The following is a 56713-nucleotide window of genomic DNA, read 5'->3' on the forward strand; positions in this document are numbered from 1 at the left end:
AATTTCAAATTTCAAATATCAAATTTCAAATAACTAAAAAGATGATTCAGCAAGAAAGCAGGTTAAATGTAGCAGATAACAGTGGCGCCAAAGAGGTGCTGTGTATCCGTGTACTGGGCAATAGCGGGCAGGATTACGCGAAGATCGGTGATAAGATTGTTGTAACAGTTAAAGATGCTATTCCTGCGGGCGGTATTAAAAAAGGAACGGTTACCAAAGCGGTTATCGTTCGTACCAAAAACAAATTACGGCGTAAAGACGGATCTTATATCCGTTTCGATGATAACGCGGTGGTATTGCTGAACCAGGCTGATGAGCCCAGAGGTACCCGTATTTTTGGGCCCGTGGCAAGAGAACTGCGTGATAAAGGATATATGAAAATTATTTCCCTTGCGCCTGAAGTATTATAGGAAGGTCTATGGGCTATTAGCCATGAGCTATTAGCAAATATGTTATATAAACCAACCGGCTGATAGCGGAGAGCTAACAGCCAAAAGCTAAATAAAATGAGCAAAAGATTTAAACCCAAGTTTAACGTTAAAAAGGGCGATTCGGTGGTCATCATTGCCGGAGACGATAAAGATGTAAAAAAGCCGCGCAAAGTGCTGGAAGTATTTCCCGATGAGGCCCGTGTGCTGGTGGAAGGCGCAAACATTATTACCCGTCATACCAAGCCTTCCGCGCAAAATACCAAAGGTGGTTTGGTGAAGAAGGAAGCCTCCATTCATATCAGTAACGTTAAGCTTTGGGATGCCAAAGGAAGCGAAGGGGCTAAAGTAAAACGTACCAGGGAGAACGGAAAATTAATTCGCGTATCCAAAAAATCCGGCGCTACCATTTAATGATGCTGTGAATTTGACATGATAGCAGCATAATAAATTTTTGACAACATGAGCACAACAAAATATACTCCGAGATTGGCCGATAAGTACAAAAAAGATGTTGTACCGGCTTTGATGAAACGCTTTGCGTATAAAAGCGTGATGCAGGTTCCGCAATTAGAAAAAATTTGTTTGAACCGCGGTGTGAACGGCGCGGTAAACGATAAAAAGCTGGTGGATATAGCGGTAGAAGAGCTGGCAACCATCACCGGCCAGAAAGCGGTATCTACCACATCAAAAAAGGATATCTCTAACTTTAAGCTGCGTAAGGGCGTGCCCATTGGTGCAAGAGTAACATTACGTGGTGTAAAGATGTATGAATTTCTTGACCGGCTTATTGCAGCGGCATTACCCCGTGTGCGTGACTTTAAAGGAATTAGTGAAAAAGCTTTCGACGGGCGTGGTAATTATACCCTGGGAGTTACCGAGCAGATCATCTTTCCGGAAATTGATATTGATAAGGTAAATAAAATAACAGGCATGGATATCACTTTCGTAACATCAGCCGCTACAAATGAAGAGGCTTATGAATTGCTGAAAGAATTAGGAATGCCTTTTAAAAATGCTAAAAAAGATTAATTATGGCAAAAGAGTCAGTAAAAGCCAGGCAAAGAAAAAGAGAGCGACTGGTTGAGCAATACGCCGAAAAGCGCGCTGTACTAAAAGCTGCAGGTGACTGGAAAGCGCTTGACGCGTTGCCCCGGAATTCCTCAAAAGTGCGTTTAAAGAACCGCTGCCAGGTATCCGGCCGTCCGCGGGGATATATCCGTTATTTCGGATTGTCGAGAATTGCTTTTCGCGATATGGCTTTAAATGGTATTATACCGGGTGTTAAAAAAGCAAGTTGGTAGAATTTGAGATTTCAAATTTGAAATCCGTCTGCCCTGAAAAAAATAATTTTGAACTGATTAATTCATAAAAATGGTAACAGATCCTATTGCAGATTTCCTGACCAGGGTGCGTAATGCGCAGATGGCGGGCCACCGTATTGTGGAAATTCCTGCTTCTAACCTTAAAAAACGTATTACTGAAATACTGTATGATCAGGGTTACATTCTCAAATATAAATTTGAGGAAGATAATAAACAGGGGGTTATTAAGATTGCCTTAAAGTACGATACACAGACAAAACAGCCTGCAATCAGGTCGCTTGAAAGAGTAAGCCGGCCGGGGCTGCGCCAGTATTCCAAGCCAACAGACTTTAAAAGGGTAATGAACGGACTGGGCATTGCAATCGTAAGTACATCAAAGGGCGTTATGACCGATAAGCAGGCTAAGTCGCAGAACGTGGGCGGAGAGGTGCTTTGTTATATTTGCTAATATAAAATGTGCCTCTGGCGGGGGGTACTTTATAATAAAAAGGCTGACTGATAATTTAAGTTCTCTATACGGAACTGAACACTTTCAACCGGATAGAATATCAAATTTTAAATTTTAAATCTCAAAATAACATGTCTCGTATAGGTAAACAACCCGTTGTAGTTCCTGCAGGTGTTACGGTTGTCGTTGGTGATGATAATGTAGTAACTGTAAAAGGTCCAAAGGGTGAGCTGAAGCAACCGGTTGACCGTGATATTAAAGTGGAAGTGAAAAACGGGGAGGTTAATTTTTTACGTCCAACCGACCAGATTCGCCACCGTGCATTGCATGGTTTATACCGTGCAATTACCGCCAACCTTGTTAAGGGGGTAACCGAAGGATATAAAAAGAACCTGGAGCTGGTGGGGGTAGGTTTTAAGGCCTCCAACCAGGGCAACCTGCTCGATTTATCTTTAGGCTTTTCACATAACATTGTTTTTGAAGTACCTAAAGAATTAAAAGTTAGTACCGCACAGGAAAAAGGGCAGAACCCCACTATTTCGCTGGAAGGTATAGATAAACAATTGGTAGGACAGGTAGCGGCAAAAATACGGAGCCTGCGTAAGCCTGAACCGTATAAAGGAAAAGGTGTGAAGTATGCAGGTGAGCAGCTTCGCCGTAAAGCTGGTAAAGCCGCTGGTAAATAATTTGAACATTGGATCCGGCAACACCGGACAAAAAATAAAAGAAAAATGGACGCTAAAGTTATCAGGAGACAAAAGATCAGATACAATATTCGCAAAACGGTATCTGGCACAGCACAAAGACCAAGGTTATCTGTTTTCAGAAGCAACACGGATACGTATGCGCAATTGATAGACGATGAGAACGGCGTTACCCTTGCATCTGCCTCTACAAAGGATAAAGATATCAAAGCGCAAAAATCACCGAAAGTGATACTGAGCAGCCTGGTAGGAAAAACAATTGCCACAAAAGCAGCGGCGCTTGGAATTAATACTGTTGTGTTTGATCGCGGCGGCTATTTATACCATGGCCGTATTAAGGCAGTTGCCGACGGCGCACGGGAAGGCGGATTACAATTCTGATTTTTTGATAAGTGAAATTATAATTACCAATAACAAGTTTATAATGTCAAAAGTAAGTTTAAACAAGGTAAAAGCCGGCGACATCGAGTTCAAGGAAAAAGTGGTTGCTATTAACCGTGTGGTTAAAACAACCAAGGGCGGACGGGCATTCAGCTTTTCTGCACTGGTTGTGGTAGGTAATGAAAACGGCGTGGTGGGACATGGTTTGGGAAAAGCAAAGGAAGTACAGCAGGCTATTGCCAAGGGTATTGACGATGCGAAGAAAAACCTGATCAGGGTACCTGTAATGAAGGGAACCATTCCGCATGATCAGTGGTCAAAAGAAGGCGCCGCCAAAGTACTGATCAAGCCTGCTGCCCATGGTACCGGTGTAATTGCCGGTGGAAGCATGCGTGCCGTACTGGAAAGCGCCGGTCTTACAGACGTGCTGGCTAAATCTTTAGGTTCCGCCAATCCTCATAATGTGGTAAAAGCTACTTTTAAGGCATTGTCGCTGCTGCGTGAACCCATAGCCGTTTCTAAAGACAGAAGAATTCCACTTAAAAAAGTTTTCAACGGATAATTAATCATGGCAAAGATCAAAATTACACAGGTTAAAAGCATTATTGACAGGTCTGAGCGTCAGAAAAAAACAATGGCTGCGCTGGGATTGAAAAAATTAAATGCTACTGTAGAAGTAGAAGCAACCCCGCAAATACTGGGCATGGTGAACAAAGTAAATCACCTGGTAAAAGTAGAGGAAGCTCAGTAATTTCAAATTTCAAATTTGAAATTTCAAATTATTAAAAGCGAGCCCGAATGTTTTCCGGGCGTTGAGTAAAAAAGATAAACATGAAACGCCCATATGATTTTTTCCGCACAGGGGAAAATATAAAGGGCGTTCCATCCGACAAAAATATAAAAAATTAAAAATATACGGATGAAACTGCATCAGTTACGGCCCGCAAAAGGCGCCACACATAAAGACAAACGTTTAGGCCGCGGGGAAGCTTCAGGGCATGGCGGCACTTCAACAAAAGGTAATAAAGGCCAGCAGGCAAGAACCGGCTATAAAAGCAAGATGGCGCACGAAGGCGGACAGATGCCCATCCAGCGCCGGTTGCCGAAACGGGGCTTTAAAAACCCTCATCGCGTTGAATACGCAGTATTTAACCTTGGTCAAATTGAACAATTATCGGCAAAGTATGATTTGCAGGAAGTTTCGGTTGAAAACCTGTATGTGAACGGGCTGATAAAGAAAAGTGAAAAGGTTAAGATTTTAGGTAATGGCGAATTAAAAAGCAAGCTCAGTTTTAAGGTAGATGCAGTTAGCGAAAAAGCTAAAGCTGCTATTGAAGCTGTTGGCGGATCTGTAGAAATAGTAAAGTAAATTTTCTTACCTTGCATAACGCATTTTAAATGGGTTATTTTCCATTTGGCGCTCAAACTAAAACGCACAATTCGTGAAGAAATTCATTCAGACACTGAAGAATATCTGGACTATTGAAGAACTGAGAGACAAGATATTGGTAACCTTACTGCTGTTATTGATATATCGTTTTGGCACACACATTGTTTTACCAGGTATTGATCCCAATAAACTTTCGGAGTTTTCACATAAAGCCAGCCAGGGTTTACTGGGACTGTTTGATACTTTTGCAGGCGGTGCATTTTCAAATGCCTCTATTCTTGCCTTAGGCATCATGCCTTACATATCGGCATCCATTTTCATGCAATTGATGACCATCATGGTTCCTAAAATGCAGAAAATTCAGAAGGAAGGCGATACCGGGAGAAAAAAAATCAATCAGTGGACCCGTTACCTTACTGCAGCCGTAACTTTATTGCAGGCGGGTACATTTGTAGCCTATCTTACCAATCAAAACCGCGATGCGCTTATTGAATCTTACCAGCCTTATTTTTGGATATCAACGGTAGTGCTGCTTACTTCAGGTACTTTATTTGTAATGTGGCTGGGAGAAAAAATTCAGGACAAGGGTTTGGGTAATGGTACTTCCATCATTATCATGGTAGGAATTTTGGCAAGATTACCTGAGGCATTGTTCCAGGAGTTTGCCGCAAAACAGGTGAGAGGCGGCGGTGGTTTGATTTTTTTCCTTATTGAAATTGCGGTGCTTATAACCGTTATACTTGGGCTGGTTATCCTGGTGCAGGGGGTAAGAAAGATACCTATCAATTACGCCAAGCAAATAGTAGGAAACCGGCAGTTTACGGGAGCAAGGCAGTTTCTTCCCTTAAAGGTAAATGCAGCCGGTGTAATGCCTATCATTTTTGCCCAGGCAATCATGTTCCTGCCTACGCTCATTTCCTTTTCTTCATTTGAAAGCGGGCAGGGTATTGCCAGGATATTTTCTGATCCCAGCAATACGTGGTATATGGTTGTATATGGCGTAATGGTAATTGCTTTCACTTTCCTTTACACTGCATTGATATTTAACCCTAAACAGGTTTCAGATAGCTTAAAACAAAGCAACGGGTTCATTCCGGGTGTAAAGCCCGGTCAGCCTACCGCCGATTATATAGGGCAAATTATGGATAGAATTACTTTGCCCGGTGCATTTTTCCTCGCTATTGCCGGTATATTACCTGGCCTTATTCAAAGAACCGGGGTTACGCCATTATTCGCATCGTTCTTTGGAGGAACATCTCTTTTAATTATGGTGGCTGTAATATTGGATACGCTCCAGCAAATTGAAACCCATTTGCTGATGCGCCAGTACGATGGATTAATGAAAAGCGGACGCTTGCAGGGAAGGCAGACCACATCACCCGTTTCGATATAAAAAATGGTTTACTATAAGACGAATGATGAGATTGAATTAATCCGGAAAAGTTGTTTATTGGTTAGCGCCACCTTAGCCGAGGTGGCTAACTTTTTAAAGCCGGGTGTTACTACTTTACAGGCAGATATACTGGCAGAAAAATTTATTCGTGATAACGGAGCCATCCCATCTTTTAAAAACTACAAAGGCTTTCCTTTTACTTGCTGTATCTCCGTAAATGATGCCGTAGTGCACGGATTTCCCAATAACGAAGCGTTAAAGGAGGGTGATATCGTATCTGTTGATGTAGGGGTATTTATGAACGGGTATCATGGCGACAGCGCTTATACATTTGCTTTGGCAGCCCTTGCTGATGATGCGAAGCAACTGCTTAGGGTTACAAAAGAATCTTTATATAAAGGTGTGGAAAAAGCCATTGCGGGTAACAGGGTAGGCGATATATCTTATGCCGTTCAGGAACATACGGAAAGAAAGTATGGCTACGGGGTTGTACGCGAGCTTGTGGGGCACGGATTGGGTAAACAACTGCATGAAGATCCGCAGGTGCCTAACTATGGCAAAGGGGGAACGGGTTTAAAAATGAAGGAAGGACTGGTGATAGCCATTGAGCCCATGATTAATATGGGGAAAAAAGAAGTATATTATGAGGAAGACGGCTGGACGGTAAAAACAAAGGATGGTAAACCTGCTGCGCATTACGAACATACGGTTTGCGTGCAAAAAAACAAACCCCACATACTGTCGTCCTTTGCTGAAATAGAGGCTAATGAGCGGGCGAACCCCTACCTTGACGCTTCTTATTATTAAATTCCATTCCGGTAATGAACGTTTGCATATATTTTCTCTCTGAAGGTGTAAGGGTAAGATGATTTTTAATTTTAAGCGTATACACCCAAAACTGTACAGTGCACCAGCCACAGAAAGGAATGGCTACAATCCATAACGTCAGGAGTATGCCGGTAAAATAAGCCAATAATACAGAAGCCAACAGAATATATAACGGGTAAAGCATGGTAAGCAATCCAAAAAGGAGCGCATCATAAAAGATCGTGTTTTTTGTTTTTGTTCTTACAAAACTATTTACCGGGAAGTAAAAAGGGCTGTTTAGTATGAACCCTGCCAGTGCCGGTATACAAAGCATCACTGCTGCAGGGTAGCTTCTGTAATAGCCGGTACGATGCGCGGGCAAAAAATACCTTTTTAATTTGTGGCGCAGGGTAGTTTCAAAAGCTGCTGCCGATAAAACGCCTGCCTGGTAATGAATATGTTTAATAAAGGTATTGCGGTTACCCTTATACGTTATATTGGTAATAAGGGTTTGCCAGATGTTTATGGCTTCTCTGTTATCCGTTTCAAGGGCCGGAATAAGTGAACGGAGCTCTTGAAACAACTGTGCGTTAAATGCCTGTTTCCACGCACCGGTATGATCCATGTGCCGGAGTCGTCCGGGATAAAAGATTTCCCCGGTTTGTATAATAATCGTTTTAGCCGGATGTTCATAATCGCTATAGGTTAATCCAGCGGGCACCACCTGAAGCGTTTGTACCAATTGCGGATCAAGCAGCGCGTGTTGTACAATTCTGGCTGTTCCGTTTTTTAGCGGTTTTAGCTTCCAGTCGTGCACGGTGATGCCTTCCGAAAAAACAATAATGATCCCGTTCTTTTTTAATATGTTCCTGCAAAGATCAATACTGTTGAAATTTTCTCTTAATTTTTCTTTTTCTTCAGATGCCCGGTAAACCGGTATGCCGTTTAAGCCTTTTAATAAAAACCGGAAGACGGGATTGTTGAACATATCACTCCTGATCGTAAAATGCACCGGTTGCCTGCACTGGCAGGCAATAACAACAGCATCCAGCATGGAGTTAGGGTGATTGGACGCAATGATTGCCGGTCCTTTGAGGGTATGCAGCGGAAACCCACATATGATTTTCCTTCTGAGAAAGAATAATAAACTGCACCGGGCAAGCAATTTTATGCAATAGTAAAACAAAGTAGCCTTAGCTTTAATTTTTAAAATGGACGGGGTTAAATTAGGTAAAAATAAATGAAGCAAAAACATTTGGTTGTAATTGGCGGCGGGGCAGCCGGTTTTTTTACCGCGGTAAATGCGGCCAGAATGAACCGGGCTTTAAAAGTAACCCTGCTGGAGAAGAGCGGCAAACTATTGTCAAAGGTAAGCGTAAGCGGGGGAGGAAGGTGCAATGTTACACATCATTGTTTTGAAATAGCAGAGATGATAAAGAATTATCCCCGGGGAGCCCGGTTTGTAAAGAAAGCGTTTCATCATTTTTTTACAACCGATACGATTAAATGGTTTGAAGAGAGGGGAGTAGCGCTCAAAGCGGAAAAGGATGGGCGGATGTTTCCCGTAACAAACCGTTCGGAAACCATTATTGAATGTTTAATGAAGGAAGCCAGCCATTACGGCGTTGATATACGTATGAATGTAGCGGTAAAGGAGATCAGCATGCCCGATGATGAACAGCGGATGCCTGATGCAGGGCAGAAAAGATTTCGTATTTATTTTTCGGATACGGGATTCCTGGAGGCTGATTTTGTATGTTTAGCCTGTGGAGGATATCCCAAAGCATCGCAGTACAACTGGCTGCAGTTCACCGGACATCATATTGAACCACCCGTTCCTTCCTTATTTACCTTTAATATGCCGGGCAACAGCATCACCGGCCTAATGGGTGTAAGCGTAGAAAAAGCGATCGTTAAAGTTGCGGAAACAAAGCTAATAGCGGAAGGCCCGTTGCTGATAACCCATTGGGGTATGAGCGGGCCCTGTATATTGCGGTTAAGCGCCTGGGGAGCAAAAGAGCTGGCGGCAAAGCAGTATCACTTTACACTGCTTGTAAACTGGGTGCCCGGATATTCGGAGCAGCAACTGCGCGGGGAGTGGGTGGTGTGGCGGCAGCAATATGGTGCAAACAAAATATACCTGCGTAATCCGTTTGCATTACCCGCCCGCTTATGGCACTACCTGCTTCAGCAAAGTAATGTTGCCGAAACGCAGCGCTGGAGCGAATTGCTCACAAAGCAGCAAAATACATTAATACAGCTCCTTACTGCCGCACCGTTTGAAGTAAAAGGAAAAACCACTTTCAAAGAGGAGTTTGTTACCTGTGGGGGGATAGATGTATCAGCGATAGAGGTAAACACCATGCAAAGTAAAAAGCATCCCGGCTTATTCTTCGCCGGCGAAATGATGAATGTAGATGGCATTACCGGAGGGTTTAATTTTCAGCATGCCTGGACAAGCGGGTGGATAGCCGCCAAAGCAGTTGCACAGATGGCCGGCATCTGAACTACCGGGTATCGTAACATGAAAATATTCCAGGGAAAAGCAATGCGTATAACGGTATGGGCTATCTGTTTTTTCGTTTTCCCGGAGCAGGTGTTATATCCAGCTTACCCTCACGCACCGGTCTTTCAACAGGCGCCTGGCCATCCTCCAGCTTAAAAGTAAATACTTTATCTATGTGCACCCATTTCCCGCTTTCCCATTTAAAGCCTTCGTAATCCCCGTCGGGTATGTAGGTATATTTTTTTGTGGGTTGGTTGTTTTCCGAGATCAGGTGGTCAAATATAATAATATCTAATTCCTCATCATACTTTATACTGGCATTTCCATCTTTTTTATATTCTATTGAAAACCTTGCCTGGACAGGTTTATGCAAGCTATCCTTTTCAAAGCTAAAGAAAGGACCTCCGAAAACGGGTTTGCCATTATTGAAGGTGAGCACCTCAATACGTTTTTTTGTGCTTCTGAAGCTGTTTTCATCGTAGCCTAAGAGCGTGTAAAATTTTTTGTTCTGGTAGGAGGTTTGAATAATTTTGTAATAAATGGCGCCAACCCATTCTTCGTTGTTCGTAATGGCATTTTGGATGTCTTCCACAAGCTGTGTTTTGTCAAGGAGCGGATATAATGCCAGAGAACCGTCTGCTGTATTCATTTGTATGGCGCCATGCCTGCGAAACGTTGTTTCATCCTGCACCAGTTGCCAGGTAAAAATGCGGAAGCTGCTGTCGGGCGCATATAGCCGGGATATGGTTTGAAGGGAATCAAAAGGGTAGGAAAAAGAATGCTTTTCTTTTAACGCTCTTACCAGCATACGGGTAAAAATACTGTCGGCGCGGAACCGTTCTGCTGCTTCACGGGCATTTACAATATCAAAAGCATAAGCCTTCATGGAGTCTTCACGCACAGCCATTTCTGTAAGAAAGCTGCTTTTACTGGTTTGGGAAAAAGCGCTAAGGCCGGTACTGACTGTGCACAATAAAAAAAAATATGGAAATATGCTTTTCATGCGTGATAATGTAAGATAACGAAATTACAAACAATGCTTTTTATGAACGGTAAATGAGGCTGCTTAGTGCTTAAAGTTTTGGTAAAACGGGTTTCAGGGTAGAGGGTGTAAGGTGTAAGGTGTAAGGTATAGGGGTGTAGGGTAGCCCTGACTATTCACTACTGACCACTCACTTTCTCACTTTCACCCTGTGATCCAAACTACAAACTTCCTACACCAACGGTTCCTGCTGGCTCAGGCAGTGAAAGCTTCCTAACCCCCATATAAGATCAGTTGAGTCTATGCCTACTACCTTTCGGTCGGGGAAGCAATCCCCGATAAGCTGCAGGGCTATATCATCCTGTCTGCACCGGTAGGTTGGAACGATAACCGCGGCATTGGCGATATAAAAATTGGCATACGATGCCGGCAGGCGCTGGTCTTCATAAACCACTGCATCGGGCATAGGCAGCTCAATAATATTAAGTTGTTTGCCATTGAGCAGGCGCATTTGCTTCAACTCCTTCAGGTTGGTTTGCAGGAGTGCATAGTTTTCGTCTGATTTATTTTCTTCCACAACCGTAAGCACCGTGTCTTCATTTACAAAGCGTACGGTATCATCAATATGTCCGTCGGTATCATCACCCACAATGCCCTCGCTCACCCATAAAATTTGTTCAACCCCATAGTAGTGGCGTAAATAGGCTTCAATTTGCTGCTGGTTAAGCTGTGGATTACGGTTAGGGTTGAGCAGGCAGGCTGTGGAGGTGAGCAGTGTGCCCGCACCGTTAAACTCAACCGAGCCACCTTCCATTACAATGCCGGGATGGAATACCGGGATGTTATATTCGTTGGCTATTAAGGTTGGAATAATATCATCTAAATTGAAAGGCGGATATTTGTTGCCCCATGCGTTATAGCCCCAGTCAACAATTATCTTTTTATGATCTGCTTTTGGATTGATAAGAAATGCCGGCCCGTGATCCCTGCACCAGGCATCATTGGTAGGATGCATGAAAAAGGCTATTTTGCTGATATCAACATCTGCCTCTTCAAGACATTTAATGGCAAATGACTTCATGGCTTCGTCATTTACATTAATGTTTACTTTTTCTCCCTCGCTTACTGCTTTAATAAATTGGGCATAATAAGGATAAATGTCATTTATTTTTCCCGGCCACGATGCTTCTTTATGCGGCCAGCTTAACCAGGTGCCGCTGTGTGGCGCAAACTCTGCCGGAAAATAGTAGCCCAGCTTTCCGGGTGTTTTAAAAAATGGAAGTCCCGGCGCTTCCGGGCCGGCGTCATGGATATTAGAAAATCCGGATGATTCGGCGTTTAATGAATACAGTGGGGTATATATGAAATCCAATTTTATTTTTTTGATGCTGTTTACAATAAGGAAATAGTGTCATTTATCTTCCCGGAAATTAATCCTCATCTATATATCTTTTTGTTATAGGCTGATAGCTGTCAATTCTTCGGTCGCGCAAAAAAGGCCAATGCGTACGGTACTGGTCGGTTTTTGCCGTATCGAGTGTAATTACATGCACTTCTTCCTGATCATGAGCTGCCTGGTATAATATGGTACCAAAGGGGTTGGCAACAAATGATCCGCCCCAGAATTGCATCGCACCGTTTTGCTCAAAACCTGTTCTGTTCACGCTTACCACGTGCACGCCGTTGGCTACAGCATGACTTCGCTGCATGGTTTGCCAGGCATTGTATTGTTCGGTGTTGGTGGCCTCATCCTGCGAAACAGCCCATCCAATGGCTGTGGGATAAAATAATATTTCGGCCCCCATAAGCGCCGTTATGCGTGCAGCTTCCGGATACCACTGATCCCAGCAGATCAATACGCCAATAGTGCCAAATTTTGTTTTGAATGCTTTATAGCCAAGATCGCCGGGCGTAAAGTAAAACTTTTCATAATAGGCCGGGTCGTCGGGAATATGCATCTTCCGGTATTTACCTAAGTAAGTTCCATCTGCATCAAGCACAGCAGTAGTGTTATGGTACAACCCTTCCGTTCTTTTTTCAAATAAAGATGCAATGATCACTACCCCGGTTTCTTTGGCTACTTTACCCAGCGCTTCCGTTGAAGGCCCGGGAACGGGTTCTGCCAGCTTAAAGTTTTCATATTGCTCCTCATCGCAGAAATAAAGCGAAGTAAATAATTCCTGCAGGCATACGATCTGCGCTCCTTTTTGAGCCGCTTCACGGATTTTTGTGATGGCTTTTTCCAGGTTCTCCGCCTTATTTGCTGTGCAGCTCATTTGAACCAGTCCAATGTTAATATTACGCATAATGATGACTTTAAAGAGACCGCAAAATTAACCCTAATATTTAGTATAGCGCTTATTTCCTATTATGCCTTACGCTTATATATTATCAAAATATTTTCTGCCATTTTTCTGAGTTTTTGGCTTTATCGCCTTTCTTTTAAAGTATCATATTAATTAATTGGTAAGTACTAAAAAATTTAAGTATTTACACTTAATGTATGTTAAATTATGTTATTTTTATAGGTATATACTTGTATTTAAATAATAAAATACACTTATAAAACAATTGTGCTTGTCTTCTCACTAACCAAACTTTAACGTTTATGACACTAAAAATTTACCCTTTATTTTTTTTGTTCTTTATTTCACTTTTATTGGCCGGTACCACAACGGCGCAAACCAATATTGCATTAGGAAAGAACGCTTATTCTTCCTCAGATGAAAGCGGCGCATTGTTGCCGGTAAATGTTACGGATGGAAATTATGGCACCCGCTGGGCGAGTACCTATGCAGACAATCAATGGATCTATATTGACCTGGGTCAGCAGTACGACTTTACCGAAGTAAAATTATTTTGGGAAACAGCATTAGGCCGCGATTTTAATATTGAAGTTTCGGACGATGCGCTTGGCTGGACAGTTGCAGCAGGTATAACAGGCAATATCAGCCTGAACAATACAATGGATATCAGCAGTTTCTCCGGCCGGTTTATAAGGATGCATGGGTTGGTGCGGGGAACAGCCTGGGGTTTTTCTTTATATGAGCTTGAAGTGTACGGTACACCGGCCGTTAGTGTTCCGGTAGTAAACCTGGCTTATCTTAAAACAGGCACTTCGTCTTCAAATGAAAATGGCAATAATATTCCCGTTTGGGCTTTTGACGGGTTAGGAACAAATGTTATTAACGGAAAGGCGCGTGATGGAAATAATGTTGAATACAGGCGCTGGTCAAGCGTTTATAATAATGATGAGTGGATTGCTGTAGACCTCGGCGCATCATATGAAATAACGGAAGTGAAATTATACTGGGAAGTAGCGAACGGAAACAGTTTTAATATTGAAGTGTCTCCCGATGGAACGAACTGGTCGGTTGCAGCTTCCATAACCGGTAACACCTCAACCCAATATATTAATGATATAATTATAAACCCTTCAGTTTCCGGCCGGCATGTAAGAATGCACGGCATAACCCGTAATACCGGCTATGGCTATTCTTTGTATGAATTTGAAGTATTCGGTCTCAATACCATTCTTCCCATTGTGCTTACCGATTTCAGGGCAGTAAAAAAAGACAGGAGTGTTCAGCTAACATGGAATGCGGGCATGGACAAGGAAAGCCGGTTTAATATACAACGCAGCGGTAATGGCGCAGATTTTACCACAATAGGTACCTTGTATTATCCTTCAGGAACCAATGGTATTTCCAGCAGCTATGGTTTTAAAGATGAATCCCCGCTTCCGGGTGTAAACTATTACCGGTTAGCTTATACGGAAACCGGTGAGAAAACATTGTATTCCGATGTTTTGAGTGTTCGGTTTACGGAAGAAAGAAATTTTGTTGTTTCTCCCAATCCCGTGGCAGGAAATATAATACGTGTTGAATTAGACAGGGCAGTGCAAAACAAACTTACGCTCCGGCTGCTTACCATTACCGGTAAAATAATTGAACAGCAGGAAGTGAGTGCAAACAGTAAAATAGCAGAGCTGAAGCTGAATAAGCATCTTAGCGCAGGTACCTATGTATTGCAGGTGCTTGAAGGAAATCAGCCTGTACGTTCAAGGCAGATCCTTATTAACAGGTAAACAGTTTCCTGCTTTCCCTGATTTTTCAGCGACCGGTTTGTATAGCCTGTCGCTTTTTTTATATTTATTTCAAATCACTTTCCGTCCTGACTAAGGCGCCTGATCAAACAGAAAAGCAATTACACGCAAAAAATGGAGTGAAAAAATGAACATTTATATTATACATTTATTGAAACAACAAATGAGCAATCTTAACCAATGTGTATGAAAATCCGAAATAACCTGACATTATGCTTATTGCTCTTTGCTTTATGGGGTTGTAATGCTTTTCAGAAAGGTCAGCAAGCCGGTAACAATAATGAACAGTTTTCCATAAACAGTCTTCCTCATAACATCTACATCGAAGATGGTAATTTTCATGTACAGGGCGTTGCTGTTGATACCAAACGCGGGTATGCTTATTTTTCGTTTACAACAAGCCTGGTAAAGACCAACTTAAAGGGAGAGGTCATCGGGAGTGTGGATGGCTTCCTGGGGCACCTGGGCTGCTTAGATATAAATCCCGGAGACGGACGTATTTATGCCTCGCTGGAGTATAAAAATGATAAAATAGGGAAAGGGATTTTACAGGGATTGGGAAACAAATTGACATCAGGCGACAATGAAGAAAATTCTTTCTATATCGCCATTTTTGATGGAGAAAAAATAACCCGGCCGGGCATGAATGCTGAAGAAAGCAATATTATCAGCACTGTTTATTTAAAAGAAGTGGTTGACGATTATAACACAATGGTAACGAACAGGGGAAAGCAAACAAAACACCGCTATGGATGCAGTGGTATTGACGGTATTGCTTTCGGCCCTCAGTTTGGACAAAAGCAGGGAAAGAACTTACTGAACCTCGCTTATGGCATATATGGTGATACCTCACGCACCGACAACGATTACCAGGTAATTTTGCAATACGATGTAAACAGCTTACAGCAGCACGAACGCCCCCTTTCGCAAAGCCGTTTTAATGTAACCGGGCCGGACAAACCTCTTAACAAATATTTCCTTTACACCGGAAATACAACGTATGGTATTCAAAATTTAGAATATGATGCGAACACCGGGTATTGGTTTGCTGCCGTTTATCCCGGGAAAAAACCAGGCTTCCCCAATTATAGCCTGTTTGCAATAAACGGCTCCGAAAGCGCGGAGCTGCAGGCATTAAAAGGGTTTGATAACAGTGAGAAGGGCAAAGTGTTGCAACTGGCAAAAGCCGGTATATATGATGAGCAAAGCGGTATATACGGGTGGCATTATGCATGGGGCGCTACCGGCATGCATTCGCTGAGTAACGGCTATTTCTATATCTCTCAAAACGGGACTACGGAAAATAAAAAGCAATATTGCAATCTTCAATTGTACCGCTGGACAGACCAGGCATCCAACCCGTTTGAAGCGGTAAAATAATAGCGCGCGGACATACCAGCAACTTGCTAACAATAGAATAGATAATTCAGTTCTATTGTTGGTGAGGCCATGGGCAAATGCCTTAACACCGCCAACAACGGTGCTAATGGCGCTGCATTTTTTATGCGTGGTTTCCGGTTATGATAATGATTTGTTGTGTAGCTTTCTTTCCGGGCGTAAAGACAGGTTAATGGAATTATATGACTTTTATAAATGACGCCAGTTGCAATAAATTTATGCATAACAATGCCTGTCTGCAATTTTCAGCGCTTCAGCAATAATGCTCAATCCTTCATCAATTTGTTCAGCAGTAATACAAAGCGGCGGGGCGATAAAAATATAATTCCACCGTACAAAAGTATACATGCCGAGTTTTCTCAGACAGGTGGATACCTCATTCATTATAGTCATTTCTGATGGTTTTGCATTATATGGAGCCATTGGCTCTTTTGTAATACGGTTCTTAACCAGCTCAATACAACCGAGCAAACCGGTATTTCTAAAATCACCGATGCTGGGGTGAACGGATTGCATTTCCTTTACACGCCTGTCAATATACTTTCCCATCTCTGCCGCGTTAGAAATCATGTTTTCGTCTTCATAAATTTTTAATACTTCCAGCGCCGCAGCGCAACAAACCGGGTGTGCGGAATAGGTTAGCCCAAGCCATAATACCTGATCATCAAACCGGGCAGCAATTTTATCGCTCACCATCAGCGCTCCAAGCGGTAAATAACCTGCCGTTATTCCTTTTGCCGTAGCAATCATATCAGGGATCACATCATGAACATTTACGCCAAACCAATCACCGGTTCTTCCAAAGCCACTCATTACTTCATCTGCAATAAACAGGATGTCATATTTGTCGCAGAGCGCTCTTACCTGCATCAGGTATCCCTCGGGATATTTGATACAACCCGAAGTGCCGCTTTCTCCCTCCATAATAATGGCTGCGATCGTTTCAGGACCTTCAAACTGTATTACACGCTCAATGTGAGTTACGCATTCCCGTCCACATAAATCAGGTCCTGGTTGCGACCATGGACAGCGATAGCAGTAAGGATCTTCCAAATGAACGATATTTCCAACCTGTTGACTGTCGTGCGGTATTTTTCTCGGATCTCCGCCTGCGCTCATGGCACCATAAGAAGCGCCATGAAAAGCACGGTACCGGGCCAAAATTTTATGTTTGCCTGCATACAGCCTTGCTAACTTAATGGCATTTTCGATGGATTCTGCACCACCTGTAGTAAATAAGGTTTTGCTTATTCCCGGCGGTGCAATTTCAGCCAGCTTATTGCCGAGGTTACCGCGGGCTTTTGTAGCGCAAGACGGTGTAACATAGCTCACCTGGTTCATTTGCTGTAACACCGCAGCGGCAACCCGCGGGTGCCCGTGCCCAATATTGACATTCATTAACCCGGATGAAAAATCAAGGTATTTTTTCCCTTCATAGTCATAAAAATAAACACCTTGTCCTTTCTCCACCAGTATAGGATTAATTCCTTTTTGCTTACTCCATGAAAACAGGGTATAATCCAGGTTATCGCGGAGTATATCTGAATACAGTGTTTGCTGAGGCATATTTTCAGTCATTTTGATAATATAGATTGCTTCATTTTTTTAATTTAACCCCGTGTTTTCCTATGATCTTATTGCGCCTATGTGTTGAAAAAATATTTAAGTTAAGTTAGTTTATTACAATTTCTCCTATCTTATAAAATCCTCCCGGTAGTTTCCTGCTGTCTTTTATGGGCAGCTCAATAGCTTTGTTATGAAAGCCGCATTCGTCCCGTAGCCCTATAGCTATGTCGTAAACGCCGGGTTGCATGTTCTTATCTACCGTTAATGGGTGATGCTCGGCAATTATCTCTCCCGGCAGCCAGTTGCGGCAGTCAGATCCTGTCAGGTCTTGCACGAATCTTTTTCCGTTTTGCTTACTGATCAATGCCACAGATAAAATGAACTTATGATAGGCCGGCGCCACGCCGTGATTCTCCCAGGTAAGCCGCAAATAATTGCGCTCACTGTTTTTACGGAGGGTATCCGGCAGCATGGCGAATTTTGGAAAATACCAGTAGCCGGCAATATTTGTTATCTTTTTTGCGTACTCATAGTTTTCACTAAGCCATTCACGGGGATAATAATGAAACCCCACAAGCGAAGCATGCGTTTCGTATATGGCTTTCAGCAAGCCTTCACCATTGTTCCACATATTGCCTTTAACAACATCCCCGTAATGATCAGACTCAAGCACCACGGGGATCTTTTTATAGGTAGCAGAAAAAAGCTCAGGCGTACGAATGCACGCCGGTCCAAACCCGAGAGTTTTATACCATTGCACATTCCCGCTGTCATCTCTGAACCCAATGCCGTTTTTTAGTGCATAGTCGAATATAATATAATCCGAGCCGTCATCGGTATCCCGTTGTCCTATGGCGTCATCGCTGATGATAAGGGTGGTTTTTTTATACCAGCGTTTATACAGGTCAATATGCAGTTTCAGTATTTCTGCCGGAATATCCTTAAAGCCGGAATATGCGGTATGCGCTTCGCCCCAATCGCCCAGGCTGCCGATATCAATATATTCCACCCAGGGTTTGCCATCGTAGCGTTCCGAAAATGCTTTGTGAAAATTGTTCAACTTCTGTAAAAACACAGGGTTATCGTAATCCGGCGCCCATGCTTTTGTTTTAAGATCGGGGTGATTGATGAAGTTGCCTTTGGCGCCTGCAAGCCTCACCCATTCGGGAGTGGCGTATACAATATTCGTTTCTTTACAGGTAATGCGAAAGGAAACCGTATGCCCCCACTTTACCCATTTTTGAATAAGAGTATCTATCAATGTCCAGTTATAAACGCCTTCTTTAGGTTCGAGATAGCTCCATGCCAGCCTGAAATAAATATCATTCAGTCCCGGAAAGTCGGGCAGGGAATCGTGGGGCGCCAGGCGGTTTCCGTAGTTCGATATACTATTGCTGAAATAATGAACGCTCCATCCTTTGTGCGGGTTTGAACAAACTTTAGTACTGTCCCAATATCTTTCAAGATTAAAAAAAATGCGGTTTTTATAAGTGCCCATGCCTTTTTCGGGATCGGTGCCCAATGCCTGCGAAAATGCAAATGAATGGAACAGTAATGGGAATATAGAGAATATGATCTGCTTCATGCTAAGGTTTATGAATTTGATATGTGTTTCCTCATAAAAATTTCACGCGGCGTTTGCAGCGGGTCAGCGCACGCAATGTCATTTTCTTTGCGGTCTTTGCTCCTTTGCGTGAAATGTTCAAACATTTGTCATTTACTTTTTAAAAAATAATCTGTAATCCCCAGCGCGATACCTTTTCCGTAATTGTAATAATCGTCTATGGTGAGATATGCTTCATTTTTAATTCCTGATTGCGGTATTTCAAAAGTACCCGAAGGAATATGAAACTCCTTTGCCAGGCAATTGTTCAGCGATCCGGGAAATTCCATAGGAATGTATTCTACGGGCCAGTAGTTATTGAAATGTGGTGTAAGGTCAGCTAACATGCTTTCGGGCGTATGCAGCAGGTTCATTGAGCCCTGTTGTCCCTGGCTGTGAATATCGAGACCGAGGTCAATATGTCGCCCTGAATTTAGCCAGCCGCGTATCCATTCTTTTACACAAGCTACTTCCGGTTCAACAGGCAGATGAAGGGTATCGGTAAAATCATCGTCCCATTCCTGGTTCAGGTCTTCATAGTTGCCATTGAACCTTGTTATGCCATGAAAGATACCATCGGGATTCATCATCGGGATGATCTTATATACTGTCGTTTTTCTTGCAATAGCGGCATTTTCATCATCTGAGAGCAGGAAGTTAAGAAGTCCTGATACTACGTACCCGCCACAGTATTCACCGGGGTGTTGCAGTGTTGTAATAAACACTGTTTTCTTTTCAACATCAGAGATAGCTGTATCCGTAACCGTTAGTAAGTGAATGTTTCTGCCCTGTTGCGTTGTGCCTAAAGTTTCAATAGTTAAAAATGGTTTACCGGCAATGGAATCAATCAACGCCAATCCCTGGCTGTAAGAGAAGGGGTGCGCATAAGCCACCCACACGGAATCTGCTGCAAAGGTATTACGAAAAGTAAGCGAATGAAGTTTGTCATCATACCGAACATTGCTTATTCTCTGCCAGTTTTTCTGGTCATAGGAATAAACAGGCTGGGTGCCTTTGGTATAAATGAGGTGCGGACCACCTCTGTAAATACCCGCCAGACTATCAAGTTTAATAGTAATGTCTTTGCCAGCCACATTATTGAGCTTGAAATAAAACCAATAATACTGATTATCGCTGCTGCTCTTTTGTTTCCAGTGAATGGGCCAACCGGTGAGGAAATTCGGTTTTGATTCCCATAAAGTATCAATGCTGCCTGAATCAAAATCGCCGGTAACTGTTACGGGGGATGAGCTGGCAGTACGGCTGCTTTTCCCGGGGTTACAATCAATCCCACTCAATGCAGCAATAATCATTATGTAAAAAAGTACCCGTAACTCCATATCGCCAAATGTACAAGTAATGTAAAATCTTTTTTTCATCTATTTCAACTGTTCATTATCTTATTTTGTACAAAATAGGTTACTACTTTATCCAAATTGATTAACAGTTGATGTGTGAATGCATTTAATTTTATGGATCAACGCATAAGCAATACCAATGAGCAATTATTTTTTTTTAGCGGCCTCTGTTTTATTGTTTAGCTGTAGCAACGAACAAAAATCATCTTTAGAATCTACAGTAGAAAACAGCGCATCAGTCAAAACTATAATGGCAGTGTTTGCACATCCCGATGATGAGATTGACGTTAGCCCTTTACTTACCAAACTTGCATTGCAGGGGCATAAGGTGTATTTAACGATCGCTACCAATGGAGATATGGGTGTTCGCGATCACGCTAAAATTCCTGCAGGAGATTCGCTTGCCCGTGTGCGGGCGCGGGAAACAGAATGTACATGCAAAACACTGGGTATAAATCCGCCGATCATGCTTGGCTTGGGAGACGGCAAATTGACCAATCGTAATGCGCTTTCCATTTTAAGAAAAAGATTAGACAGTATTATTACGATCTATAAGCCGGATATCGTTATCACCTGGGGAGCAGAGGGCGGCTCGGGCCATCCTGATCACAGGATGGTTGGGGCGGTGGTTACTGAAATTTTCCAGTCAGGGCAGTCATCCCATTTTGGAAAATTATTTTATACTGCGATACCAACCGAACACTGGAGAGATGAGCCACCGTATAAGTCAGAAATATCAATGGATTATCACCGGGGTTATAAATCAGTAGAGAAAAAGTACTTGCCTATACGGATATGGTGCAGCGAACAGGAAAACAAAATTGCCAGGGATGCCATGCGCTGCAACACATCTCAGTATCCGCCTGAAGAATTAGACGATAATGAACTTTGGATGAGGAATATGAATAAGGATACCGTTTATTTAAGACCTTACACGAACGCGGGATATATAAGTGATGATATTTTTAAGTAAGAGAGATGTATCCGGTGTGGTAATACTTTTTTGGGAAGACCTGAATCTCCGGAGAACATAATAGTGTACAAACATAATTACTTCATACAGCAGCGGGTATTGACTTTTGAACCAGGTTTGTTGGAATAACATTGTATTTAAATAATTTTACATGGTAGTTATACCGGTTGATACAAAGACACCTTCTGATAGTTCATGCGGTAAGTTTTGGGCTGGCAGTCTTTGAATTTTTTAAACTGCCTGTAGAAAAAAGGAATGCTTTCAAATCCGGAAGCATAACATATTTCACTTATTTGCTTATCGGTTTCAATAAGTAGTTTACAGGCCCTGTTGATTTTGTATTCATTTAAAAATTCAAAGAAGGGCTTTTTCATGGTTTTACTGAAATACCGGGAGAAATATTCTTCACTCATGTTTAGCTTTGATGCGATATCGGCAAGGGAAACCTGCTCCTGGTAATGCGTTTGAATATAATTGTAAACGGCGTTGATGCGTGTTTTGTCGGTATCATTCAGGTCACCGGTAAATTCCTGTTCACATAAAAACCTGAACGCGGAGTTATGGGCCAGATCCTGCAATATCTGCAGCAGTATCATCAGCTTATCAAATGGCGACGCGTTAAGGAGGTTGAAGAATTTTTGCTTTAATGCCATAACTACCCCGTTGTCAACCTTAATACCCTTGTTCATTGATACGGCTAAATTCCGGATGGATTCAAATTCTATGCTTTGCATCCATGATTTATCAAAAAATTCTTCTTTCAGATAAATAACAATAGCGGTTACGGGCTGTTCCTGGTCTGCAGTAGTATTCCAGGTGTGCGGTAAGTTAGAGCCCAGCAAAACAAGCTCCTCCTCGTAAAAATTTTCAATAGAATTACCTACGTATCTTACTCCTTTACCGCTCAGGATAAAGGCCAGCTCCAGTTCCGAATGATAGTGCCAAGGATAGTAAAACTCTTTAGTGTTTTTTTGAAATTCTACTTTGAATAACTTTGATTCGGACGGTATGGGCTTATAGTGCGGTTTCATTTTTTAAATATATAGTAATTTGTATTATTTTTTTATTATTTAACATATTGTACGACAAAATAGGACAGTAAATGCGCAAAATAAGATAATAACCCGCTTTGCCTGGATGCCTGCACGTATAATGCAATGGTATCTGATGTGTTTTATTCTACCTTTTATATCATAATAATATAATGACTATACCGCTCATATAGCATATCCTTTTACTTCATTATTATCATTGCATGAATATACGGTTGTGCGCCATGACGAGAAAAGGGAAAACGGCAACCTGGCTTCAAAAGAAACACAAGATAGGATACGGAATAAGCAAGATGGTGTAATAATACTGTTTGCTCAACAAATATTTTTGTAACATAGAACCGGTACACTTTAGAACCGGATGCTGTTTTAAGCTAAATACACAAAATAATTGCTATGAAATTAAAATCATTACCATTCCCCGCTTCAGGAAAAACAGTTCTTATGCTGTTTGTTGCTCTCCTTCTAGGAAGAGCTGTTATTGCGCAAACCGGTTTTACGCTTACAGGTAAAATTACAGATGGTGAAACTGCTTTGGCAGATGTATCTGTTATCATTCAGGAAACACAACAGGGTACCACCACAAATGAAGCTGGTGTGTTTACCTTAAATGTTTCGAGCGGACAAACGCTTGTTATTTCCCATACAGGGTATGAAACACAAACAAGAAAAGTGGGTAACCAAAACCAGCTCACTATTGTTTTGAAGGCATCGGCAGGCAATGTGCTGGACGATGTGGTAATAGTAGGGTATGGAACGCAAAGGAAAACGTCTTTAACTGCGGCGGTATCCACTATGAAAGGGAAAGAAATCGCTTCTGTGCCTATTGCCAATTTAAGTAATGGCTTAGGCGGAAGAGTGTCTGGCGTTATTGTAAAGCAGGGTTCAGGCGAACCGGGATACGACGGTTCCAATATTTACATCAGGGGCGTGTCTTCCACAGGAGCCAACCAGCCGCTGCTGATTGTTGACGGTATTCCAAGATCGTTTCAACACCTGGATCCTAATGCAATAGAAACATTTACGGTGTTAAAAGATGCCGCTGCTGTAGCGCCTTACGGTGTTGCGGGAGCTAATGGTGTAATACTGGTTACTACCAAAAAAGGTAAGACCGGCGCGCCATCGCTTACCTATAACGGTTATGTAGGGTTTCAGAACCCCGTGGTATTGCCCGATTTTGTAAATTCATTCCAGTATGCTACATTAAGAAATGCGGCCGCTGCCAATGAAGGGTTACCTGCAGCCTATACTGCGGAAGAATTGCAAAAATTCCAGGACGGCTCTGACCCAGACGCATACCCGACACATAACGATATATGGGGTACCATCACCAATAAAAATGCATTAATAACACAGCACAATGTTGAGATTTCAGGCGGTTCGGAAAGAGTAAAGTATTACGCGGCGCTCGGCTATATGCACCAGGACGGTATGTGGAAGTCTTCCGGTATAACCAATACACGCCGTTTTAATCTTACTTTGAACCTGGATGCCCAGGTAACGTCCACTACTTCGGTTTCGTTTAACCTGAACGGACGCAATCAAAACAGCAACTTCCCCGCTGTATCTACCGGTCGTATTTTTGAGCTGGTCGGCTACCTGCACCCGTTATACGGGCCTTTATATTTCAGCAACGGTATGCCGGGAACATTCCTTACCGGAAGCCTTTTCAACAGCGGATACGATAAGTACAATATCAACGCGCTGTATTCGCAACTATCCGTTGAGCAGAAAATACCTTTTGTTCCGGGCTTAAAATTAAGGGGAACCATCGCATACGATCCTACGTACACATCACGTAAATTATGGACCCTGCCTGTGCACAAAGCAAGCCTTGATAAGTCGCAAACGCCTTATGTTATCAATGATGGTATCTGGGGGCAAACCAAGCCTTCACTCAGCCAAAACATAGATTTTGCAACACAGCTCACCTATCAGGCCGGGTTTAACTACGACGGCTCTTTTGGAAAACATAATATAGGGGTGCTGGGCTTGTTTGAAGCGAAAGCCAATGATCTGGCAAGCCTCGCTGCATCAAGAAGGAATTTTAATTTAACCATTGATGAAATTAATATGGGTAGCTCCAGCGCATCCGACATGTCTACAGGCGGCGCTTCCAGCACTGCAAGGCAGGCGGGCCTGGTATACAGGGTTGCTTATAACTATGCGCAGAAATACCTGGTGGAAGCAAGCGGTCGCTATGACGGAAGCTATTATTTCGCTCCGGACAAACGTTGGGGTTTCTTCCCTGCCTTTTCTGTGGGCTGGCGCTTATCAGAAGAAAACTTTTTGAAGAATAAGTTCAACTGGCTCGACAACCTGAAAGTAAGAGCTTCTTATGGTGAAGTAGGGGCTCTTGCCGGTAGTCCTTTCCAGTATATGAGCACCTATGACGTATTGGGCACTAATTACATTTTGGGCGGCAATGCCGTTCAGGGAATCCGCGAAAGAGCAGAGCCTAACCCCGCTATTACATGGGAGCGGGCCAAAAAAACAGATATCGGCCTGGAAGCCAACTTATGGCAGGGGTTATTGAATTTTGAAATAGATTATTTCTATGAAAAAAGATCCAACATGCTACTTACGCCTGATGTGATTGTGCCTGCTGAATATGGGGTTGGACTTAGCCAGGTAAATGCGGGTATAATGGAAAACCGTGGTTTTGATTTTACGATCAGTTCGGTATATGATTTTTCCAGGGATCTGCAGGTATCATTGGGCGCTAATATGACTTACGCCAGAAACAAAATGCTACAGATTTTTGAAGGTCCCACCACTTATAATAACCCTAACCGGCGGCTAACCGGCAGACCTTTAGGAACGCAATTCGGATATCATGCCTTAGGATATTTCCAGGCAGACGATTTTGATGGCAGCGGCGCTTTAAAGCCGGGAATAGCCACACAACCCTGGGGAGCAGTACAACCGGGCGATATCAGGTATGAAGATCTTAATAAAGATGGCCAGATCAATAATGATGATCTAACCGTAATTGGCGATCCAACAGCAGTTCCGGGAATTATCTATGGGTTTTCTCCGGGAGTGAAATATAAGGGCTTTGCATTGGATCTGCTGTTCCAGGGTACGGCTAAAACCAATTGGTATTATCACGGCTCTTCTATCATGCCTTTCTGGGAAACCATGCTTCCTTATGTTCAGAATTTTGACTACTGGACCCCGGAAAATACCAATGCTAAATTTCCACGTTTAACGTCTTCGCCAACAGTAAATAATGAGCAACGATCCTCTTTCTGGATGGGTAGTTCCAGTTACCTTCGGTTGAAGAGCGCTACGCTTTCTTATACTATTCCATCGGCTGTTATGAGCCGTATTAAAATTCAGAGCGCCAGGATTTATGTGTCCGGACAAAATATTCTTACCTGGACAAAACTGATGAACTACGATCCGGAAGTTGGTCCCAACAATTCATGGATACCCAATGGTACCTGGGGCTATCCTAATCAGAAAGCACTCTCAATAGGAGCTAATATTACCTTTTAATGAGCAAAAAATATTTAAGTATGAACAAGCAACTCTTTAAGATATCATTGGGCGCAATCATTATGATGCTGGCCTCATTTTCCTTCACCTCCTGCAAGAAATTCCTGGAGGTAACGCCCAAGCAACAGGTTTCAGATGCCACACTCTGGACAAGTTCCGAAAATGCGGATCTGTTTCTTAATAATATCTATGCGTCCATACCCTCTATGGCAACAGATGATCCCTGGGATAATTATTCCGACAATTCATTGAATGGTCAGGCCGGCCGTGTAAGCACCAATGTTTACGGACCTGGTCTTTATATTCCCAGCAATACGCCCAGCAAATGGAATCAGTATACCAATATCCGGAAATGTAATTTATTTATAGAAAGAGCAACAGCTTCCGATTTGCCTGAAAGCTGGAAAAAAGTAAGACTGGCGGAAGCGCGTTTTCTGCGGGCGTATTTTTATTCTTTGTTATGGACCTATTATGGCGGAGTGCCCATTATTACCGATGTGCTTAATTTAACGGAGCAGGGTGATGCGGTTTTCAGGGCACGCAATACTTCTGAAGAAACGGCTGATTTTATTATTTCAGAATGTGCTGCAATAGCGCCTGATTTGCCAATAAATGCAGAATCGGGAAGAGCCACGCGCGGCGCCGCGCTTACTTTACAGGGAAGCACCGAATTGTTTAATGCAGGGGCACTGAAAAACCCGAACAATGATTTATCGCGTTGGGAAAAAGCTGCTACTACTTTTCAAAAAGTAATTGACTTAAATAAATACAGCCTGTTTTCGGATTACGGTACACTTTTCTATGAAGAGAATAATAATAACGTGGAAGTAATATTCAGCCGGCAGCATTTGGGCGGCACTTCTTTAGCTAATTATGTAGGACAGATAGGGCCGCGTTTTGTAAATGGCTCATTAACCGGCTGGGGGCATTTAGATCCCACACAGGATATAGTAGATGAATACGCGATGGCCAACGGATTACCCATTACCGATCCTGCATCGGGTTATGATCCGCAGAACCCTTATGCTAACCGGGAAAAAAGGTTTTATGAGTCTATAGTATACGACGAATCGGAATGGCTGGGTGCTACCATGATCATGAAACAGGGCGTGGGCAGCCTGAATGCCACCGATCTGAATAACAGCAGCATATCAACCAGAACAGGCTATTATGTTCGCAAAATGGTAAATCCAAAATATGCCGGCGCGCAGGATAATGGCAACAGCGCGAACTTTATCATCTTCCGCTATGCAGAAGTGCTGCTGAGCTATGCCGAAGCCAGAAATGAGGCCACCGGCCCCGACCAGTCGGTGTATGATGCAATAAATGAAGTGCGGGATCGCTCTGATTTGCCAGACTTAACGCCGGGTTTGAACCAGGCAGATATGCGTAAGGCCATTCTTCGTGAAAGAAGGGTGGAGCTGGCTTTTGAGGATAAAAGACTACCCGACCTGTTGCGCTCAAGACTTGCAGAAGTTAAGCTCAACGGAACAGTGCATGCTATTAAGATTGATATTGTTGGAGGAAACACGGTGTATACGGTAGTGCCTGCAGGTGGTGGTGCAAAAGCTTTTGATCCTGCAAAAAATTATCTTTTACCCATTCCGCAGTCTGCCATTGATGTAAATCCGCAACTTGAGCAAAATCCAAATTATCAATAGTTATCTTTAAGGAATAAGATTAAGGCGAAGCATCATGACAGGTATAAAACAGTTAACCACTATTGTATTGGGGTTGGGAATGAGTGTATATTTTACCTCATCCGTTGTTGCACAAACAAAACCAGCCGGCACGGAAAGTGTTAAGCTGAAACTATCTTTTGGCCATACGGCGCATTCCCGTACAGCCCGTACGGTACAGTTGATCAGTGGTTCTGCCGGTCTTACCATTTCCGCACTTTCGGGTAAGGGAATTGAAAAGAATGATAAGGTGGCAACCCTGTCTGTGCTTAATTGCGGTGCAGGCGATACCGATGAACTGATCGCGGATATAAATTGGACAAAACCTTCTGCTCCGCTAAGGAAATTAGCGGGGTGGAAGGATGGTTATGCAGTGGATGACGATGCCATGTGGGGATACCTTATGATAAATGGTTCGCCGGGGCAGGCAGCGCGTTTAAAAGATGATCCCTGGAATAAACCTGATGCACCTTTACTTACTGTTCAGTTAGACAGGGAAGGTGCACAGGGTTTTACTATAGGATTAGAACAACTCATCAGGCATGGCGCCATGTGGCTTCCCGAACAAGATGTGTTTATTACATTGGCTGATAAGCCGGTTGATTTTAAAACGCATATTGCTTCGTTGCAGGGACAGCGCATACTCGATGCCGTTGCAGAACAGCCCGACGCGTCATTGGAAACATTCAATAAGCTGTGGCCTGATTTTGGCAGCCCGCTGCAATGGGATGCTTCCTGGCAAACCCGGTGGATGGGCACCACAGGGCACCTTACCGTAACGGCTGCGGCTCACGGGTCTGTTTATAAGTTTGCTGTTGACCGGTGGGGTAATGTTCGCCCGGACTTTGCTTCTCCGCATAAGTTCAGGCTTGACCTGAATTGGGCAGAGAGTGCGTGGAAGCGGCAGCAAATAGAGAATGGTTTGCCCATCATCATCACCAACCTTGAAAAGAATGGTCAGGTAGCTGCTATAGAGCAATTTGCCGCGCCGCTTGTTGATTTGCATACTACCATACGCGGTTATATACCCAGTGTAATGTTTACCAAGGTAAGCATTTCGGGGAGTGCTGGTTCGTTCAGCTTTGGTGTTTCCCTGCATAATGAATTAAAGGATCATGAGGTTGAAGCCATACCAATACAGGACAACTGGGCCATTGCCGATAAACAAACCGGTAATATTTTTTTATTGCTGGAAACAGGAAAGGGCATTACGGTTAAAGCAGGCGATGCCATAGCAAACAAAAACGGGCAGCAAATTGAATTAACCATTTCCGGTGATCTTTCAGCAGGAGAAACGAAAACGTTTGTAGCAAAACTGCCTTCACCTGCTATTGCTTCATCCGAAACAACAAGATTAAATAATCTCGGCTTTGCCGCAGCAAAGAAAAATATAACGGACTATTGGGAAGACTGGATCAGTGAAGGTGCTCATTTTGAAGTGCCTGAAACAGCGGTGAACCAATTGTTCCGAGCCAATATCTGGCATTCCCTTATTTTGCCCCGTCACACGTTGGATATAGATGGAAAAGAACATATGGATCTGCCTTATGCCAATACAGCATACGGACAAAGAAATGCAGATTGGCCCATTAACCAGGCAGTATACGTAGATTATATGATCTATGGTTTGCGCGGGTACGATAAGGTTGCGCAGGATGAGTATGCGGCGATGTTTAAAAGTCAGCAGCAGAAAGATGGAAGAATAGGCGGCTTTGCCAACTGGGGTGTGTATTCGCCCGGGCAACTCTATGCCATTGCTCAAAACTTTTTGTTGTCTGGTAACAGGAAGCAGTTTGAACAGCTCCTTCCGAATGCTCTGAAAACCTTAGACTGGTGCCTGGCACAGGTGGCTAAATCAAATGAAGGAGCCAATAAAACAGGACTGATCCTGGCGCCGCTCAATGACCTGACCAATGCCGAAAGAGAGTGGGCCTTTAACCAGGCATACTATGTTGGCGGATTAGAAGTATTTGCGAAAGCCTTATCTGCGTTTAACCATCCCCGTGCTGAAGAAGTACGAAACGTAGCATCGAAAATGAAAGCAGATGTGGTGAAAGAATTTGCCCGCGGCAGTGTAAAATCGCCGGTTGTGCAATTAGAAGACGGTACCTGGATCAACTATGTTCCAACCGATGCTATGACGCCCCGGCGCATAATGGATCAGTGGTATCCAACCGATGTTGATACTGGTCCGCTTCATCTTACAAGGCTGGGCGTTATTGATGCGCGCAACTGGCTTACAACCGCTATGCTGCACGATCATGAAGACAACCTGTTCTTTAAAAACCAGGGCGCTGCCAATGAGCCGGTATATGTGCAGCAGGCTACGGCTTATTTGTTAAGAGATGAGCCCAAAGCGGTTATCCGTGCGTTTTACAGTTTGATGGCTTGTGGATTCTCTCATGAACAGTTTACTCCATTGGAACATCGCTGGGCGTGGGGTCAATACTATGGTCCACCAAGCACAGATGGAGCCTGGTTCGAAATTTACAGAAGAATGCTTGTTAATGAACCGGGAGAAGATACGCTGATGATTGGTCAGGCCATACCGCGGAACTGGTTAACGAATGGCAAAAAAATTGAAGTGAAGAACGCGCCAACGTATTTTGGAAAAGTATCTTTCACAATTAACGGGGTAAATAACAACAATGAAATAAAGGCGGAAATTGATGTGCCTGATCGTAATCCGCCCAAACAATTATTGGTAAGGTTCCGGCATCCGGAGGGCAGGGTCATCAAATCGGTAATGGTGAACGGGAAACGCTGGAAAAATTTTGATGTAAAAAAAGAGTATATCAGCATACCCGCACCCACGGGAAAATATGTTATCTCAGCCGGGTATTAAAGCAATTTAATTTTATTAATTGGTGCGTTATTTAGCGATATAATTAATTATCTGTTTACCAGTACTTCACATGGATAGAAGAAGCTTTTTGAAGTTTACCTCTGCTGGTTCTGTAGGCATAACAACAGAACAATGGTGGAGCGAAGATGGAAATGCTGTCAGAGCCGCACAGGCTTATGATAAAGCTTCTGATGTGATGATTGATCCGATTGTTCCGGTAAGGTTTTTTACCAACCGAAAGGATAAGATGCTTCAGCAATTGATAGAGCTTAAGAAAGTTTATGGCTTAAAAAGATTTCTTCTTGTTGCCCCAATGGAGGATATAAGATTAACCGGTTATCCCGGCCGGGAAGTATATCAGCAAATTGGAAGTACAATACTTGAGGTTAAACAGGCGCTTGGTCCGTATGACATTAGTATTGGCTGGTGGTGCGCTCCTTCTATCCGTTCGGGTTATAACAGCCGGTTCGGGTATATAACCGACCTCAGCGGGTATGTTTCAGATAATACGCCCTGTCCGCTCGACCCGGTATTCAGGGATGAATTTAGTGGTAATGTTGCCTTGGTTGTAAATATTGCCAGGCCGTTTGCCGTTCAGTTTGAGGATGATTTTGAGCTGAGCTGGCAGCCCGGGCCGAAACCTCCCTACATAAACTTCGGCTGTTTCTGCCCGCTCCACCTGGCGGAATTTTCTGAACGGCAGAAACGGGTGTTTAAAAGAGAGGAACTACTGGAATTATTTAAAAAGAACAATGATGAGACGATTGCGCTCCGGCGCAGTTGGGCCGAATTAAGCCGGGACAGTCTGGCTGGATTTGCAAAGCTGGTAAGAGAGAAGGTAGATAAAGTGGCGCCTGAAACAAGAATTTCCCTTTGCCAGGCCGGGGTTTCCGATTTTGATGGAGACTTTACCGAAGCCGTTACACGGGCTTTTGCCGGAAACACCCGGCCAATGGTTAGGCTCTATGGATCAAGTTATTCATCAGATGAGCCGGTTTCATTACCCGGGAGCATTTTTCATGCATTATACAGCCGGCAACACCTCCCTGCAGATTTCGAATGTTTGCATGAATCCGATACCTATCCTCATACGCGTTTTTTTATGTCGGCCGCTAAATTGCGAAGTTTTATGACAGCGGCATTCGCGTATGGGTTCAACGATTCCTTACTCTATGCAACCCAGTACTTAGATAATTTGCTGGAAGAACGCGGTTACCTGGAAATGTTTAAAAAAGAGGTAAAACGTTTTTCAAAGATCAAAGAAGAAGTGGTGAATGCACCGCTGGCCGGATGTGAGATACTGCATCTTCCCTTTGCTCATACAGCAGTGCCATACAGGGGTGGAACGCCGGGTGCTCCCCAAAATCCCTGGATCAACGTTTTGGGAAGATTTGGAATACCATACACTTCAAAGAATGGAAAAGTTAAAGTGGTATCGGGCGCCTCTTTAAAAATTATGAGCGATGAGGAAATTAAAGCCCTGTTGCATGCTGCTGTTTTATTAGATGGTTACGCCGCTTATATACTTTCACAAAAGGGATATGGGAAATTTATCGGGGCAGAGGTTGAGCCTGGCAAAGACCCTAACTTTTGTTTTGAAGGCATAAGAAACATCAGCAGGCATAAGAACTTAAAAGGGGAATTAATATACAATCTCATTTTTTTCCCGGGGAGTAGTAGTGAAGGAGGAGTTTTTTATGAAATGACTCCCGATCCTAAAGCAGAAATCATTACAGATTTTTTAGATCCGGAAGAGAAACCTGTAATACCGGGCTTTATCCGGTTCGAAAATGAATGGGGCGGCAGGGTAGCTATTACAGCTTTTGACTTACATCAAAACAAGTCTTCCGCTGTTTTTAACTATAAGAAAAAAGAATTGCTGCGGGAAACTATTGAATGGTTAGGGAATGAATCATTGCCCGTATTTGTTAATGATCATCCCAATGTTTTTTGCATCTGTAATAAAAGCGTTTCAGACAAATACTTAATTGTTACGGCAATTAACTTAAGTTCAGATGAAGCTGATTCACTATCCATTGATGTGCCAGCGGGATGGGAAAATGCTTTTGTGTTTCAATTACAGTCTAAAGGGAATTGGGCGCCGTTATCTGCAAAGCGATCCGGAAGAACAATAACGTTTAGCGCTGCTTTAAAGTTAATGGAGCCTGTAGTTCTTAAAGTAAAATTATAATAGCATTCAATTTTTACCAGCACTATCAATATAAAATATCATGCTGAAAATAAGATCATTGCTTTTATCCGTATACATTTTTGCCGGTGTTCAGGTATGTGCTCAAACTACTAATGTAAAAGTTGAATTTGGTAAAGAATTAGGCCCAATGAAAATGGAGCAAATGGCACTCGGGCAGGGCGGCTTATCGGAAGAGCCTATGCTGGCCGGCCGGGTAACGGAAATAAGAGCCTTGCATCCGGCTGTTATAAGGCTGTTTGTTAGTGAGTATTATGATGTGCTCCCCGAAAAGGGCAAATATCATTTTACCACCCTCGACAGTATGGTGGCCAACATTTTGCAAACCGGCGCCAAACCTTTTATGAGCTTTTGTTTGAAGCCGAAATTATTTTTTCCGGTAATAGACCAGGATATTGTTGAGCCCAATGATTATGAAGCATGGGAGCAGTTCGTGCATGATGTAGTAAAGCATTACCTCGATAAGGGTACGGGTATCACCTATTGGGAAGTAGGCAATGAAGTAGATATTGGCGAAGACGGCGGTACCCCTTACCGGTTCAAGCCCGAAAGTTATGCGCGGTATTATAAGCATACCGTGGCTGCTATTCTTCGTGCCGACCCCAATGCGAAAGTTGGAGGACCGGCGCTGGCATATTATAAATCGCCCATCCTGCCAGAGCTGCTCCGCGTTTGTTCTGCTGAAAAGATACCATTGCATTTTGTTTCTTTTCATAATTACAATAATAGCCCAACAGCCATTCGCGGGCAAATAGAGTATGTAAAAAACCTGCTCGGCCAGTATCCCGGTTTAAAAGCCGAAACCATCATGAATGAATGGAATATGGACCTGTTCAATCCTCCGCTTGACCCCAGGTTTCAGCCCTGCTATGTGGCCGAAACCATCTGGCAAATGAAGGATGTGGGATTAGACTGGTCGTGTTATTACCAGATCCGCGACTGGTATGTGTCGTATGAAACATTCTTCCGGATACACTCCCCGGAGGGCACAGCATTTATGACGCGGTGGTGGAACAGGCAGGCGCAATTCAGCGGACTGATTGATTATCAAAACCAGCTAAGACCTGCATACTATACGTTCAAATTGTTATCGAGGATGGCGGGCAATAAATTAGCCGTTACTTCCTCAAACGATAAAGTACATGGTTTTGCAACGCATGATCCTAAGCTGCGAATGCATAATATGATGCTTTGGAATTTCTCGGATCAGCCGGTAACTGTAAAGCTAAGCCTGAACGACCTTCCGAAAGAGATGCGGGTTCGTCATATTGTATTAGACGCAAGCGGATCTGGTTTGGAAGAAAATCAGCGGCTGCGTCCCGACCCTTTTGTTCAGATCAAAAAAGGCACACAATCGTTAACCTTAAAATTAGAGCCCTGGGCTGTTCATTACTGGTCGCTTGAATAACAGCTTTATCTGTAAATTGATTATATTGAAATTGGTTTATGATAGTAGATATCCATACACATGTTTTTGATGCCGGGCTGCACTTTGGACCAAAGCTCAACGCTGATCTGGTGCGGTGCAGGGTGGATCCTTCGGTATGGGGTAATGTAGAAGAAAGGCACTTAGAAACTACGAAGGCGGCCGATGTGGCTATTGTATTTGGCTTGCAGGCATCGGAAACAGGCTGGAATATTCCCAATGAAATGGTAGCCGCGCATGTGGCAAAAGCGCCCAACAGGTTATTGTTTTTTGCTTCCATTGATCCTGCACTGCCAAACTATATGGAAGCGCTGGAAAAATGCCACCGGGAGTTGGGGGCGGTGGGCGTTAAGCTGGCCCCGCTTTATCAGAATGTGCATCCGCAGGATCCAAGATATTATGATATATACCGGTATTGTGTGCAGCACGGGTTGCCTGTGCTTTTTCATGCAGGAACCTCCTTCGTTAGCGGCACGCGGCTCGATTATTCGCGCCCGGTTCATTTTGATGCGGTAGCGGTTGACTTTCCCGACTTAAAGATGGTGCTCGCTCATCTGGGGCATCCCTGGGAAGGCGAAACGATTGCGGTCATCCGCAGGCACGCTAATGTGTATGCCGATATATCGGCCTTATACTACCGGCCCTGGCAGTTTTACAATTCCATGCGGTTGCTGGTGGAGTATGGTGCGCAGCATAAAGTGCTGTTCGGTTCCGATTTTCCATTCACCACCACGGGCGATTCTTTAGAAAGGGTAAGGAACCTTAATGATATTATTGCCCAAAGCGGACTGCCTGTGGTGCCATCTGAAATTATTGAAGAAATTATTCATCGCCATACCTTAGCATTGCTTGATCTTCCAAACCCAACCCTATCAAAATAATGGCAGATCCATTTTCATACATGAAGTCGTTGCAGCTACAGGGCCTTAACAGGTTGGTGAAGACGGATGTTCCTGTTCCGGTTCCACGGGCAGATGAAGTGCTGATTAAAACGAAAGCAGCAACCATTTGCACTTCGGATTTACATGATATTAAAACCAATGCATTCGGAATAAAATATCCCCGTGTAATGGGGCATGAAGGCGCCGGCATTATTTTTGCCTGCGGATCGGACGTAAAGGATTATGCACCGGGAACACGTGTGGCCGCCCATCCTGTTGTGCCCTGCATGACTTGCTCCGAATGCATGAGGGGATTGGAACATCTTTGTTCGCGCATGAGCCATCTGGGTATTGACCGTGATGGCTGCTTCGCGGAGTATTTTGTTCAGCGTGCAGACCGGGTGCGGGCTATACCGGATAATATATCCTTTCCTTTGGGCGCGCTTTTAGAGCCGGTGGCCGTATGCTTAGAAGCCATATCCAGGTCGAATGATATAAAAGGGAAAACGGTTCTTGTAGCAGGCGACGGACCCTTTGGAAATATTATTGCACGCCTGGCCAACAGGGCAGGAGCAGCCCGTGTGCTGGTTTCGGGCCGCGAACCCTTCCGGCTTCAAATGATTCCGGGGGTAGAAATAGCAGATACCATACCTGTAAAATCTGTTGATGTGGCGATATTGGCGGTGAGTGCTTCCAGTGCAGTTGAAACCTGTTTGCAGGCGCTTCGGCCCCGCGGGCGACTGGTTGTTTTCAGTACTGTTCAGGAGCGGATTTCGTTAAGCCTTTTTAATATTCATGTTTCGGAATTAGAGATTGTTGGCGCATGCAATGATGAAAATAAAATTGATGAGTCACTCCAATGCCTGGGCGAAGAAGGACTGGCGCTGGAAGATATTATTACGCATCATATTCCTTTTAACCGTTGGGAAGAGGCATTTGATTTGGCCCGTAACGGCCACAACAGGGCATTGAAAGTTGCCCTGGTATTTGATTAATGAAGTTTTTAAAAGTACGTATGAAAATTACCAATGTAGAAGCATTTATCCTTCAGTCGCCATTCGAAATCACTAACCCGGCGGGAAGTGATGAGGCAAGGGGTGTAAAGCATTGTTTCCTGCTGAAGGTGAGCACAGACGAAGGTATTACAGGCTGGTCGGATGTGGAAACTTCGCCGCATGTTGGTGAAGCGGTGGTAAATGCGCCCGAAAGCGGATCAGGGGTGTTTGAAGGATTGCGTGCATTGGTAATTGGTGAAGATCCTTTTGATGTGGAGCGGCTGTGGGATAAAATTTACAGGGGTACTATTTATTTTGGAAGAAGGGGAGTTGCTATGCAGGTGCTATCGGGTTTTGATATTGCGTGTCATGATATCATGGGCAAGGCAATTGGCCGTCCGGTTTATAAAATACTGGGTGGCGCAAGACGAGATAAGATTAGGGCCTATGCTTCCACGCTCTTTCGCCCAACTGCCGATGCTATGAAGCAGGCCTGTGCATTTTATATGCAACGTGGCTTTACTGCGGTTAAATTTGGGTGGGGCGTGTTCGGGCAAAACCCTAAGCAGGATATAAAATTAGTGGCAGCGGCAAGAGAAGCGCTGGGACCGGATATTGAATTGATGATTGATCCCGGGTGGATGGTGAACAGGAGTGCCTATGATGCTATTGAGCTGTGCCGTGCGCTGGAACCCTATAATATTTTCTGGCTCGAAGATTTCCTGCACCCTGAATCATACGATGGCTATGGAAAAGTAAAAGCTGCGGGGGTTAAAACGCGACTGGCGGCGGGAGAACAGGAAGCTACTGCATGGGGTTTCAGGGAACTGATACATCGCGGTGGAATTGACGTTGTACAGCCCGATCTTTCCCGTTGCGGAGGGTTTACCCAGGCAAGAAAAATTATATGGGAAGCAGAACATGCAGGGGTGGATGTTTGTCCGCATGCGTGGCTTACGGATCTGTTAACAGCGGCGAGCCTTCACCTGAACGCTGTGCTGCCCAGGTCTTTATTCCTGGAATATAATGTGAGTGATAATCCTATGCTACGGGAAGTTATTCAAAACCCTGTTCAAATGGATGCGGAGGGATATATCCCGGTTCCGCAGGGTGCGGGACTGGGTATTGAAATAAATGAAGAAGCGCTAAAACATTTTTGTATAAATCTGTAATCAATTAAACCGGGATGCTTAAAAATATTGCGGCATTTTATAAACCCTGAAACAGCTCATCAAATATATTTTAACATGGAAACAAAAACCAAACTTTACACCGACGAAGAGAAATTTAAATGGATAAAAGAAAACCTGTATGTAGCTATTGTTTGCGATGTGCTGGATATCCTGGGATACAGGAGCCAGGCCATGCATCAGCGCTTAAGACCACTTGATGCGGAAAACAGCACGATGGTTGGCCGGGCAAGGACCTATCGCTGGATGGAAACGGATTATATTGAAGATGATCCGTATAGTTTGGAGATCGAAGCAGTAGATTCGCTGAAAAAAGGAGATGTGGTGATACACTCTACAGACTACGCAGGAACCAATGCACCATGGGGTGAATTAATGAGCACTATCGCCAAACGCAATGGAGCGGTGGGTTGTATTTGCGACAGCATGATCCGCGATTGCAAAAAAATTATTGACATGAAGTTCCCTGTTTTCTATGGCGGTATCCGCCCGTTGGATAGTTTGGGGCGGGGACGCGTGATGGCGTATGATGTGCCCATACGTTGCGGTGAGGTAGTGGTTAATCCGGGTGAGCTCATATTCTCCGACTTTGATGGTATCGTAGTAGTTCCCCGCGAAGTTGAAGATAAAGTGCTTGAAATGGCTTATGAAAAGGTATTCCGGGAAGACCAGTCGAGAATAGATTTACTGAATGGCGATTCGCTGAGAGCGGTATACGACCGTTATGGCGTACTCTAATCAATAATCATATATGAATATCCTTTGTGTAGTTGCTCATCCCGATGATACGGAAATCCTTTGCGCAGGTACGCTTATCCGTTATTCGAAAGAAGGACACCAGGTTACCATAGCTGTATTTACAGACGGTAGTATGGGTGATGCGGTAATAGCTCCTGCCAAGCTGGGAAAGATAAGGGAAGCGGAAACCCGCGCGGCAGCGGCTGTTATTGGTGCAAAGGTAATTTGGGGCGGCGTGATGGATGAGCATGTTTTTCCGGACCGCGGGCAGCGGGTGATCATGATTGATATACTGAGGGAAGCCGATCCGGATATTATTTTTACCCACTCGCCCAATGATTACCATCCCGATCACCGGTATGTGGGTCAATTGGTTTTTGACGCGTATTTTCAAAAGGGGCTTCCGCATATTCCCGGTCAGCAAATGCCAGCCTGCCGGTTTGGACAGGCACAGCTTTACTACATGGATAATCTTGGTGGAATTGGTTTTCAGCCAACGGAATATGTAGATATTTCCGGGGTGTTCGATATAAAAAAGCAAATGCTGGAATGTCATAAAAGCCAGTTTGAAGCCATGCGCGATTTGGCCGGTACTAATTTGACCGATATGATTGAAGTGCAGGCGCGGTTCAGGGGAATGGCAGCAGGTTGCCGTTACGCGGAAGGATTTACCCGGTTAGATGCATTTCAAAGAGGACTAACAAGCCGGGTTTTACCATGACTATTACTTTTGTAAAATGGCATGACTGGGATGCTGTACAATGCACAGCAGGTCAATATGAATTAATAGCAGGTATATCGGCGGGGCCAAGGATACTTTCGGTTAGCCATGAGGGTGGTAAGAACCTGTTATACGAAGATGATACGGATTTCCGGGTGGGCGAATGGCGCATATATGGCGGGCACCGGTTTACCACAGCACCCGAAAGTGCTGACAGCTATTACCCGGATAATGATCCCTGTGATGTTACAATTAATGATTCAAAGTTGCAGATATCAGCTAAACAAAAATCAAACGGCACCAGGCTTTCTATGGTAATCAGTAACACATCCGGGGAAGAAGGATTTGAGATACAGCATATACTTGAAAATAATGGAAAAGAGGAGTGGTCAGGCGCGCTGTGGGCCATTACCTGCGTTCCCCGTTCAGCTCAGTTGCTTGCTTCCTGCGCTACTGAGAATATACATTTCTGGCCGGGAACCGATCCGGCCCAATGGCAGCGGGTAAACAACCAGATGACGGTAAAGCAGGGAGGTTTCAGGGGGAAAGCCGGCTGGCATAACGGGCATCCTTTGCTTACTGCCGTTCAGCAACAGGGAACATTGGTCATTAGCAGCCCCGGTTTATCCATTCCTGAAGCATGCGTTGACAACGGATGCAATACAGAAGTATTTGTTTGCAAAGATTTCATGGAGTTGGAAACATTAAGCGAAAGAATATGGGTTGCACCGGGTGAATCTGCTGTTCATATGCAACGCTGGCGATTGCAGGCGTTGTTATGACTAATGGAAGTAACAAATGTACGGTTGATTTTAATGGACATATTTTTTGTTAAAAGTGAGAGGAGAGAAGTGAAAGTTTTTTTCACTTTTTGTAGCCAGCTTTAACAAAAAAGGGATTATATAGCACTATGTTTTCCTATGACCTTATTGTGCCTGTGTGTTGAAGATAACAAGCACTTGGAAATATTTAAATGACTTATCAGTATTCTTATGGATAATTTTCATCTTTCGCTGGCAGATATACTGATCATTGTTGGAGAAACATTGCTGGTGGTTATTATTGGGTTAATGGCAGCCAGGAAGGTGAAACGAACTACCGAAGGGTACTTCCTTGCCTCAGGAAATATGCCGTGGTACCTCATTGGAGCCGCGTTTGTATCTACCTCTGTATCGAGCGAACAGATTGTAGGCACCATTGGTGCTACTTACAAAGGGGGGCTGGCAATTGCCAACTGGGAATGGTGGGCATTGCCTACTTATTTATTGATGATGATCTTTTTTATTCCCATGTATTTGCGGAATAAAATAATGACGGTGCCCGATTTGTTAAACCGGCGTTTTGGGCCGGCATGCGGCGCCATTTATAGTTTTGTGATACTGATCGGTTATATTTTTGTTTTTCTTCCTCCTGTGATATATGGTGGCAGCATTACGCTCAGTGAATTAACCGGGTGGAACCAGGGATATGTAATGGCAGGCATTGTGCTGGTAACTGCGAGCTATACCTTATTAGGCGGATTAAGTTCTGTAATGTGGACGGATGCCATTCAGTGTGTGATGCTGATAGGGGGAGGGGTGATATTTTACTTCGTGGCATTGGATAAAATTCCAGGCGGCTGGGATGCGATGGTTGCCGCGGCGCCCGAACGTTTTCATCTTTACCAGCCACCGTCCGATCCCGAAGCGCCATTTGCCGGGCTTATCCTGGCATCATTTGGTGTTTTTTTATTTTACCAGTCTTCTAACCAGGTGATGATCCAGCGCATTCTTTCGGCCCGCAGTACCTGGGATGGAATGATGGGCCTTATTTTTTCAGGCTTTATTAATATTATCCGGCCGTTGGTAACCTGCCTGCTGGGTTTAATTGTATATCATTGGTTAGATATTATGCAACAGGGACCTTCCTTATTGCCCGATAGCCAGGACCGTGCATTTCCCTTAGCGCTGGAACTTTTTGCTCCGTCGGGATTGAAAGGCGTTATACTGGCCGGCTTTTTTGCGGCGGTAATGTCTACCGTAAGTGCGCTCTCCAATTCAATTGCCACTATTTTTTCTTTGGATGTATACAAAAAATTCATCCGTAAAAATGCCAAAGACAGGGAACTGATCATTACCGGGCAGGTTTCGGGAGGCGCGGCATTATTAATATCTTCCCTGGTTGCCCCTTTGGTAGGCAGTGTCGGGCTGTTCAAATATTTTCAAACCGGCGTTACCTATATGGCCACTCCGTTTATATCTGTTCTGCTAATGGGTATTTTTTGGAAAAGGACCAGTTATGCCGGGGCAATTGCAGGTTTGATCGGGGGTGTTGTTATCCAGGTAGTGCTTGCTCTTGGTTTATTGGCGGCAGATATACAGCTCCATTGGTTATACGTTGGGGCTATTGCCCAGGCGCTGACCATGTTGCTGATTATGATCGTTTCACTGAATACCGCGCCACCAACAAATGAACAGGTAAGGCCTTTTTTATGGCGTATATCCTGGATCCGTACGCTGGAAGAAGGTGCAAAAAAAAGACCCTGGTGGCAAAGTATTAAACTATGGCTAACATTGTATGCCCTGGCCTGGTGCTATATTTACTGGCGATTTTGGTAAACGGGAAGCAATTTATTTCCTCAGTTCATTTTTTATAGCGAAATCACCATCCTTTGCTTGCGTGCTGCGTTCATTATGGGGTGATCAGCCGCTCCGGCACTTATGGTTTTGTTATCCTGTGGTGGCGCAGGGGTAAATGCTGATGCGTTCCTGTTGGAAGCCATGCTGTTCGTTCTTCTTTCTCTTTCTGCCTTTTTTGAGTGTAAGGCTAGCGAAGTGTTTTGCTGGAGGTTCTTCACCGTGGCCGGATGAAGCGGGGCATTATTGTCAATATGTACGATAAATTCATATACAACCTCTTCATTTTCACCGACTTTATTTTTTTCTTTTACCTGTCTGAACCATATCTCTTTCTGTTTTTCGGCCAGTTCCGCAGAAGCTTTCCTTAAACTGTCGAGCTTTACCTTTTCTTCAGCAAACGCCTTTTTTATATCCGGCATTTTTTCTGCTAATGGATGGAGCAATAAAAGTATGTTGTTACGGGTTGTACTACGATCTTTACGGGCCTCTCCGGCGGCTTTATTTTTATGGATTTCGCTATTGAGCTGCTCCCTGTTTTTAATGATGTTCTCCAGTTGAAACTGTTCTTTATGCAGTTCCTTATCTATCAACAAGCTTAATTGTTCTCCGTTCAGTAAAGGGTTGTTGCTTTTTATTCGAACATCTTCTATAAGCTTAATAAGATCATTGATTGATATTATGCGGTGCGCTTGTGCCTTCAGGATATCCTCACCTGTATTTTCCCATCCCATCGCTTTATGCTCGGTATAGGTATTAAAGAGTTCATGCTGCAGGTTAAAGCTGAAATCATAATTGCCAAAAACGTCAGCAGGTGATCCCTGGACCATAAAAGGATCCGGCGCCAGGCTTACATCATTGTTCTCATTGAATAGGGGTTGCGGTGCCGGAGGTGCGGGTGGATGCGGTATTTCCCGCGCTTCAACGGGAGCAGAGGGCACAACAGGATGGGCAATGCGCGAAGGAAGCACGGGGGTATTTGCAGTAACAGCTTGTTTGGTTGTAGCACGCGATGATGTTCCGGGTATATTTTTATCTTTCGCCGGAAGTGTTGTGGTTCGCGTTGCTTTATGCTCAGCTATAACCGGGGCGATGGTTATCAATAGCTCTGTTGCCCTGGTATCATCATCATTATAAATGGCTTCGGAGAAGCTGAATGTGTTATTCCCGGGAGAAGGAGATAGCCACGCCACCGATATCATCATCAGGCTCATTAATACAAGTGCCAGCAATCTTTGCCCGTAATTGAAATTTGTTGTGCTTACATTCATTATTCTTTTTACCCGCCCAAGCAGTTGGTGACTGTTTTTTCCCGTAGCGGCCATGGCCAGGGGTTGTATACCCACTCTCAGTTGCTCAAGCGACAGCAGCGCGGTGGCATAGCTGTGCGGATCGAAGCGATGCTGCAGTACAAAATCATCACAGCAATGTTCTCTTTCTTTTTTTAATGATTTGCCCAGCAGGTGAACAAACGGATTAAAAAAGAGCAGGGTTTCAATTACCGATGCAATAATATTGATAAGATAGTCATTGCGTTTAATATGCGCCAGCTCGTGCAACAGGATAGATTCAGCCTGTTGAACTGTGAGGTGATTAAAGGCCGCCACCGGAAGCAGGATTACCGGTTTAAAAAAATTTAAAGTGGCAGGAACGCTGATATACCGGCTGAGATAGATGTGTACTTTTTTAGCAATGCCAATTTTTTGCGCATAGTTGTTTACCAGGTTTACCCATTGCGTGTCTGGTTTCAGTAATCCCTTTGTTTGTAATTGCTTTGAATACAGGTAGGCTCTTATCAGTTTTACAGATAATAATAACAACACAATAAGATAAGCGGCTGAAATATAGGGCAGATATTGATTGGCAAAACTTGTCAGCCCGTTTTGAGAAAACAGGGCACCCGGGAAATAAGTTATGGTTGTTGCCGTATTTGCATGCGCAGTCAGTCCGGATAAATATTCGCCCAGCTTAATGGCTTTACTGTATTTATCTGCCAGGGTTATACTGAACCATCCAAATGAACCCAGCAGCAATACAGCAGCAATGAAATGCTTATGTGAAGGAGAGATTTTGCGATGCAAATTACATATTGCCTGGTAAATCAGCCACAGCAGGGCCGATTGCCAGATGCTGGCGGCTATTGTCCACCCCAGGGCAATTAAAAATGGCGATTGGTATATGGCAGTCATTGGAGCGCTTTTAAAATTACTTTTTAAGCGAGTTCAGGAGTTTCTGGATTTCTTCCAGTTCATCGCGACTGGCTTTGTGGTTACCTAAGGCCTGCATTACCAATTGGGCAGGGGAACCCGAAAAGAGATTGTTTATCATTTTGCCTACAAAATGTTTCTGTGTCTTTTCGCGGCTTACCGCCGGCTGGTAAATATGGGTTTTGGAAGCATCATTTCTGCTTACCAAACCTTTTTCATGCATGATCTGCATGAGCTTCAGGGTAGTAGTATATCCCACGTCTTTGCTCACCGACAAAATTTCATGCACTTCCCTTACTGTTGCATTCTCCTTTTCCCATAGTACCTGCAGTATCTCCAGTTCGCTTTCAGTAGGTCTTACTGTTTTTTGTTGTGCCATGTATACGATTTTTTTCGTATCGAATATACGAGTTCATTCGTAACTAAACAAACGATCCCGCACTTTTTACGAAAAATTTAGATAACGGGAGACAGCAGTAATTGCGGATGCTGTAAATAAAAAAGGCCAAAAGTGAAAGTTTTCGCTTTTGGCCTCAGGGAGATTTTGTAATTGGTTTTTACTGTTTCAACAATTTAATTACGTCAATGGTGCCGTCTTTATTTACTATTTGCAATAAATAGATACCGTTTTGAACGCGTTGTATGTTCAGGGAGAATGTGCCGCCCTGGTTTTGCGATGGTACATATTTCATAACCGTTTGCCCGTTGGTGGCTACTACGTTTACCTGTGCTATCGCTTTACCGCTCTGGATGTTCACCTGGCTGGCAGCAGGGTTGGGGTAGGCCTTTAAGACAACCATGTTCCCATTGCATTGTATGCGTATGGCCTTCACCTCTGTGCCGGAATGTTTTCCGTCAAAATCTACCTGTGTAATGCGGTAGTAGTTCACGCCGCTGGCCGTTGCCTCATCTGTGAATTTGTATGTATTTGTGGTATTGCTGTTACCAACAGCGCTCACCCGGCCGATAGCGGTAAATTCAGATCCGTTGGTGCTGCGTTCTACCACAAAATGGCTGTTGTTTTGCTCCATGCCCGTTTGCCATTCTAATAATGCCTTGCAGCCCTCTGCTTTAACGGTAAAGGAAGTAAAGGTAACAGGGAGGATAATATTATTGGTGCTGCCGATAGCAATTGCTGAAATTACCTGGCCGGCAGGGATAGTGCCTGTTAACAGAGAGCCTTTGGTTAAGCCTGTTGCACCGGTGCCGCCGAGAAGTATCCATTTAAGCCCCGGGACATATCCAATCAACCGGAGTTCACCGGGTAGTAAACCCGGGTAACCGCTTAAATCAGGAAGGGAAACGGTAATGATTTGTTCGTTGGCCATTGCCTTACCATTATAAGCATTGGGATTGGGCGTTATTGATGCGTCCTGGTAATGCCAGTCCCAAAAGCCCGCTTTCGCCACACCTGCTATTTCCGGAGGGAGGTATATCGAGGCTGGTGAGGTTGGGTTAAAAGGATCAACGGAAAAACTGAAATCCCTGGTCGGATCAGGCGTATCGCCCGGATCGCCATCAACCCATCCAACCGTAAGCGTATGATCTGTTTCTTCAAAAACGCCTTGTCTTCGAAGTTGATAAACGGCATTACCATTACCCACAGGAAAGGTGAAATCGCCGTTATGTCCGGGCGGTGGATCACCCCCCGGGTAATTAGCTTCGCTTACAAAACCATCTACATGCTGGGCATCGGTTAAACCACCGGTATAAAAAGCGCTGTTCACAAATACAATAGCGCCGTTTACCGGCTTGTCTCTTAATGTGGTGGTAATACCATTATTAAAATACAGGGCGCGTGAAATGGAAATGCCACCCGGAGGTTGTCCCTGGAATGAAGTGGGATTTTCTATTAAATAACCGCCATTGCTGTTCTCTATGTGCATGGTATTATTGGCTCCAATATTTAATCGCAAAGTATCAAAGCTTACAACACCATCCTCACCGCGAATAAAGCTTTCACCCTGGAACAAAAAATAGTCAGTATTGTTGGTTGATTGCCCGTAAGGATTGAAAACATTAAGAGGGGAAATCCAGCCCTTGTTGCTAACATTAAAGATTGGACTGTAGTGGTTATATCGTACTCCTTCACTGCGCATGATATCACCTGATAGAAAGGTTTCATTATATCCTGTTACAGGATCGCTTATTTCGGTATTCGACCATATATCTGGTGGTGGACCAATAGTCCATGGTTGCGATATTCCACTAACAGCGAGTGCCAGGGCTAAAGAGAAAAGTAAAATTGATTTCATGAGCAGAAATATTTATTAACAGGTCAGTGTAAATGATTAAAGTTGGATTAGGCTAATGGCGCTCAAAGAATAGTGGAAAAAAATTGGATACAGGAGGTTTCAAAGGAGACTTTAACAGGAGGATTTGAAATGATTTTGCCCAATAGGATTTGGTTCTTTCAAATGATGTTAAAATAATAAAGAGGCGTGAAGATACTAATCTTATTCAATCAAAAATATCCTTTACACTAAAATTTATATGAAATTACTAAGTATAAGTACGATGATATGACGGAAAGGGTTTTAAAAAAAGACACTTTTTGGTAGCTATAATATAACTTATTGATTCCCAACGATTCATTAAGATAAGTATACCCGGGTTATCAAATGGTAAATTGTGGCGTTTAATGCCAGTATAACAAAAGAGGCAGGCTTTTCAAAAAACCTGCCTCTTTTGCTCATTCAAAACGATTGTTATTTTGTAATTGACGTTGTAATGGTTGTTACCTGTTCGGTTGTCTGCTTCTTTTCTATGGCTGCCTGTCCTGTTTTGGTATTATACAACTCAGCCAAAGTAGGAGCGATGACCAGTGAAACAATAGACATCAGTTTAATCAGGATGTTCATAGACGGGCCTGAAGTATCTTTAAACGGATCGCCAACGGTATCACCGGTAACAGACGCCTTATGCGGCTCGGATTTTTTATAAAACATTTCACCATTGATCTCTACACCTTTTTCAAATGATTTTTTAGCATTATCCCAGGCGCCGCCGGCATTGTTTTGAAACATACCCATGAGCACACCGCTTACGGTTGCACCGGCTAAAAAACCGCCTAAAGCTTCCGGTCCTGCTAAAAAACCAATGATCAGCGGAGAAATAATGGCAATGGCGCCAGGCAGCATCATTTTCTTTATGGAAGCTTCCGTAGAGATGGCCACGCACTTTTCATATTCGGGCCTTCCTGTACCTTCCATAATTCCGGGTATAGTACGGAACTGGCGGCGAACTTCTTCTACCATGCTCATAGCCGCTTCACCCACAGCCCGTATGGCCAGAGAGGAAAAAATGAATGGTATCATGCCTCCCACAAAAAGCGCTGCTAATACTTTAGCATTATAAATATCAATACCTTCTATTCCTGCCACGCCCACAAAAGCCGCAAATAACGCTAATGCGGTTAAAGCCGCAGAGGCGATGGCAAATCCCTTTCCGGTAGCGGCTGTGGTGTTACCCACAGCATCCAGCACATCTGTTTTTTCACGTACCTCCTTAGGCAGTTCGCACATCTCTGCTATACCGCCTGCATTATCGGCAATGGGTCCAAAAGCATCAATAGCCAGTTGCATAGCCGTAGTGGCCATCATACCTGCCGCAGCTATGGCAACGCCGTATAAGCCGGCAAACTCATGAGATCCCCATATACCGCCCGCCAGTACTAATATCGGCAGGAAAGTAGATTCCATGCCTACCGCCAGTCCGCCAATTACGTTGGTAGCATGACCGGTAGACGACTGGCGTATAATAGACATCACGGGTCTTTTGCCCATTGCTGTATAGAATTCCGTAATAATGCTCATTAAAGCGCCTACCACAAGGCCTACACCAATGGCGCCGAGCACCCCCCATTTGGAAAATTCGTGTCCGCGCAGCGACATGGTTTCCGGTAAAATAAAATATACCAATCCAATAGATGCCAGTGCAGTGAGTATAATAGAACCCCAGTTACCCATGTTCAGGGCTTTCTGTACATTATCGGTATTGATGCCGGCTTTATCACTAACCTTCACGAACCAGGTGCCCACAATGGAAAAAATGATCCCAACCGCGGCAATCAGCATGGGTAGCAATATGGGCGCCATCCCTCCAAAATTGTCAACAGATACTGTTTCCTGCCCAAGTACCATCGTTGCCAGCACTGTTGCCACGTAGGAACCAAATAAATCAGCTCCCATACCAGCCACATCCCCCACATTATCCCCTACATTATCGGCTATAGTTGCGGGGTTACGCGGATCGTCTTCCGGGATACCTGCTTCTACTTTTCCTACTAAGTCTGCACCAACATCGGCAGCTTTGGTATATATACCACCACCTACGCGGGCAAATAAAGCAATGCTTTCCGCGCCCAGAGAGAAGCCCGTAAGCACCTCGATGGCTTTGAGCATGGCCTGGCTGTACTCCGGTGTGCCGGCGGGTATGCCGCTTGCAAAATACAGGTATAAGATAATGAATACGCTTCCCAGTCCCAATACCGCTAAACCGGCAACACCCAGCCCCATAACAGATCCGCCTGTAAATGAAACCGATAGTGCTTTGCTCAGGCTTGTTTTGGCAGCTTGCGCGGTGCGCACGTTGCTTTTAGTGGCAATGCGCATACCTATGTATCCTGCAACCGCGCTAAATACAGCGCCGGCAATAAAGGCAATGGCAATAGACCAGTGGGAGTGCGGATTTGCCTGCGCCATAATGCCCAGCAAAATAGCAACAATAGCAACAAAATAGCCTAATATCTTCCACTCGGCTTTCAGAAAAGCCATCGCGCCTTCTGCAATATAATTGCTGATTTCCTTCATCCGTTCGGAACCCGCATCCTGCTTAACAACCCAGTTAAATTTTATAAAAGTGTAAAGCAATCCAAGCAGTCCCAGAAGGGGTACGAGATAGAACAATTTGTCCATAAACGTTGAGTTCTTGTATGTTATGTTTTTGGGACGGCAAAAATAGGGGTTTCAGGCTGAAAAACGCCATTTAGCTAAAATAAACACTGGTTTTCAGATGCCTGAAGGCCCGGGGCATCTGTTCAATAATGTCTCCGGCCACGAGGGATTCTTCCGTTTGCTGCTGAGCGGCTATATCTCCCGCCAATCCGTGCAGGTATACGCCGGTTAAAATAACCTGTTCCGCATTACTGTTTTGTGCATACAGTCCTAATAATATTCCTGTAAGCACGTCGCCGCTTCCCGCCGTAGCCATACCGGGGTTACCGGTAGAATTAAAATAACCTTTTCCGCCTGGTGTGGCAATGAAGGAGTAGTTTCCTTTTAGTATAATATATACCTGTAACGCTTTAGCTTTTTCCAGCGCAAGCTGAAGCCGTTCAAAATCATTGGCGGAGGGTCCAAACAGCTTTTCAAATTCTTTGGGGTGAGGAGTGAGTATAGTATGCGCAGGTATTTTGGAATACAGCTCAGGGGTAGCCGATAACAGGTTAAGTCCATCGGCATCAATGATCAGGCGCTGAGGTTTTTTGTCTAACAGGGTTTCCAGCACATCGCTTCCTGATTTATATGGCCCCATTCCCGGCCCTACAGCATAAGCATCGTATGTGCCTTCCAGCGTTAAGGAAGTATGCTGTTTTTCATTTGTGCCGGTTACGCACATCGCTTCTGGAACAGCGGTTTGCAAAATGGTATAACCGCAGGCCGGGATATAACAGGTAAGCTTACCTGCTCCGCTGCGCATACAGGCCTTTGCGCCAAGCACAGCAGCGCCCATCATACCGTAGCTGCCGGCAATAAGCGCTGCGCTCCCGTATGTTCCTTTGTGTGAAAACCTTTTACGGGGTTGAATGTAGGAACGGATGGTTGCTGCTTCAATAATTTCAAAATCAGCAGGTGTACCGGTGTAGTATTGCTGATGCAGCCCGATATCCATTAACTGAACAGTACCGGTATAAGCAGCGTTTTCAGGTAATAGCAAAGCCAGCTTCATTACCTGGAATGTTAATGTAAATGTGGCGCGGATAACGGTATTTCCCCGTGAGCTTTTGTCCGCAAAAAGCCCGCTGGGCATATCAATTGCGATAACAGGCGCCCCGGAATGATTCATATGGGTAACCAATGCTCCGGACAAGCCTTCCAGCGGGCGGTTAAGCCCGTAACCAAACAATGCGTCTATAACTATGTCGGATGGGGAAATGACAGGAAATACGCCTTCCTTTTCGAGCAGTTCTATCCGGGTTGTAGATGCCTGCAGCTTTTCTAAGTTAGTAAGAAAATCGCCGGAGTTGATCCCTGTATTTCCCAGTATAAATACCTGAACGGTATTTTCTTTTTGAATAAGCAGCCGGGCTATGGCTAATCCGTCGCCACCATTATTGCCGGGGCCGCAAAAAACCATATAATTTTTTTTAGCCGGCATATTGGCCGCTATCCAGTCACGGCAACGCATGGCTGCTCTTTCCATCAGTTCGATGGAAGTTACCGGTTCATGTTGTATGGTATATTGATCCCATGCTTTGATTTGTGTAGCGGAGAATAGCTTCATGAACGTTACTTGGAGCAGTAAAATTAAGGTATTTAAGGAGGCGAAATGAAAGCCGGTAAGATCAGTGAATGGTTACAGGTTTCAGGGTACAGGTTTCAGGGGTTCCTGCCTTGTACCCTGCAACTTGTAACCCTCTTTACTCCTCCGTATCTTCTTCCGTGGCATAATCGCCGAAAGCAGGGAAAAGCTTTTTTGCCTGGTAGATATTACGGTTGTATTTATTGCCCAGGATGATGATAGTGGCGGAATCCTTAATGATGCGGGCAAAAACCGTGTTATTGCCATGCCACCACCCGTTATGGTAAATGATTTTTTCCTCGTTGGGGTATTCCAGCATCCTCCAGCCCAGCCCGTAGTTTTTTATACCCTTTTTCTCATAGCTGTATCCTGCATAAGCCGAATCCAGCGTAGATTGTTTGAACATATTGCCATAGCTTAGGGCCGTTTCCCATTTCAATAAATCGCGTACCGTGCTGTAAATATTTTTATCGCCATATACCGCATCTAAAAAGGTAAATGCCTCCTGTTTATTTTTATAATTGTAGGAGGGAAGCGCTTTTAACGAATCCGACATGGTGAATACATAACTGTTGGTCATGCCCAGCGGCGCGAAAAAGTTTTCGTAAATGAACTGGGGATAAGGCAGTCCGCTCACCTTTTCTATAATAAGTGCCAGCAAAGCATAATTGGTGTTGCAATAATGAAATGACCTGTTGGGGCGGGCTACCTGCAATTTACTTTTATTGGTGACGAGGAATTGCAATACATCTGCATTATATACGATTTTTTTCCTGTTCCAGCCTAATTGTTCCATTACATGAACATAATTAGGCAAACCGCTTCTGTGATTTAATAAGGTTTTTACGGTAACGCCTTCATAAGGAAAGCCGGGCAGGTAAACCGATGCTTCATCGCTAATGCTTAATTTTCCCTCCTCCCACAGTTTTAATACGGCCATTGCCGTAAAGGTTTTAGAAACAGAAGCCAGGTGCAGCGCACTGTTCGCATTCAGCGAATCTTTGGTGCTGATGTTGCTGTAGCCGGCATATCTTTCAAAAATGATCTCTCCTTTTTTGGCCACAAGAAATTCGCCGCTAAACTGGCTTCTCTCCAGTATATGCTCGTAAAACTGTTCTGAAGCGTTGTAATAACGTTTAAATTCCGCTTCCGAAATGGCAGGCTGGTGCACCACGGAGTCATTTGCCGGGGAGGCCGCAGGCTTGTTTTTTTTGATGGTAGAATAATAGCAACCAGGAGCAAAAAAGGAGATCAGTAAAGTATAGAAAATAAAATTTTTCATCTGGATATGGTCAGAAAAGAACGTTGAAAGGCAATTACTTATTATTTTCGCGCTGCAATTTTACAAATATAATCCATGAGCGACAAAAAACGGACCAGTTATCCCAAAGAAAAGATTAACATTTTATTGCTGGAAAATATTAGTGAGCAGGCAGTACAAAATTTTAAAAAAGCAGGATATACTTCAATAAAAAAAATAGCCGGGGCCTTACCCGAAAAAGAGCTCATTAAGGAAGTTAAGGATGCCCATTTACTGGGCATTCGTTCCAAATCGCAAATAACCCCTGCCGTATTGAATGCCGCGGGCAAGCTGCAGGCCATTGGCTGTTTTTGTATTGGTGTAAACCAGGTTAACCTTAGCCAGGCTACAGCTAACGGCGTATCCGTATTTAATGCCCCTTATTCCAATACCCGGTCGGTGGCCGAACTGGTTATAGGGCTTTCGGTTATGCTTATACGCCGCATTCCCGATAAAAACAAAGCTGCGCATGAGGGCATATGGCTGAAAGAATCGAAAGGAAGTTATGAGCTGCGGGGTAAAACATTGGGTATTATTGGGTATGGAAATATCGGCGCCCAGGTAAGTGTGCTGGCGGAAGCCCTGGGGATGAAGGTTATTTTTTATGATATCGTTACCCGCCTTCCTTTGGGCAATGCCCAGGCGCGGAAGAGCATGAAAGACGTTTTACAGGAAGCCGACATTGTAACCCTGCATGTACCCGAAACTGCGCAAACTAAAAATCTTATTAGTGCGGGTGTATTTAAGCATTTTAAAAAGGGAGCTATTCTTATTAACTATGCACGCGGGCAGGTGGTAGACCTGGATGCGTTGGCCCTGGCTTTGCAAAACGGGCAGCTTTCGGGTGCGGCCATTGACGTGTACCCGGTAGAGCCTGAAAAAAACGGTGATGCTTTTCATACACCGCTGCAAAAGCTGCCTAACGTTATCCTTACGCCGCATATAGGCGGGTCTACAGAAGAGGCGCAGACCAATATTGGCGAAGATGTAAGCCTGAAGCTGATCAATTTCTTGGAAACAGGCATTACCACGGGGTCGCATACCGTACCTGAACTGGCATTGCCGTTGCAGGAAGGAGCGCACAGGATCCTGCATATTCATAAAAATGTGCCCGGGGTGCTGTCGCAGATCAACACGCAGTTGTCTTCTCACCACATTAACATATTAGCCCAGTATCTTAAAACCAATGATGCAATTGGGTACGTGGTATTAGATGTAAACAAAAATCTTTCTAAAGAAGCGATGGAGCTGCTGAAGAGCATTAAAGAAACGATTAAAGTAAGGGTGTTGTATTAGGGTATAAGGTAGTGAGGTATAGGGTATAGGGTATAAGGTATAAGGTAGTGAGGTATAGGGTATAGGGTGTGAGGAATGAAGTGTAAGTGTCAGATCAGTAGAATATTACTAACAACAGACCGGACACTCCTCATATATATTACTCATAGCTGAAAGCTGACCGCCGACAGCCAGTTCTGGTGCTTTGCATTCTTTCGGATTTCGAATTTTAAGTATTCGGATTTGAATTTTATTTGGTTCTTGTTTTTTGCTATTTAGTGCTTTTCCTTCATCTCCTTTAATATGCTTTTTGCCCTGCTGGCAAATGCTGCTGTTTGGTGAGGCAGCTGTTCTTCTATAAGCAGTTTTATTTCGGGTATTATTGCGGGGTATTGCCTGGCAAGGCGACCCAGTACACCCAGGGAGAAAGCTTTTACTGCAACGGCTTCCTTAGGGTCGGCAACATACGCGAAGCAGGTTGCCATTACCTCACCGTGGAGCGGTTTGGGAATGTCAATTTCCTGCAACAGCCTCACGGTATTTCTTTTTACAGCATTGTGAATGCCGGGCTTTTTCAGGTTGTGAATGATCTTTTTTAAATGTTTTTTTATCAGGCCGGGATGGGCTGCCACGCAATAGCTTAATGGCCATGCGGCTCTTTGCGCCACGCGGTATGTATCATATAAGAAAAGTGCTGCCAGTTCATCAAAACGTTCCTGGCTGTTGCCAATATAAGCTACTATTTTGACACACTGGGACTTTGAATGTTCTTCAAGAATGGCATCTCTTATATTCATAACTGTATTTACGGTATTTAAATTTACGGAAACGTTTGTGTGAAATTTAGAGATTAGGATACAAAATAAACAGTATGGTTTGTTTTTCTTCTACCTTTAACCGATTTCAGTCAAATGTTACAACAGGTATTACAAACATACGGTTTGGACTTTTCCACGTTGGAGGTGAAGTCCTTCGGATCAGGATTGATCAATAATACATGGAAGGTTAGCCGGCATGATAATGATACTTCGTACATATTGCAGCGCATTAACCATCATGTATTTAAATCGCCGGAGGATATAGCACACAATATCCGTATCATCGGCTCTTATCTTGCAGCGCATCATCCTGATTATTTTTTTGTAAGAACCCTGCATACTACAAGCGGCGCCGATATTTATTTTATGGAGGGGGAAGGGTATTTCCGGCTGGTGCCTTTTGTAAAAAGATCGCATACGGTTGATGTGGTTCAAACGCCCCAACAGGCTTTTGAAGCCGCAAAGCAATTCGGGCGGTTTACCCATTTACTGGAAGGTTTCCCGGTAGATGAATTAAAAGTTACCATTCCGGATTTTCATAACCTGAGTCTTCGCTATCATCAATTTCTTCAATCGCTGCAAACGGGCAATGCTACACGTATTGCAAATGCTGAGAAAGAAATCAGCTGGCTGAAGGAGCATGACTATATTGTAAAAAGCTTTGACGCGATGAAACAAAACCCCGGTTTCAGGTTAAGGGTTACGCATCATGATACCAAGATCAGTAATGTTTTGTTTGATGAGCAGGATAAAGGGGTTTGTGTAATAGACCTGGATACGGTAATGCCGGGGTATTTTATCAGTGATGTGGGCGATATGATGCGCACCTGTCTTTCGCCCGTAAGTGAGGAAGAAAACGATTTTTCGAAGATTAAGATCAGGGAAGAATATTATAAAGCCATCGTTCAGGGTTACATAGAAGGAATGGAAAACGAACTCAGCGCATCTGAAAAAAACGCTTTTTTTGATGCAGCCTGTTATCTTGTTTATATGCAGGCCCTGCGTTTTATAGCAGATCACCTGAATAATGATGAATACTACGGCGCCAGGTATGAAGGACATAACTTCATTCGTGGCTGCAACCAGATTAACCTGCTAAAAAAGTTGCTGGAAAAAGAAGACCGGCTCAGGCGTATGATGTAGCGCTTCTTACCACTTATCACTTACCACTACTAATGACATCCGCAGCCATCACCACAACTATTATCGTGCGAATGCGCATGATGCACATGCCCGTGCGATAATTCTTCAGCAGTAGGCTGCCTGATATTTTTTATAGTTACGCTAAAATGTAAAGTTCTTCCTGCCAGCGGATGGTTACCATCCAAAACAATTTTATCACCGTCTATATCTGTAACTAACAGCTCCTGCCCGTCCGACGACTGTACCATCGTGCCCAATTGCACCTGTGCGGCGCCCTCGGGAAATTGTTCCCTGCTTACTTCAAACACCAGTTCAGGATCAAAATCGCCGTAAGCATCTCCCGGAGCTAATGTTATCTTTTTTTCTTCGGTTATTTGTAAACCCTCAAGGGCTTCTTCCAAGCTTTGCAAAATATTGCCGTGCCCGTGCAAATATTCTAAGGGCTCAAATTCGGTATTACTGTCAACCACAGCTCCCGTTTCATCGGTTGCATTGTATTGAATGCTTACTATTTTGTCTTTTTCAACAATCATTACCTGTATTTTTTATAAAGATAGGTTCGATGGTGAATATCATAAAATAATTCAGGATATAACAGGTGGTAATGCCAGTTTACGGGCAAGCCAGCTATCTTTAAGGCTGATGAGCCAGTTGCTTTCCAGCTCTTTTTTGGTTTGCACGGTATTGTTAAAATACAGGGTATCTGCTGTAATGAAGTTGTTTTGCATGGCATAAGCCAACTGGCTCAGGGGCAGCAATTGTGTTTTGTCTTTCACTACAAAGGCTAATGTTTGCCTGTCGAATAAAGTTACTTCAAACTGCTTTTCAATTTCTTTGATCATCCTAACCGAACTATCGGTGCTGCATCCGCTTACTTCGGTATGGGTTTCATCTGCCATCAGTATAATGAACTGTCCGAAAAAAACGGTAGCGAAACTCTTTACGCCGGCGCCATGCGCATGCCATTGTTGTGAAAAATTGTTCAACATGTCTTCCACCTGCAATACTTCAGATAGCGTAAATGGCCGGCTGCACTGGTATATCCATACTCTTGATGATGGAGCGAAATCTGCAGGAAGCAGGTGCGTGTATGCTAAATTCATACAGCAAAAATACGACATTCTGCATTGAGCCGGAAAAAAGGGACAATGACATAACTGCTAAACTTTTTGTTACTTCGTTTATCTTCTGATATGCACAGATTCAATCGTATTATATCTAAAACTTCTCTTTTTGTAGTATTATGCCTCGGAATAGAACCGGCGCATGCCCAGCATTTTCTTCCCCCTTCTGACACGTACCGGCCCGACAGGCTGAAAAAAGTTGTAATCACAGAAGTAGCTGTTAGCACCGCCGTTAGCGTTGGATTATATTATTTGTGGTATAAAAAATTTCCCCGGAGCAGGTTTCATTTGTTTAACGATAACAGGGAGTGGCTGCAAATGGATAAGGCAGGTCATGCCGTTACTGCCTATAATATAGGTGTGCTGCAATACGATATGATGCGCTGGTGCGGGGTTAAAAAAAATGACGCTATTATTATTGGCTCTGCCACTGCGCTTGGCGGATTAACTGTTATTGAAATTTTAGACGGGTTTTCCACACACTGGGGATTTTCCAAAGGCGATATGCTGGCCAACCTGGTGGGCACTGCCATATTTGCTTCGCAGCAACGCTGGTGGAATGAACAACGGGTTACCATGAAATTTTCTGCGCACTTTTCGCCTTATGCGCAATACCACAGGGGCGAATTGGGTAAGTCGTGGGCGTCCCGTATACTCAAAGATTATAACGGTCAGAGTTACTGGCTGTCTTTTAATGTAAAATCATTTCTGCCTGCTTCGTCCGCTTTTCCCAACTGGCCTTCCGTTGCATTGGGATATGGAGCGGATGGCATGATTGGCGGGCATTCCAATCCGGATACTGTTAAAGGAAACCTGGTTCCTCAGTTTGAACGTACACGCAGGTTTATGCTATCGCCCGATGCCGACCTTTTCAGGGTACGTTCCATTGCACCGGTTGATGCGGCCACCTATCTGCTGAAGCCTTTTAAATTTCCCGCTCCAACGCTCGAGATCAATTCAAAGGGAAAGTTTAGATTTTATGGATTGTATCATTAAACATCTGTTTGAAAAAACGTGAGTTTCGAATATTCGGAAATGAGAATTAGTTTATTATTGTTTATGTTTTTGAGTATTTACCGCCGAGTAGGCAAGCGGGAGTTTCACC

The 56713-nt window shown here is 43.9% G+C and carries 48 protein-coding genes; 31 read left to right on the forward strand and 17 right to left on the reverse strand.

What is annotated here, in order from left to right; all coding sequences use genetic code 11:
• Positions 1-41: 41 nt before the first annotated feature.
• The 12 genes from rplN to map all read left to right on the forward strand — a co-directional run bounded on the left by rplN (position 42) and on the right by map (position 6876).
• Positions 42-410, forward strand: a complete 369-nt coding sequence (gene rplN, locus PLE34_RS14350) for a 50S ribosomal protein L14 (RefSeq protein WP_116873575.1) — start codon at positions 42-44, stop codon at positions 408-410.
• Positions 411-506: 96 nt separating this feature from the next.
• Entirely contained in the window at positions 507-842 is a 336-nt protein-coding gene (rplX, locus tag PLE34_RS14355) for a 50S ribosomal protein L24 (RefSeq protein WP_324558061.1), read from the forward strand.
• Between the two features lie 48 nt (positions 843-890).
• A complete protein-coding gene (gene rplE / locus PLE34_RS14360; protein ID WP_324558062.1) occupies positions 891-1460 on the forward strand; it encodes a 50S ribosomal protein L5 in 570 nt (189 codons plus the stop codon).
• A 2-nt stretch (positions 1461-1462) separates the two neighbouring features.
• Entirely contained in the window at positions 1463-1732 is a 270-nt protein-coding gene (rpsN, locus tag PLE34_RS14365) for a 30S ribosomal protein S14 (protein ID WP_152267160.1), read from the forward strand.
• Between the two features lie 70 nt (positions 1733-1802).
• A complete protein-coding gene (rpsH, locus tag PLE34_RS14370) occupies positions 1803-2201 on the forward strand; it encodes a 30S ribosomal protein S8 (RefSeq protein ID WP_324558065.1) in 399 nt (132 codons plus the stop codon).
• A 131-nt stretch (positions 2202-2332) separates the two neighbouring features.
• Complete coding sequence (gene rplF, locus PLE34_RS14375) at positions 2333-2887, forward strand: 50S ribosomal protein L6 (RefSeq protein ID WP_324558067.1); 555 nt, start codon at positions 2333-2335, stop codon at positions 2885-2887.
• A gap of 45 nt (positions 2888-2932) precedes the next feature.
• Positions 2933-3286 (forward strand): 50S ribosomal protein L18, encoded by a 354-nt coding sequence (rplR, locus tag PLE34_RS14380; RefSeq protein ID WP_324558068.1) that lies wholly within the window; start codon positions 2933-2935, stop codon positions 3284-3286.
• 43 nt (positions 3287-3329) lie between these two features.
• On the forward strand, positions 3330-3848 hold the full coding sequence (rpsE, locus tag PLE34_RS14385) for a 30S ribosomal protein S5 (RefSeq protein ID WP_324558069.1): 519 nt from the start codon (positions 3330-3332) through the stop codon (positions 3846-3848).
• 6 nt (positions 3849-3854) lie between these two features.
• Positions 3855-4037, forward strand: a complete 183-nt coding sequence (gene rpmD, locus PLE34_RS14390) for a 50S ribosomal protein L30 (RefSeq protein WP_324558071.1) — start codon at positions 3855-3857, stop codon at positions 4035-4037.
• 168 nt (positions 4038-4205) lie between these two features.
• Complete coding sequence (gene rplO / locus PLE34_RS14395; protein WP_324558073.1) at positions 4206-4655, forward strand: 50S ribosomal protein L15; 450 nt, start codon at positions 4206-4208, stop codon at positions 4653-4655.
• A gap of 73 nt (positions 4656-4728) precedes the next feature.
• A complete protein-coding gene (gene secY / locus PLE34_RS14400) occupies positions 4729-6069 on the forward strand; it encodes a preprotein translocase subunit SecY (RefSeq protein ID WP_324558075.1) in 1341 nt (446 codons plus the stop codon).
• 3 nt (positions 6070-6072) lie between these two features.
• On the forward strand, positions 6073-6876 hold the full coding sequence (map, locus tag PLE34_RS14405) for a type I methionyl aminopeptidase (RefSeq protein WP_324558077.1): 804 nt from the start codon (positions 6073-6075) through the stop codon (positions 6874-6876).
• On the opposite strand, the gene PLE34_RS14410 is transcribed toward map, so the two are convergent.
• Positions 6833-8131 carry a 1-acyl-sn-glycerol-3-phosphate acyltransferase gene (locus PLE34_RS14410; RefSeq protein ID WP_324558079.1) on the reverse strand — a complete coding sequence of 433 codons (1299 nt, stop codon included), beginning with the start codon at positions 8129-8131 and terminating at the stop codon, positions 6833-6835. The genes map and PLE34_RS14410 overlap by 44 nt on opposite strands.
• On the opposite strand from PLE34_RS14410, the gene PLE34_RS14415 reads away from it, so the two are divergent.
• Positions 8117-9382, forward strand: coding sequence for a BaiN/RdsA family NAD(P)/FAD-dependent oxidoreductase (locus PLE34_RS14415; RefSeq protein ID WP_324558080.1), 1266 nt, complete (start codon positions 8117-8119; stop codon positions 9380-9382). The two genes, PLE34_RS14410 and PLE34_RS14415, sit on opposite strands and share 15 nt — an antisense overlap.
• Before the next feature lie 61 nt (positions 9383-9443).
• On the opposite strand, the gene PLE34_RS14420 is transcribed toward PLE34_RS14415, so the two are convergent.
• From PLE34_RS14420 to PLE34_RS14430, 3 genes are all read right to left on the reverse strand, one after another.
• Positions 9444-10385, reverse strand: a complete 942-nt coding sequence (locus PLE34_RS14420) for a hypothetical protein (RefSeq protein ID WP_324558082.1) — start codon at positions 10383-10385, stop codon at positions 9444-9446.
• A gap of 211 nt (positions 10386-10596) precedes the next feature.
• Positions 10597-11736, reverse strand: coding sequence for an agmatine deiminase family protein (locus tag PLE34_RS14425; protein WP_324558084.1), 1140 nt, complete (start codon positions 11734-11736; stop codon positions 10597-10599).
• 58 nt (positions 11737-11794) lie between these two features.
• Positions 11795-12670 carry a carbon-nitrogen hydrolase gene (locus PLE34_RS14430; protein WP_324558086.1) on the reverse strand — a complete coding sequence of 292 codons (876 nt, stop codon included), beginning with the start codon at positions 12668-12670 and terminating at the stop codon, positions 11795-11797.
• A gap of 302 nt (positions 12671-12972) precedes the next feature.
• On the opposite strand from PLE34_RS14430, the gene PLE34_RS14435 reads away from it, so the two are divergent.
• Positions 12973-14451, forward strand: a complete 1479-nt coding sequence (locus tag PLE34_RS14435; protein ID WP_324558087.1) for a galactose-binding domain-containing protein — start codon at positions 12973-12975, stop codon at positions 14449-14451.
• A gap of 204 nt (positions 14452-14655) precedes the next feature.
• On the forward strand, positions 14656-15849 hold the full coding sequence (locus tag PLE34_RS14440; RefSeq protein ID WP_324558089.1) for a hypothetical protein: 1194 nt from the start codon (positions 14656-14658) through the stop codon (positions 15847-15849).
• 234 nt (positions 15850-16083) lie between these two features.
• On the opposite strand, the gene PLE34_RS14445 is transcribed toward PLE34_RS14440, so the two are convergent.
• The 3 genes from PLE34_RS14445 to PLE34_RS14455 form a co-directional block, all read right to left on the reverse strand.
• Positions 16084-17433, reverse strand: coding sequence for an aminotransferase class III-fold pyridoxal phosphate-dependent enzyme (locus PLE34_RS14445; protein ID WP_324558090.1), 1350 nt, complete (start codon positions 17431-17433; stop codon positions 16084-16086).
• Positions 17434-17539: 106 nt separating this feature from the next.
• Entirely contained in the window at positions 17540-19018 is a 1479-nt protein-coding gene (locus PLE34_RS14450) for a DUF4832 domain-containing protein (protein ID WP_324558091.1), read from the reverse strand.
• 128 nt (positions 19019-19146) lie between these two features.
• A complete protein-coding gene (locus PLE34_RS14455) occupies positions 19147-20415 on the reverse strand; it encodes a M14-type cytosolic carboxypeptidase (protein WP_324558093.1) in 1269 nt (422 codons plus the stop codon).
• 229 nt (positions 20416-20644) lie between these two features.
• Between PLE34_RS14455 and PLE34_RS14460 the strand changes: the two genes are divergently transcribed.
• On the forward strand, positions 20645-21367 hold the full coding sequence (locus PLE34_RS14460; RefSeq protein WP_324558095.1) for a PIG-L deacetylase family protein: 723 nt from the start codon (positions 20645-20647) through the stop codon (positions 21365-21367).
• A 158-nt stretch (positions 21368-21525) separates the two neighbouring features.
• Here PLE34_RS14460 and PLE34_RS14465 read toward each other — a convergent pair whose 3' ends face one another.
• Entirely contained in the window at positions 21526-22398 is an 873-nt protein-coding gene (locus PLE34_RS14465) for an AraC family transcriptional regulator (RefSeq protein WP_324558096.1), read from the reverse strand.
• A 417-nt stretch (positions 22399-22815) separates the two neighbouring features.
• On the opposite strand from PLE34_RS14465, the gene PLE34_RS14470 reads away from it, so the two are divergent.
• The 12 genes from PLE34_RS14470 to PLE34_RS14525 all read left to right on the forward strand — a co-directional run bounded on the left by PLE34_RS14470 (position 22816) and on the right by PLE34_RS14525 (position 41201).
• Positions 22816-25920: a SusC/RagA family TonB-linked outer membrane protein gene (locus PLE34_RS14470; protein WP_324558098.1), complete on the forward strand. Its 3105-nt coding sequence runs from the start codon at positions 22816-22818 to the stop codon at positions 25918-25920.
• A 20-nt stretch (positions 25921-25940) separates the two neighbouring features.
• Complete coding sequence (locus PLE34_RS14475; RefSeq protein ID WP_324558099.1) at positions 25941-27581, forward strand: RagB/SusD family nutrient uptake outer membrane protein; 1641 nt, start codon at positions 25941-25943, stop codon at positions 27579-27581.
• Between the two features lie 34 nt (positions 27582-27615).
• Entirely contained in the window at positions 27616-30444 is a 2829-nt protein-coding gene (locus PLE34_RS14480) for a hypothetical protein (protein ID WP_324558100.1), read from the forward strand.
• A 70-nt stretch (positions 30445-30514) separates the two neighbouring features.
• Positions 30515-32635, forward strand: coding sequence for a hypothetical protein (locus PLE34_RS14485; protein ID WP_324558102.1), 2121 nt, complete (start codon positions 30515-30517; stop codon positions 32633-32635).
• A gap of 40 nt (positions 32636-32675) precedes the next feature.
• On the forward strand, positions 32676-34061 hold the full coding sequence (locus PLE34_RS14490) for a GH39 family glycosyl hydrolase (protein ID WP_324558103.1): 1386 nt from the start codon (positions 32676-32678) through the stop codon (positions 34059-34061).
• 38 nt (positions 34062-34099) lie between these two features.
• Positions 34100-34960 (forward strand): amidohydrolase family protein, encoded by an 861-nt coding sequence (locus tag PLE34_RS14495; protein ID WP_324558104.1) that lies wholly within the window; start codon positions 34100-34102, stop codon positions 34958-34960.
• Complete coding sequence (locus tag PLE34_RS14500; RefSeq protein WP_324558106.1) at positions 34960-35955, forward strand: zinc-dependent alcohol dehydrogenase; 996 nt, start codon at positions 34960-34962, stop codon at positions 35953-35955. The genes PLE34_RS14495 and PLE34_RS14500 overlap by 1 nt, the downstream gene beginning before the upstream one ends.
• A 20-nt stretch (positions 35956-35975) precedes the next feature.
• Positions 35976-37127: a mandelate racemase/muconate lactonizing enzyme family protein gene (locus PLE34_RS14505; protein WP_324558107.1), complete on the forward strand. Its 1152-nt coding sequence runs from the start codon at positions 35976-35978 to the stop codon at positions 37125-37127.
• Positions 37128-37202: 75 nt separating this feature from the next.
• Entirely contained in the window at positions 37203-37883 is a 681-nt protein-coding gene (locus PLE34_RS14510; protein WP_324558108.1) for an RraA family protein, read from the forward strand.
• Between the two features lie 13 nt (positions 37884-37896).
• Positions 37897-38604, forward strand: coding sequence for a PIG-L deacetylase family protein (locus PLE34_RS14515; RefSeq protein ID WP_324558109.1), 708 nt, complete (start codon positions 37897-37899; stop codon positions 38602-38604).
• Complete coding sequence (locus PLE34_RS14520) at positions 38601-39386, forward strand: hypothetical protein (protein WP_324558111.1); 786 nt, start codon at positions 38601-38603, stop codon at positions 39384-39386. The genes PLE34_RS14515 and PLE34_RS14520 overlap by 4 nt, the downstream gene beginning before the upstream one ends.
• 210 nt (positions 39387-39596) lie before the next feature.
• Positions 39597-41201 (forward strand): SLC5 family protein, encoded by a 1605-nt coding sequence (locus tag PLE34_RS14525; RefSeq protein WP_324558112.1) that lies wholly within the window; start codon positions 39597-39599, stop codon positions 41199-41201.
• 32 nt (positions 41202-41233) lie between these two features.
• On the opposite strand, the gene PLE34_RS14530 is transcribed toward PLE34_RS14525, so the two are convergent.
• The 6 genes from PLE34_RS14530 to PLE34_RS14555 form a co-directional block, all read right to left on the reverse strand.
• Entirely contained in the window at positions 41234-43408 is a 2175-nt protein-coding gene (locus tag PLE34_RS14530; RefSeq protein WP_324558114.1) for a M56 family metallopeptidase, read from the reverse strand.
• A 16-nt stretch (positions 43409-43424) separates the two neighbouring features.
• Positions 43425-43805, reverse strand: a complete 381-nt coding sequence (locus PLE34_RS14535; RefSeq protein WP_324558115.1) for a BlaI/MecI/CopY family transcriptional regulator — start codon at positions 43803-43805, stop codon at positions 43425-43427.
• Between the two features lie 178 nt (positions 43806-43983).
• Positions 43984-45681, reverse strand: coding sequence for a T9SS type A sorting domain-containing protein (locus PLE34_RS14540; RefSeq protein WP_324558117.1), 1698 nt, complete (start codon positions 45679-45681; stop codon positions 43984-43986).
• 453 nt (positions 45682-46134) lie between these two features.
• Positions 46135-48342, reverse strand: coding sequence for a sodium-translocating pyrophosphatase (locus PLE34_RS14545; protein ID WP_324558118.1), 2208 nt, complete (start codon positions 48340-48342; stop codon positions 46135-46137).
• A 70-nt stretch (positions 48343-48412) separates the two neighbouring features.
• On the reverse strand, positions 48413-49930 hold the full coding sequence (locus PLE34_RS14550; protein WP_324558119.1) for an NAD(P)H-hydrate dehydratase: 1518 nt from the start codon (positions 49928-49930) through the stop codon (positions 48413-48415).
• A 136-nt stretch (positions 49931-50066) separates the two neighbouring features.
• Positions 50067-51230: a serine hydrolase domain-containing protein gene (locus PLE34_RS14555; RefSeq protein WP_324558121.1), complete on the reverse strand. Its 1164-nt coding sequence runs from the start codon at positions 51228-51230 to the stop codon at positions 50067-50069.
• Positions 51231-51305: 75 nt separating this feature from the next.
• On the opposite strand from PLE34_RS14555, the gene serA reads away from it, so the two are divergent.
• Positions 51306-52544: a phosphoglycerate dehydrogenase gene (serA, locus tag PLE34_RS14560; protein WP_324558123.1), complete on the forward strand. Its 1239-nt coding sequence runs from the start codon at positions 51306-51308 to the stop codon at positions 52542-52544.
• A gap of 254 nt (positions 52545-52798) precedes the next feature.
• On the opposite strand, the gene PLE34_RS14565 is transcribed toward serA, so the two are convergent.
• Positions 52799-53320, reverse strand: a complete 522-nt coding sequence (locus PLE34_RS14565; RefSeq protein WP_324558124.1) for a HEAT-like fold family protein — start codon at positions 53318-53320, stop codon at positions 52799-52801.
• Positions 53321-53434: 114 nt separating this feature from the next.
• Between PLE34_RS14565 and PLE34_RS14570 the strand changes: the two genes are divergently transcribed.
• Positions 53435-54484 (forward strand): phosphotransferase enzyme family protein, encoded by a 1050-nt coding sequence (locus PLE34_RS14570; protein WP_324558125.1) that lies wholly within the window; start codon positions 53435-53437, stop codon positions 54482-54484.
• Between the two features lie 29 nt (positions 54485-54513).
• On the opposite strand, the gene PLE34_RS14575 is transcribed toward PLE34_RS14570, so the two are convergent.
• A complete protein-coding gene (locus tag PLE34_RS14575) occupies positions 54514-55017 on the reverse strand; it encodes an FKBP-type peptidyl-prolyl cis-trans isomerase (protein WP_324558126.1) in 504 nt (167 codons plus the stop codon).
• Between the two features lie 51 nt (positions 55018-55068).
• Positions 55069-55587, reverse strand: coding sequence for a hypothetical protein (locus PLE34_RS14580; RefSeq protein WP_324558128.1), 519 nt, complete (start codon positions 55585-55587; stop codon positions 55069-55071).
• Between the two features lie 90 nt (positions 55588-55677).
• On the opposite strand from PLE34_RS14580, the gene PLE34_RS14585 reads away from it, so the two are divergent.
• Entirely contained in the window at positions 55678-56604 is a 927-nt protein-coding gene (locus PLE34_RS14585; protein WP_324558130.1) for a DUF2279 domain-containing protein, read from the forward strand.
• The last annotated feature ends 109 nt before the right edge of the window (positions 56605-56713 follow it).

It is taken from the genome of Agriterribacter sp. (assembly GCF_035445465.1).
Taxonomy (GTDB): domain Bacteria; phylum Bacteroidota; class Bacteroidia; order Chitinophagales; family Chitinophagaceae; genus Agriterribacter.

Coding starts and splice junctions, on each gene's coding strand:
- rplN (WP_116873575.1), top strand. CDS start 42: ATGATTCAGCAAGAAAGCAGGTTAAATGTAGCAGATAACAGTGGCGCC.
- rplX (WP_324558061.1), top strand. CDS start 507: ATGAGCAAAAGATTTAAACCCAAGTTTAACGTTAAAAAGGGCGATTCG.
- rplE (WP_324558062.1), top strand. CDS start 891: ATGAGCACAACAAAATATACTCCGAGATTGGCCGATAAGTACAAAAAA.
- rpsN (WP_152267160.1), top strand. CDS start 1,463: ATGGCAAAAGAGTCAGTAAAAGCCAGGCAAAGAAAAAGAGAGCGACTG.
- rpsH (WP_324558065.1), top strand. CDS start 1,803: ATGGTAACAGATCCTATTGCAGATTTCCTGACCAGGGTGCGTAATGCG.
- rplF (WP_324558067.1), top strand. CDS start 2,333: ATGTCTCGTATAGGTAAACAACCCGTTGTAGTTCCTGCAGGTGTTACG.
- rplR (WP_324558068.1), top strand. CDS start 2,933: ATGGACGCTAAAGTTATCAGGAGACAAAAGATCAGATACAATATTCGC.
- rpsE (WP_324558069.1), top strand. CDS start 3,330: ATGTCAAAAGTAAGTTTAAACAAGGTAAAAGCCGGCGACATCGAGTTC.
- rpmD (WP_324558071.1), top strand. CDS start 3,855: ATGGCAAAGATCAAAATTACACAGGTTAAAAGCATTATTGACAGGTCT.
- rplO (WP_324558073.1), top strand. CDS start 4,206: ATGAAACTGCATCAGTTACGGCCCGCAAAAGGCGCCACACATAAAGAC.
- map (WP_324558077.1), top strand. CDS start 6,073: ATGGTTTACTATAAGACGAATGATGAGATTGAATTAATCCGGAAAAGT.
- PLE34_RS14415 (WP_324558080.1), top strand. CDS start 8,117: ATGAAGCAAAAACATTTGGTTGTAATTGGCGGCGGGGCAGCCGGTTTT.
- PLE34_RS14410 (WP_324558079.1), bottom strand. CDS start 8,131: ATGTTTTTGCTTCATTTATTTTTACCTAATTTAACCCCGTCCATTTTA.
- PLE34_RS14420 (WP_324558082.1), bottom strand. CDS start 10,385: ATGAAAAGCATATTTCCATATTTTTTTTTATTGTGCACAGTCAGTACC.
- PLE34_RS14430 (WP_324558086.1), bottom strand. CDS start 12,670: ATGCGTAATATTAACATTGGACTGGTTCAAATGAGCTGCACAGCAAAT.
- PLE34_RS14435 (WP_324558087.1), top strand. CDS start 12,973: ATGACACTAAAAATTTACCCTTTATTTTTTTTGTTCTTTATTTCACTT.
- PLE34_RS14440 (WP_324558089.1), top strand. CDS start 14,656: ATGAAAATCCGAAATAACCTGACATTATGCTTATTGCTCTTTGCTTTA.
- PLE34_RS14445 (WP_324558090.1), bottom strand. CDS start 17,433: ATGCCTCAGCAAACACTGTATTCAGATATACTCCGCGATAACCTGGAT.
- PLE34_RS14450 (WP_324558091.1), bottom strand. CDS start 19,018: ATGAAGCAGATCATATTCTCTATATTCCCATTACTGTTCCATTCATTT.
- PLE34_RS14455 (WP_324558093.1), bottom strand. CDS start 20,415: ATGAAAAAAAGATTTTACATTACTTGTACATTTGGCGATATGGAGTTA.
- PLE34_RS14460 (WP_324558095.1), top strand. CDS start 20,645: ATGGCAGTGTTTGCACATCCCGATGATGAGATTGACGTTAGCCCTTTA.
- PLE34_RS14465 (WP_324558096.1), bottom strand. CDS start 22,398: ATGAAACCGCACTATAAGCCCATACCGTCCGAATCAAAGTTATTCAAA.
- PLE34_RS14470 (WP_324558098.1), top strand. CDS start 22,816: ATGAAATTAAAATCATTACCATTCCCCGCTTCAGGAAAAACAGTTCTT.
- PLE34_RS14475 (WP_324558099.1), top strand. CDS start 25,941: ATGAACAAGCAACTCTTTAAGATATCATTGGGCGCAATCATTATGATG.
- PLE34_RS14480 (WP_324558100.1), top strand. CDS start 27,616: ATGACAGGTATAAAACAGTTAACCACTATTGTATTGGGGTTGGGAATG.
- PLE34_RS14485 (WP_324558102.1), top strand. CDS start 30,515: ATGGATAGAAGAAGCTTTTTGAAGTTTACCTCTGCTGGTTCTGTAGGC.
- PLE34_RS14490 (WP_324558103.1), top strand. CDS start 32,676: ATGCTGAAAATAAGATCATTGCTTTTATCCGTATACATTTTTGCCGGT.
- PLE34_RS14495 (WP_324558104.1), top strand. CDS start 34,100: ATGATAGTAGATATCCATACACATGTTTTTGATGCCGGGCTGCACTTT.
- PLE34_RS14500 (WP_324558106.1), top strand. CDS start 34,960: ATGGCAGATCCATTTTCATACATGAAGTCGTTGCAGCTACAGGGCCTT.
- PLE34_RS14505 (WP_324558107.1), top strand. CDS start 35,976: ATGAAAATTACCAATGTAGAAGCATTTATCCTTCAGTCGCCATTCGAA.
- PLE34_RS14510 (WP_324558108.1), top strand. CDS start 37,203: ATGGAAACAAAAACCAAACTTTACACCGACGAAGAGAAATTTAAATGG.
- PLE34_RS14515 (WP_324558109.1), top strand. CDS start 37,897: ATGAATATCCTTTGTGTAGTTGCTCATCCCGATGATACGGAAATCCTT.
- PLE34_RS14520 (WP_324558111.1), top strand. CDS start 38,601: ATGACTATTACTTTTGTAAAATGGCATGACTGGGATGCTGTACAATGC.
- PLE34_RS14525 (WP_324558112.1), top strand. CDS start 39,597: ATGGATAATTTTCATCTTTCGCTGGCAGATATACTGATCATTGTTGGA.
- PLE34_RS14530 (WP_324558114.1), bottom strand. CDS start 43,408: ATGACTGCCATATACCAATCGCCATTTTTAATTGCCCTGGGGTGGACA.
- PLE34_RS14535 (WP_324558115.1), bottom strand. CDS start 43,805: ATGGCACAACAAAAAACAGTAAGACCTACTGAAAGCGAACTGGAGATA.
- PLE34_RS14540 (WP_324558117.1), bottom strand. CDS start 45,681: ATGAAATCAATTTTACTTTTCTCTTTAGCCCTGGCACTCGCTGTTAGT.
- PLE34_RS14545 (WP_324558118.1), bottom strand. CDS start 48,342: ATGGACAAATTGTTCTATCTCGTACCCCTTCTGGGACTGCTTGGATTG.
- PLE34_RS14550 (WP_324558119.1), bottom strand. CDS start 49,930: ATGAAGCTATTCTCCGCTACACAAATCAAAGCATGGGATCAATATACC.
- PLE34_RS14555 (WP_324558121.1), bottom strand. CDS start 51,230: ATGAAAAATTTTATTTTCTATACTTTACTGATCTCCTTTTTTGCTCCT.
- serA (WP_324558123.1), top strand. CDS start 51,306: ATGAGCGACAAAAAACGGACCAGTTATCCCAAAGAAAAGATTAACATT.
- PLE34_RS14565 (WP_324558124.1), bottom strand. CDS start 53,320: ATGAATATAAGAGATGCCATTCTTGAAGAACATTCAAAGTCCCAGTGT.
- PLE34_RS14570 (WP_324558125.1), top strand. CDS start 53,435: ATGTTACAACAGGTATTACAAACATACGGTTTGGACTTTTCCACGTTG.
- PLE34_RS14575 (WP_324558126.1), bottom strand. CDS start 55,017: ATGATTGTTGAAAAAGACAAAATAGTAAGCATTCAATACAATGCAACC.
- PLE34_RS14580 (WP_324558128.1), bottom strand. CDS start 55,587: ATGAATTTAGCATACACGCACCTGCTTCCTGCAGATTTCGCTCCATCA.
- PLE34_RS14585 (WP_324558130.1), top strand. CDS start 55,678: ATGCACAGATTCAATCGTATTATATCTAAAACTTCTCTTTTTGTAGTA.